The organism is Thiomicrorhabdus sp., assembly GCF_963662555.1.
Taxonomy (GTDB): domain Bacteria; phylum Pseudomonadota; class Gammaproteobacteria; order Thiomicrospirales; family Thiomicrospiraceae; genus Thiomicrorhabdus.
This window is the reverse complement of the sequence record NZ_OY759719.1, coordinates 1,326,446-1,384,116: the sequence shown is the minus strand read 5'-3', so window position 1 is coordinate 1,384,116 and position 57,671 is coordinate 1,326,446. Positions and strand designations below refer to the sequence as shown.

Here is a 57,671-nt window from a genome sequence, read left to right as displayed (position 1 = left end):
TTCACCAAAATGTAAGTAGCTTGATAACTTGCTGGTGGCTGAGTACGCCGGAAAATCTCTATCTACTGCATAATCTTGTAAATCATCCGCCAAAAATTGCTGCAGCGTTTGCCATGCAGCTTGTTCACCAACCTGCCAATGAACCATTATTTTATTGGCCCAAGGTTGTTCAAGAATTTGAGCTAATGATTTTGGCAATTCAGCAAACGTGTTTGGCAGATCAATTAACCCGGCTTTGCTTAACAATTTTTCATAGTCGCTTTGCTCAACAATAGGTTGTATTTGGTACTGTTTACTCAAAAAGTTTTTATAAAATGGTGTATATACCAAATAAGGTTTTTGTTGTTTATTCATCATGAGTTCTGGTTCTAACAAGAACTCAGAATAAAATGGCGTTAGTGCCACTTTACATTGTTTGCAAACTTCAAGAGCCGTCTGCTGCATATCAACAAATGGCGACCCTACTTGGTAACTGTAATAAACATGTTTGATGTTTTGCTCTTTAATCAGCTGAGTTAATTGAGCTTCAAAATCCCCTTCAATCATCCACAAGTCTGCTTGGTATGCTTTCAAATGTTCTTTTAGGTTGAGTAAACTCTTTGCTAACCAGGCATTATTAGCATCACCAATCACTTTTTTGGTGTCATGAAAATAAGCCAAAATGACCTTATCTGAATGCTTTAATGCTTGTTCAATAACAGGTGCATTTTCAACTCTAAGCTCTCTTTGTAGCCATACCAATGTTGTCATCTTCTAAAAACCCAATTATTAAAACCTATTATTAAAAATTATTATAAAACCTACTTTTAAATTCACTGTATATCAATATGAACCTTAATGTGTTTTTGTAACATGCTAACTGGCATTAAGCAGAGCATTTTTTAAACTGCTTGATAAGGGATTATCACCAATCCAAATACCAAAATACACTTGTTTAAAGCCTTTTAAATCAGTACTAAAAACCAATTTATCATTTAATTTTAACTGCGTAATTCTTGTTTGATTATTATAAATAAGAGAATAACAATCGCCCTTTTCTACCGTTTGATATGCATTGTGTAATGCATCAACCTGCTTTCTAATATCTGGCTTTAATTTAACGGGCAATACATGATTGGCCCCTTCAATAAATTGCTCTGGAGTCACTTCTCGGGCATAACAAAGTTGTAACTTCAAAGACCGACTTTCTGAAAGAAGTTGTTGAGAACTTAGCCTGTTTAACTTTGCACCTGAAGAGGAGTCTAAAATTGAATTAGCATCAACAAATAGAGTAGCTTGATAAACATCAAACCACATCCAAGTCGCTACACCTTGCGAATATTCTTGCCACTTAGGAGATGTAATAGCCTGATTAGTGGCACTGTTATCACTTGCATAACTCAGGTTAGATTGCATACCGATTGCGACCAATGTAACCACTAACATAGCGAGCAAAGGGATTAACCTCACCGATTTACTCAACGTTTTTTGCATAACCTGCGGTCTTGTTTGACTAGACATGCTTAATCTTCAATTGGTTTTTTGCTAAAGAACAAAGTGATTTCACCAACTCTAAAGCCAAACTTAGTGACTTCTGAACGATTAATCATAGTATGTTCACTTTGCATGTACATCCAATCGTCAAGTTTTACATGAATCGTGCTGTCTTTATAAGGCAAATCTAACACATAATGCCAGTTCAAAGCATTACCAGCCGATTGACCCGTGGCTTTACCAATAACATCACCGGCAAATCCAATGTAGTGATTTGGGCTAGTTTCTGTAATCTTCCAAATACGCTCTTGTTTCTCGCCATTGTCATAAATAAACTTTTCATCCAAAGTCAGTTTTTTGTTATCTTCTTTAGATATTGTGCCTGTTATATCCACCTTAAAACGTCTTATCACTTTGCCAGAGCGGTCTTGAAACTGACCCCAGGCATAGGTTTTTCCTGCAAAAAAATCAAATAATTTAAATTCTGGTTTACTGCCTGCATATTCATTTACATTCACTGAACTACACCCACTTATCAATAATACAAAAGTGCCTGCTACCAGCCATTTAGCTGCTTTACTAAATTGATTCGACATGATTAGCTTCCTTTATTTTTTTGAGCGTGAGTTGGTGCACTGAAATATGCTGGGTTTCAAACCCAACAGCACAATAATCTAGGTAGTAATTCCACATTTTTTGAAACTTTTGATCATAACCATTTACTTGTAATTCAAAGCTATGATTATTAAATGACTCTTTCCACAGTAAACATGTTTTGGCATAGTCATAACCAAACTCATAAATATTATTCACTTCAAAACCATGCTCTGCGGCTAAGATTTTTAACTGTTCTACACTTGGCAATAAGCCACCAGGAAAGATATAGGTTTGAATAAAGTCAACGCTGTCTTGGTACTCTTGAGCGTAATCTTCATTAATCGTAATGACTTGAAGAGCGGCATTACCGCCTGTTTTTAAAGATTGGCTCAAAGTTTCAAAATAATTTTGCCAATACTCTTTACCCACCGCTTCAAACATTTCGATACTCACAATGTGATCGTATTGTTGTGTTTCATCACGGTAATCTTGGTAAGCCACATCATAATCTTGAGGGTTAAATTCACTTAAACGTTGTTGAGCATAAGTTTGCTGTTCTTTTGAAAGCGTTAACCCTTTCACTTTAACGCCTCTTTCAAGTAGAGCTTGCATCATGCCACCCCAACCGCAACCAATTTCTAAAACATGATCGCCAGGCCTAACACCAAGTTGGTCCACTAATCTGTCGTACTTTTGTTGCTGAGCTTGCTCTAAAGTATCGTCAGAACTTTCAAAAATGCCACTTGAATAGGTCATGCTTTTATCTAACCATTTTTGATAAAAAACATTACCCAAATCATAATGGTAAGAAATGTTCTTTTTACTGTTATCTACAGAGTTATGGCGTTTGCGGTGTTTAAAAAGATGCAGTTTATTGAGTGTTTTGTGAGACAACAAACCTTGTAAAGCATTCTGGTTTTCATAACCCAAATACATTAATGCATACAAACAGTTGGTGTCTAAGGCATGTTCAAAATAAGCTTGAGCAAAACCCAACTCACCTTGGGTTTTTATTAACCAATAGGCTCTAAATGGTTTTAAAATTGTTAAATCAGCATGTCTGCCGGCTTCTTTCCCTTCAAAACGATATACATCGCCAAATATTTCTAGGGTTAAAGAGCCTTTTTCAAGCTGATCGAATGGCAACTTTAACACCCATTGTTTAATTGAAAATGAGGTAAATATTCGACTAAAAAAACTTTGACGTGGATCTGATACGCTTTTTAACATGATGTCATCTCCGTGTGACTGTAATTTACGGCCTCAAGGTGCTTAGGCGTTTTATGAAATTTACCGCCTTTCAACCAAATTTTGAGTGCCCACCAATGAATCATCCAAATCACCTTAAAGGTGTTAAATGGATATTGAATAGCCGCTTTAATCAAATTTTTATTGGTTAATTTTTGAGCTTTACCCACCTGGGTAGAAGTCAATAAAGGCTGGCCAGCTTCTTTTTGAAAAATACTGATTTGATAATGTTCAGATGGCTTAGAAAAACGAAACTCATAATGAGCCTGCATATCCATAAATGGGGAAACGTGAAATACCTTTAATGCCGAAGCTTTGACTTTATCTGTCAAAGGTTCGCCCTGATGAGTTAACACATAATGATGCCACTGCCCAAAGGTATTGCTGACTTCACAAATCACCGCTATGAGTTGGTTTTGCTGATTGTATGCATACCACATCGCCAATGGGTTAAACGTAAGACCTAAATAACGCGGAAAACACACCAGCTCGGCTTTGAAAGCAGGCTCTTTTATACCATATTCAGCCAGTATTTGATTAAGCCAAACTCGCCAATGCTCGTCTTTTTTACGAGCACCGTAATCTGCATAATTTAGACTAAACAAGTTAAATTTATTTAACGACAACCAGCTAAGTTTTTGTGCTTCTGATTGAATGGCATCAATATCCACTCTTATACTAAAAACGCCATATCTAAACTGATATTGCATCGGTCTAAAACGCTGGTGCATGACTTGTCCAAAATACAGTAAGCTAGCCATCTCAGCCCCCTACCGACTTATTTACCAGGGCCGTTTGATGAGATTCCATATTGCTTGATTCACTATCTTGAGTATCGGTATTTGCATCGGATGAATGTCTAGTTAACTGTGCTACCTGCTCTTGTTGCCAAGGCAAAGCAATGTTCCAAAGTTTGGCTAAATCAGCAGAACTTTTTAAACCATCTTCATGAAAGCCATAACCAAAATAACTGCCGCAAAACCAGAGGTTATTAGAGCCCTGAATGGATTGCAGTTTGTTTTGAGCATCCATTGCAGCGATATCAAACACAGGATGTTGATAGACAATTTTTTGATGTGTTAAAGACTTACTTGGTAAACGAATAGGATTCAGCGTCACTAACAAAGGTGTTTTTATATCTATGTTTTGTAACAAATTCATCCAATAAGTGACTGCAACACTACTCGTGTCTTTGCCAATGTCACGTAAATAGTTCCATGCCGCCCATGCCTTTTTTCTTTTAGGCATAAGTGATTCATCACTGTGTAAATAGGCAATATTTTCTTGATATTTAAAATTCTCAAGCAGTTGATATTCGGCTTTTAAATCGTCACTCAACATTGTATAAGTTTCATCAGCATGTGCAGCAAAGACAACTTCATCAAACACCTGCTTTTGTCCATTTTCAGCAGTGATAACCATACCCAAATCGGTTTTTTCAACCTGGCTTACGGGTTGATGTGATTTCACCTCAAAGGATTGTAATGCCAAGATGGCTTTTAGGTACTGATGGGATCCGTTAACGACAGATTCCCACTGAGGTCTATCTTCAATATTCAATAAGCCATGGTTTTCAAAAAAGCGTAAAAAACTATTTACCGGAAACTTCATCATCTGTTCTACAGGACAAGACCAAATTGCCGCTGCCATTGGTAACAAATAATAATCACGCATACGATTACTAAATTTATACAAATGTAAATACTCACCTAAATCCATGCCATTAAACGAATCAGAATCTAAGTCTGCTTTTGCTCTTTTATTAAAACGTAAAATCTCAGAAATCATTTTCCAGTGTTTAGCGGAAAACAGGTTTTTACGTTGAGCAAACATCGTATCTAAGTTGTTTCCAGAGTATTCCAACTCGCCTTCATTTACCGACACTGAAAAACTCATCTCAGTATTTTGCGTTGCCACTGAAAGATGCTCAAACATAGCGGTTAGCAGTGGATAATTTGGCGTGTTAAAAACAATAAAACCAGTATCGACAGGTTGTTTTTTACCTTCAAGTTCTAGCTCTATTGTGTTGGTATGCCCACCAATTTTAGGATTTTTCTCAAATAGCGTGACCTCATGCTCCTGACTTAAAAACCAGGCTGCACTAATACCGCTAATACCACTACCAATAACAGCCACTTTTTTACCTTTTTTAACTGTGTGATTTCCGGCATTGCTGGTCTGTGAATGTTTTGTTTTGGTTATTGAAGACATTTGAACAACCTTAATATTTTGTTTGAATCGTGATGGATTAATACTTTGTTAAATACTAAGTTATACAAAAACAATACAAATTGCAATAAAACTTGTACAATAAAATCCAAACCACTAAAATTTTAGAAAATTGATTCTCAAATAAATGGCCAAAATATGTCTTCTCAAATTAAAAACACAGCAAAAAAAACAAGCCATAAAAAGATATGGCTAGTCGGTGGCTCTCAAGGAATTGGGCTTGCTCTTACCAAACAACTGCTTGAACAAGGCAATGAATTAGTTGTGTCCGCTAGACATGCTCAGCAAAATGAGCAACTCATGCTATTAAGCCAAACCTATAAAAAAACCTTGGTTTTGCTTGATTTAGATGTTTCTGATAAAGACAGTGTAAACGCTGCGATTCACCAGGCCTGGTCAACATTTAACGGTTTAGATATTTGGATTTACAACGCCGGTGCTTATAAGTCGATGATTATTGACGAATGGGACATTGAACAGTTTGAAAGAATGAATCAGGTCAATTACCTAGGAGCCATTTATTTAATGCAACCTCTGGTTAAGTTGTTTAAACAACAAGGCCACGGACAATGGTTGTGGAACGTAAGTTTATCCTCTGATTTTGGTTTACCGTATGGTGGTGCCTACTCTGCCCCTAAAGCGGCTTTGCAAAATTTGGCTGAATCGATTCAACCTGAATTAGCCAAGGAAGGCATTCAATTAAAAGTGGTTAATCATGGTTTTGTAAAAACACGTTTAACCGCACAAAATGATTTTGCCATGCTCGGTCTAATGGAAGCAGAGACCGCGGCCACAAAAATCGCCCGCACTTTGGAAAGCAGTCGTTTTGAAACTCGGTTTCCGTTTAACCTCGCAACTATTTTGGGCTTAATAAAACGATTACCAAAATCTTGGGCACTTGCCATCACTAAAAAGGCGTTAAAAGACGATGTTAAATAATCTAAGCTCAGACCAAACCCCAATAAATGATGCATCAATCAAGACCCCACTTAATCGATACATTAAGGTTTTTGAAAACCTCACGGAACAAACTCTAATATCCGAGCTATTACCGCTGTTATGTGAACAAATACACTTTAAAGACCCGTTTAATGATGTCATCGGTAAGAAAGCCACTTTTATTATTTTTAAGCATATGTTTAGCACTCTAGATGATCCAAAATTTTTAGTTAAACACTCCGCTTTAGAGAATCACACGGCCTATTTACATTGGCAATTTACCTTCTATTTAAAAAACAGTGCAAAACAACAAAAAATAGACGGTTTAAGCCAAGTGACCTTTAATTCTACAGGCCTGGTAAAAGCTCATATTGACTACTGGGATCCTGCTGAACAAGTGTATAGCCAAGTACCGATTTTAAATTGGCTCATACGCCTTGTTGCCAAACGGCTATCTGCCAAAAATGAGTAGTTAAAGGTGAATAATGTCTGAGTTGAATAATGTCTGAATTAAATAAACAATACGATAAGCAGCAGAATTTAAGCGAATCCTTACCTAAAAGTCTGTTGTTTAATTATGGGGCGATGGGATTTCCATTGGCTATGCTCGGGATACCCGTTTATCTCTATTTACCGCAATACTATGCCGATGAATTTGGTCTATCACTAAGTGTCATTGGTTTTGCCCTATTAGCAGCCCGTATGTTTGATGTTATTACTGATCCATTTATTGGTTTATTAAGTGATCGATATCATCATCAATTTTCTAGGAGCAAACAAGTTTTAACAGGCCTGGTCATACTACTATTTGCCCTGTATGCTCTGTTTTTTCCGTTAGTTACCTCACCTAGCTTTGGTTATCTGTTTTTATTGAGTTTTTTAACCTACCAGGCCTGGACATTTATTCAAGTTCCCTACCAAACAATGGTGGCAGAAATAAGTATTCAACCACTGCATAAAACCCAGCTCACCTCTGCCAGAGAAGGCATGTCTATATTAGGTGTATTGTTTATATTAATCGTCCCTTTTGCCTTGGGATTACCGACTAATCATCCAGAGTTTTATCGTTTCTTTATGCTTAGTGCTGCCATCACTTTGATTTTAGCAGGCCTGGTACTGTTTAAAATTAACTGGTTACCAAGCTTAATTCCAAATTTAGAAACTGCAATAAACACCCAGAATTTAACAAAACCTATTAGTCACGCTTCTTTTAAATCTATTAGCAAAAAACTCTGGTTACATAATCGCAATGTCTTTTCAGTCATGCCTGCTTATTTTTTAAACAACCTCGCTAACGCTTTACCTGCCACGCTATTTGTATTTTTTGTTAGTGATTATTTAAGGTTAGAGCAATACACGGGACTATTTTTGCTGATTTACTTTTTAGCAGGCCTGCTCGCATTACCTTTGTGGATTAAAATTTCGAAAAAAATAGGCAAAGAAAAAACCTGGCAACTTTCTATGTTGCTAGCCAGCTTGTTTTTTTGTTTAGTTTTTTGGCTTGAACCGGGCGATATTTGGTTTTTTGGAGTGATTAGCGTGTTAACGGGTTTAAGTTTAGGCATTGATTTAGCCATACCCGCCTCTATTCAAGCAGATATCACACAGCAGATTAAACGCACAAAAGACATACAAGAAGTAAAAGGATTTATTTTTGGAATTTGGAGCATGTTAACCAAACTCGCATTAGCAGTTGCAGTTGGTTTATCTCTGCCTGTTTTGGATTTTTTTAAAACCAATCCGGAACATTTTCAAAACGGTATTTTACTGCTGTATGCCGCCATTCCTATTGTTCTGAAAATGCTCTCGATTCTATTTGTAAAACCACATCATACAAGGTGATATATTTGCAAGCAGAGCGTTAATTTTTATTAAAGTATTTCTGATTACCTCGTTCATCAATCGCCCCCGCCAAACGAGCAATACCATGAATATAAGCCGCCGTTCTTAAAGTGCAATTATGACTTAAGGCCAAATCATAAATAATATTGGATTCTTTACGCATGATTTTTTTGAGTTTTTCAGCCACTTCTTCAATTTCCCAATAAAGACCTGAGCGGTTTTGAACCCACTCAAAATAACTCACAATAACCCCACCAGAATTGGCTAGAACATCAGGAATAACCGTTACACCATTTTTAGCTAAAATTTCGTCCGCTTGCGGTGTAACTGGGCCATTGGCGATTTCCAACACCGTTTTAACTTTAATATTATGGGCGTTTAATTGAGTGATTTGGTTTTCTAATGCACCTAACACCAATACATCCACATCCAGTTCAAGTAACTCTTCATTGGTAATTTCTTTATAGTCCAGCATATTACACACTGAACCATCGCAATAAACAGAAGCCAGTTTGTTATCTGATTGCTTAAAACGATAAACATCTTCTATATTAAGCCCAGAAGTACTGTAAATCCCACCTTGCGAATCGGATACCGCAACCACTCTATAACCCGTTGCCTTAGCTAATCGGGCAAAGTGAAAACCCACGTTTCCAAAGCCTTGAACGGCTACAGAGGTCTCTTCTGGTTTACAGCCTTTACGCCGAGCATACTCATTTAATGCGTGTAAAGCACCTTGCCCAGTGGCAGAATCTCGGCCTTGTGAACCGCCCAAATGAATCGGTTTACCCGTAATCATGGCGGGTACTTGTCGTCGAGAAATAATACTGAATTCGTCGGCCATCCAACCCATAATGGTGCTGTTGGTATAGACGTCGGGTGCAGGTATATCTCTAGACTCACCCAAAACATCAGCAAATGCTCGAATATAACCACGCGACAATCGTTCAAGCTCTAATTTAGATAGCTCTTTAGGATTTACCATTACACCGCCTTTAGCTCCGCCAAAAGGCAACCCTGCAACAGCACATTTAACCGTCATCCAAAAACTTAAAGAGGTTACTTCATCTAAGTTAACCCGCGGATGATAACGAATACCACCCTTTGTTGGTCCACGAGTATCATCGTATTGCACACGGTAACCCGTAAAGATTTTTAAAGAACCATCGTCCATTCTTACCGGAATACTGGCCATAATCGAACGTTTTGCTACCGAAAGTCGATCCATGACTTCTTCATCAACTTCGATGTATTTAAAAACCGATTCTAATCGCTGTTTTGCTAATTCAAACATAAAAAACCTCTTTGCTTTTTAAGACGCCGTAATCCCATTCTAAACATAAAGAGAGCTTTGCACGAGAGCATAAACGAGTAAATATGGCTAAAATCTCACTGCTTTTCGTTCTAAAACTTGTCAATAGCTAGCTATTAACTGCGTTTCAGGCCTCAACCAGTAAAAATTTATTCACATTTTTCTTTAGTTCATGACTCATGCAAAGCTCTCATAAATTTTCTCTAAAAATAAACTCCTCTTTTAAAAGAGCATAAAAACAGTAGATTTATTACAATTGTCTTATTAAAAACTTCAATCAGCATGACTAAAGGATTAACTTTGCCCTCTAACTACACCACTATTCAACTAGACACCGTTGGCTCAACAAATCAGTTTTTAAAAGATTATGTTTCGGAGCAACAGAGCCTAGATCCAATAGTCTGTATTACCCAAAAACAAACGGCAGGTTATGGTCAGCAAAAACGTAGTTGGCAAACCAATCAAGAGTCGGCGATTTTTTCAATCGCTTATCCGCTTAACTCACAAGATAAAATGACAGGCCTGGTAAGTTTACATATTGCTCGCCTTATTCATCAATGCCTCATTGAACTTACTGGGGATACTTTGTTTCTAAAATGGCCAAATGACATATACAACCAACAGGGTAAAGTCGCTGGCATCTTAATTGAGCAAGTCATTAAAAAAGAGTACCGATGCTTAATTATTGGTGTGGGTATTAACCGTAATCACACTAATTTAATAGATTCCGCCAGTAGCGTGAGTGACTTTAAAACAGAAGAGTTAATTGAGTCTTTTTTTGAAAAAATTAATTTACCAGGCCTGGTAAAGTTCTCAATTGTTGAGCTTTTAGACTATTGGAAAACTCATGACCTGTTTTCTATTAATCAAGCGATTCAGTTGATTACTGCTGAAGACATACATTCAGCACAAGCAGGATTTTATCAGGGCATTACTCCACAAGGTGAAGCTTTGATTAAACTCAATCAAAAAATACAAAGCCTAACCTCAGGGCAAACCTCAATTCGTAAACAATCTTAAAACTCAATAAATACCAAAACCCTACGCATTATTTTGGTTCAACCATGAACCAAATTGGTATAAAAAATATCAAAAACTCATACCATAAAGCCACAACCTCCACCATTTAAAGGCCATTACCTATATGGCATAGCTCATGCTTATTACATTTTTATAAAAAAGTAATACCAAATTAAAACCGCCACTTTAAAAGATGAATTTGCCTATGAAAATGTTAAAAAGTTGGACAACACCAAGAACCCCCGTAGATAAAAAATCGGCAAGACTATTAACTTTTGCCAGTTTTGCTATCCCCATTCTCTTGTGGTGTTTAGTCAGTTATGTGCCTTTTATTTGGCATCCACAGGTAGAAATAACCCAGCCAGGTGGGGTAAGTTATTTTCGCGAAGGTACCTTAATAGACAAAGACGTCTTTCAAAAAGAGATTGAAAAAAAGATTGAACAAAATCCACAAATTGATATGGCTTCCCTTCCACAGGGCACACCAGCTAACCCTGTATATTTGCCTGCACCTCATGAAGTAGCAACCGCTTTATACACTGCCTTTACCACACCACCAAGACGAAATGGCGAACCTTGGTTACATGAAAGCCTATGGCACTCAATTCAAGTCATTTCTTGGGGCTTCTTTTGGGCCATGTTATTTGGTGTGCCGCTTGGGATTTTTGCAGGCACGTACAATGCTGCCTCACACCTTATTGAGCCCTTTACCGAATTCTTTAGATATTTACCTGCTCCCGCATTTGGTGCTTTAGCCGTTGCCATTTTAGGTATTTATGACGCACCCAAAATTGCCATTATTTTTATCGGTACCTTTTTTCAAATGGTATTGATTGTGGCAACCACCACTCGCAAACTTAATATGGCATTAATTGAAGCTTCATTAACCTTAGGTTGCAAAGGCTTTAGCATGATTCGCCGAGTAGTTTTACCTGGCATTTTGCCTGATCTTTACCGAGATATGCGCATTCTATTAGGCTGGGCATGGACCTACCTAATTGTGGCAGAGTTGATTGGAACAAGCTCAGGGATCACTTGGTTTATTACTCAACAAGCACGATACAAAAACTTTGATAACGTGTTTGCGGCCATTCTAATTTTAGGCTTACTTGGTCTTATCACGGATATGGTTCTTGCCCAACTTGGCAAGCGTTTATTCCCTTGGCATACAGATAAATAGGAGCTTGAAATGTTAAAAAATATTCATCCTTTAGCCAATTGGTATACCCCCGAAATTAAAGCAAGAAACGAGCGTATTAAAAAACGCCCAACGGCTTTAACTATTACAGATTTACACAAAACCTTTGAGCACAAAGGCAAAAAAATCAATGTGCTTAACTCAATTGATTTTACCGCTTACAAACGCGAGTTTGTTTGTGTCGTTGGTCCTTCTGGGTGTGGAAAATCAACGCTTGCTCGATTAATTGCCGGGTTAGAAACACATGAAGTGGGAGCAATTCATATTGATGATGAATTGGTTGATGGTCCAGGTCCTGACAGAGGAATGGTATTTCAAAGTTACTCTTTATTCCCGTGGATGACCGTCAAACAAAATGTCATGTTTGGTTTAACAGAAGGCGGCATGTCTAAAAACCAAGCTGAGGCCGAAGCTTTTCAATGGATTGATTTAGTTGGCCTAGAAAAATTCACCAACGCTTATCCACACCAACTTTCTGGTGGTATGAAACAGCGTGTGGCGATTATTAGAGCTTTAGCAAATCAACCTAAAATTTTATTAATGGATGAACCTTTTGCGGCTCTAGATCCACAAAATCGTTTGAAAATGCAGCGTTACCTTTTAGAGATTTGGCAAAACATTGATATTACGGTTTTCTTTATCACTCACGATTTAGATGAGGCAATTTATTTAGCTGACCGAATTTTAATTCTTGAAGCCAACCCTGGACGAGTATCTGAAACTTTAAGTGTTCCACTGCCTCGCCCAAGAAAAGAAGACACGCTGCTGAGCCCTGAGTTTTTAGCCACCAAAGAATATTTAGAAAAATTAGTGCACCCACCTCAAGAAGAAGAGAGCATGGAAGAAAAACTCAGTATGGTTCGCATGGTTTCAGTTAACTCAGAAGTACCGGATATTTTTTAATATGACTCAACATACCAACAAATTAATTAGAACCAGCGCCTCTTTGCCTGAAAGCGTTATTAAAGACTTAGACAACCTTATGAAGGCTCGTGGTTTTAATAATCGCTCTGCTTTATTGGCAGACATTATTCGTAAAGAAGCAGCGTCTTTTAGCCAAAACTATACCAATGAAATTATGGCAGGCACCTTTACTATGGTGTACGACCATTCGGTACCAGGCCTGCAACAAAAGCTAAACCACCTTAAACACCAGTATGTGGCTGAGATTATCTCCAGCACACAAATACAGTTAATGGATCAACACACTTTAGAGGTCAACCTAATGCAAGGTGCGGCTCAAGATTTAAAAAAAATCAGTGATGAAATGATGGCAAATCGCGGTGTAAAAAATGCCAACCTTTACCTAACCCAATCTGCCCTACCACCCATTTATAGCACTGACAAAAGTACAGGAGAAGTCAAATGACTGACACAAGCCAAGCCAGCGAATTTAAGCCTGAATACAACGGCTTTATCTGGCAAGAAAACCTACCAGGTGGTGCACACTGGTCTGGTGTAATTCGTCGCGGTACGGTTTTACGTTTAACCGATATTGAAGGCAATGCTAACGTTGCCATGCTAATTAATAACATAGAAGTAAAAAACGAACGCTATAACATGCCTGACACTCTTAAGGCCCAAAAAACCGCATTTTTGACGACACCTAATATGTGTTTTAGTGATATGGGCAGAGTCATGTGCTCAATCATTGCAGACTCTTGTGGTTGGCACGACACTATTGGCGGCCTATCTAACGCTGCAATGGTACATAAAAAATATGGCGATAAACCTTATCAAGAAGCACATAACGGCTATTTTAAAAACGGTTATGACAGCTTAATCAATGAACTCGGTAAATGGGGCTTAAATGCCAGCGATGTTATGCCAAATATTAACTGGTTTAGCAAAGTACGAGTAGAAGACAATGGCTCGATGACCTTTATTGCTAACAACTCTAAAGCGGGCGATTATGTTGACCTACGTTTTGAAATGGACTGTATCGTAAGTTTATCTACTGCACAACACCCTATGGACACTAATCCTGAATACAATCCACAACCGATTCAATTAACTGTGTTTAAAGCCCTTCCGGTTAAAGAAGATGATGCTTGTCGCTTACATCGAGCAGAGAACCAACGTGCCTACTACAACACCAAAGTTTATTATGGAGAGAACCCAAATGACTAAACCAACTTTTGATGAAAACCGAGTGGTCTATCGTGAAGTGGTAGCGGCTGGTGATCCATGGATGCACGAAGTAAAAGCCGGCCAATATTTTAGAATTGTTGACCTTGAAGGTAACCAAGCGGTTGATACCCTTTTTTATAATGCCAAAGATCACGCGGAACGCTATTCAGCAACCGATACCATTCGTGAACAAGGCAATATTTATTTAACCACTAACAGTGTGTTGCAATCTAACTTGTGTAATCCAATGTTAACCATTGTAGATGACACTTGTGGTCGTCATGATACCATTGGTGGTGCCTGTTCTGCAGAGAGCAACACAGTTCGTTACGCTATTGAAAAACGTCATATGCACTCTTGCCGAGATTCGTTTTTAATGGCTCTAGGAAATATGCAAACAGAACAATGCGGTTGTCATTCAGATAAAACCATGACCAAAGATGACCTATCAAGCAATATTAACTTTTTTATGAATGTGCCAGTTTCACCTGATGGACACCTAGATTTTGATGATGGTATTTCCGCTCCGGGTCGTTATGTAGAGATGCAAGCTCATATGGACGTTTTAGTTTTAGTCTCTAACTGCCCGCAATTAAATAATCCATGTAATGGCTACAACCCAACCCCAGTTGAAATGGTGATTTGGGAATAAACACTCATAATACATAACAAATTCTAAAAAATAACACCCTGATTGGGACGGCCCAATCTGGTAGAACTCGCTTCAGAACGGTCTGAAAAGGAAACAACTATGTTTAATAAAGTGCTCATCGCTAACCGTGGTGCTATTGCGACAAGAATTATTCGTACCCTTAAAAAAATGAATATTCAGTCTGTCGTCTTGGCTTCTGATGCCGACCGTGCATCACTACATGTTCAACATGCCGATGAAGTCATCTTTTTACCTGGCAATGCTGCTACAGAAACTTATTTAAATGTTCCTCTCATTTTAGAAGAAGCCATCAAACTTGGGGTACAAGCTGTACACCCTGGTTATGGTTTTTTAAGTGAAAACACCAGTTTTGCAGAAGCGTGTGAAGCCGCTAATATCCGTTTTATTGGTCCCGAGCCACAACACATTTGCGACTTTGGCTTAAAACATACTGCAAGAGATTTAGCGATTGAAGCAAATGTACCGCTACTGCCTGGTTCTGGATTGCTTGAATCTTTAGAACATGCCTTTTCTGAAGCTGATCGCATTGGCTACCCTGTCATGTTAAAAAGCACCGCTGGCGGCGGCGGGATTGGTATGCAAAAATGCGATACTAAAGCAGAGCTGTCTGAAGCCTTTGAACAAGTTGCCCGTTTAAGCCAAAACTCATTTGGACAAAGTGGCATCTTTTTAGAAAAGTTTGTGGTGAATGCTCGTCATATCGAAATTCAAATCTTTGGTGATGGTAACGGCAATGTTGTCTCTTTTGGTGAACGTGATTGCTCTTTACAACGCCGTAACCAAAAAGTAGTTGAAGAAACCCCTGCCGTTGGTATCAACCGCAATCAAGTTGCTGAGATGGAAGCTCATGCGGTTCGTTTAGGTGAATTAGTTAGTTACAAATCAGCTGGAACGGTCGAATATGTTTACGATGCCGACACCAATGAATATTACTTTTTAGAAGTGAACACCCGTTTACAAGTTGAACATGGTATTACCGAAGCGGTTAGAAATGTTGATTTAGTAGAGTGGATGGTTAAAGTCGCTTATGAAGCCAAACTGCCTCTTTCAGTAGATCAAATTCAGCCAGCTCAAGGCCATGCGATTGAAGTACGCGTCTATGCCGAAGACCCATTTAAAAACTTTCAACCAAGCACTGGTAAATTAACAGGCTGGGTTATGCCAGATAACTGCCGAGTCGATACTTGGTGTGATCGTGGCATTGAAGTCAGTTCTTTTTATGATCCAATGCTGGCTAAAATCATTGTGACAGGTAACACTCGTGAAGAGGCGGTTAACAATTTACAGACCGCAATGCACACCGCAAAAATTGATGGTTTTGAAACAAACATTGCCTATTTAGGTGCTCTAAGCCATTCACCTGAATTTAAAGATGGCACCCAACTCTATACTCAATTTTTAAATAAGTTTATTCACACCCCTAACACCATTGAAGTCACCCAGCCTGGTACCCATTCAATGTTAGTTAGCTACCCTGGCCGTGTGGGCTACTGGGATATTGGTGTGCCACCTTCCGGGCCAATGGATTCTTTATCACACCGTTTAGCTAACCGCTGTTTAAATAACCCAGAAGATGCAGCAACCATAGAGATGACCGTATCGGGAGTGGGACTCACCTTTGATAAAGATACCGTAATTTGTATCACTGGTGCAGACATACAGGCAACCATTGATAAACAACCCGTACCGCAATGGCAACCAGTGCGAGTTAAAGCAGGCCAACAATTAAAATCTAAAGTCATTAAAGACATTGGACAACGTGCATATTTAGCAGTGCTTGGTGGCTTTGACGTACCTGATTATATGGGCAGTAAAACCACATTTTCACTAGGTAAGTTTGGTGGTCATGGCGGACGTTTATTGCGAACAGGTGATGTATTACGTCTAACTGATATTGACGATAATCAAACATTACCAGGCCTGCCAAAACAGGTTATTCCAAAACTAACTAATCAGTATGAAATTGCAGTCATATACGGTCCACAAGGTTGCCCTGATTTCTTTACTGAACAAGATATTGAAAAATTCTTTGCTGCAGAATGGCAAGTGCATTACAACTCAAGCCGTACAGGTATCCGTTTAATTGGACCAAAACCGCAGTGGGCTCGTAAAGATGGAGGTGAAGCTGGACTACACCCTTCTAATATTCACGACAACCCTTATGCGATTGGAGCAATCGACTTTACTGGTGATATGCCGGTTATCTTGGCACAAGATGGCCCAAGTTTAGGCGGTTTTGTTTGCCCTGCCACCATTATTGAAGCCGAGCAATGGAAAATGGGACAACTTCGTCCCGGTAATAAGGTACGTTTTAAAGCCGTATCAATTGAAACCGCTGAATTGGCTATTGCCCATTATGAAGAAGCGATTGCGGAATTAAATACCCCAACAACAATTGAATTGCCTTATCTCAATCAATCCACCGAGCAGTCTTGTATTGCCCATGAAACCTCAGCGGACGAACACGAATTTGGTGTTAAGTATCGCCGTTCTGGTGATAGTCATGTGTTAGTTGAATACGGCAAAATGGAGTTATATTTAGCTCTGCGTTTCCGTATTCAGGTGTTATATGAACGTTTAAAAACCAATAAAGAAGCACAGTCTTGGTCATTTTTAAAAGACTTAACGCCAGGTATTCGCTCTTTGCAGGTTCATTATGACCCTAAACAGATCAGTCAAAATGACATTATTCAAAAGCTGATTGAGTTAGAAGAAGAGATTTCCTCAGGTCAAGACCTGACCGTTAAAAGCCGAATTGTGCGTTTACCACTCTCTTGGGATGATCCGAGTACCAAGTTAGCCATCGAAAAGTACATGACAACGGTTCGTCCTGACGCTCCTTGGTGTCCAAGTAACATTGAGTTTATTCGTCGTATAAATGGCTTAGATAGCATTGAAGATGTTAAAAAAATTGTTTTTGATGCCAAATACTTAGTCATGGGATTGGGCGATGTTTACCTGGGCGCACCTGTGGCTACCCCGCTTGACCCTCGTCATCGTTTAGTGACCACTAAATACAACCCTGCGAGAACCTGGACACCAGAGAATGCAGTAGGAATTGGTGGAGCCTATATGTGTGTTTATGGAATGGAAGGCCCAGGTGGTTACCAGTTTGTGGGTAGAACCATTCAAATGTGGAACCCTTATCACATAACTAAAAACTTCCCTGTTGGTAAACCTTGGTTATTAGACTTTTTTGACCAAATTCAATACTACCCTGTTTCAGAAGAAGAGTTGGCTCAAGCCCGTTTAGATTTCCCTCTAGGGCGTTATGACATTGAGATTGAAGAAACTGAGTTGTCTTTAAATGCATACCAAGCATTTTTAGCGGAAAATACATCCACTATTGAAGCATTTCAAGCTCAACAACAAGGTGCTTTTGAAGCCGAACGACTTTATTGGGAAGAATCGGGCCTGGCAAATTTTGAAGCCGAAACCGCTCAAGAAGAGATTCAAAACGAAACCGCCACTGAAATTCCAGAAGGCTTTGAAGCTGCTACTTCGCCGATTACAGGTAGTGTCTGGAAAATACAGGTTAAACCTGGCGATAACGTTCAAGAAGACGACACTATTGCCATTTTAGAAACCATGAAAATAGAAATACCTGTTTTAGCCGAAACCTCTGGTACTGTCACTGAAATTTTAGTGAATGAAGGTGATCTTATTCAAACGGGACAAACCTTGATGGTTCTAGAACTCGAGGAGAATGTTTAAATCATGAAAGAGCTCAACTTAACCCTAGCTGCTTTAAAAAAAGCTTATGCAGATAAAACGCTTGAACCCCGAATCGTTGTAAAAAAATTGCTCGCAAAAGCGACTGATTATGAAGACTATAACCTATTTATTCACCTGCTCAGCGAAACAGAACTAGAACCTTATCTCAATCACCTTGAAAAGACAGAACCTAATAGCCTGCCTTTATGGGGTGTGCCGTTTGTTATTAAAGATAATATTGATTTGGCCAATATTCCGACCACTGCGGCCTGCAAAGAATATCGCTATGTTCCAAAAGAGTCGGCAACGGTTGTACAAAACCTTATTGAAGCCGGAGCCATTCCGATTGCTAAAGCCAATATGGATCAATTTGCGACAGGCCTAGTAGGTACTCGTTCGCCTTATGGAGAGTGCCATAACGCCTTCGATTTTAATATGATTTCTGGTGGGTCAAGCTCAGGGTCCGCCGTTTCTTTAGCCTTAAATTTATGTAGCTTCTCTTTAGGCACAGATACAGCAGGTTCTGGCCGAGTGCCAGCCGCCTTTAACAATTTAATTGGCCTAAAACCCTCTAAAGGATTATTGAGTACCAAAGGCGTAGTGCCTGCCGTTCGCTCGCAAGATGTGGTGAGTATTTTTGCTTTAAATTCCCAAGATGCTTATCAAGTATTTGATGTAGCTGCTCAATTTGATCAAGAAGATGAGTTCAGTCGTACCGAAACCGAATTAACTCCACCCGCTTGGAATGCAAAACCAATTATTGGTATTCCAGATAACGAAAGCCTATTTTTTGATGGTGATGAGCAAGCTCAAAAAAACTTTACCGAAACCGTCAGCAGTTTAGAAAAACTGGGTTATCAAATTAAAACGGTGCCTTTTAACGCTTGGATAGAAACCGCCAAACTTTTATATGGTGGTGCTTGGGTGGCAGAACGGTATTTAGCAATAGCAGACTTTTTTGAAAAAAATGAATCGATTATGGACCCTACCGTAGCAAGCATTGTAGCGGGGGCAAAAAACCTTTCAGCAGCCGATGCTTATCAAGGAAGTTACGCATTACAAAAAGCTCAAAGGGAGACACAAATCTTGTGGCAAGAGCATGGCATTGATTGCATGATGACGCCAACCACACCTTCTATTTATTCTATTGAAGCTCTAAAAGAAGACCCAATTAACCTAAATTCAAAGTTAGGAACCTACACTAACTTTATGAATTTATTAGATTACGCAGCCGTTGCAATGCCAACTGGTTTTAGACAAGATACCTTACCAATAGGCGTTACGTTTTTTGCACCAGCAGGTTCAGATAGAGCCTTATTACAATTAACCGATGAACTACACCCAATGTTTGTAGAAGCATCAGGAGCACGATTTATAGAAGTACCTCAGGCTAATCAAAGCCTATTTAATAATCCACAAACCATTCCTTTAGCGGTAGTCGGTGCACATTTAGTTGGTTTCCCACTTAACAGCCAATTAATTGAACGTGGGGCAACCTTATTAAAAACCACCAAAACAGCACCTAAATATGCGTTTTATGAATTAGCTGGTGGCCCAATTTTAAAACCAGGCCTGGTAAAACAGCTTAATGGTGGAGAATCCATTGAACTAGAAATCTGGAATATGCCTAAACAACATTTGGGTAGTTTTTTGGCTCTCATTCCCTCGCCTTTAGGGTTAGGTAAAGTTGAGTTGATTGATGGCTCTCAAGTGGTTGGATTTATTTGCGAACCCTATGGCATTGAAGGTGCAACCAATATCTCAGATACCGGTGGCTGGCGTAATTGGATGAAAAATAGAGGCGCAAAAAAACATAAATAAAATTTAAGATGTCTGATTATTCATTCAAACAAACAAACTTACCAAACCTGGTGGTTTTATTTATTTAATTGTAATCCACTGTAAACCATTCGAAGTGATTTAAAATCACGCGATTCGGTCAATTCAATTAAGGTAGTAAGTTTAATCGACGCCATAAAACTCGCACTCGGCACATTAATCACCGTGTCTCGTAATTTAAAGGGAGCACCCAATTCAAGTAGCCAATAATCTTTATTGTTTTTGGGTGCTCGACCTGTTTGTTCCAGTGTGAGTTCTCTGCGTTTTTTAATACTAACGGATTTAACTGGCCAAACCCATTCAATACTCTGAGAAGCCGGCCCAAAGGATCGAGTTGCAATCGCTACAAATTGCAACTCATGCATAATCGTATGCTCGATATCGGCTTCAATTTTATTTTGAAAATCTTTAATTGTCTTTACTGGTACGTGATACCACTCCGCCAATCCCTCTTCGAAGCGTTTTAGGTAATTTGAATCGCGTCCTGCCGGCTTACCTAAAGCTATGGTCATGGTAAGTGCATTCTCTTTGTTCACACTCAAACCACGATAAGGAATACGTGCGGAATCTTGAAGGTACAAATGGTCACTTAATGCGGTCGAATAAACGTTTAGTTTAGTGCCTATTTTTTCTTTCAAAAAATTAGACAACCATAGGCTTCCGTTAAAAGCTTTTTGCGAAGGTAATAATGGGAACGCGCCAATATCAATTTGGTTAAGCGCCTCTTGATAAGGGTTGCCGGTACCATTGTCCGTTTGGTCAAAATAGCCTGGATATAAAGCATAAGCGCCAAATACGGGGCGAGTCTGGCCTTTATTACCTTGTTTTTCTTGATAAAACAGCGCATCTCGATAACGGTGCATTTGGTTTAGGGCATCATCGGGTACCCAGTCAATCGATTCTTCTTGCCCATCTCTCCTTACCATTTTTGGCGGTTTAATGCGGTATTTAGCATCAAACAACCACACAAATTGTTCCCCATTTTTAAACGTAACTTCTAATAAAATATCGGGTTTCTGGCTTGCTGTCCAAACACGGATACCTTCATTTATAGCTTGGTTTTTAAACAGAGGCTCATGTTTTAAAACAACTTCAATCCCATCAGGCCTGCTCATTTTAAATGCGCCATATTGACCATCTCTAACATCAAACGTTAAGTCGTTTTTGTTTTTCTCAAGTCGTGCTTTCTTGGTTAATTGTTCTTCAAAGCCTAAGTCTTCAATTAATAATCGTTTTACTTCTAAGAAACACCAAATTTCGTAAAGTTCTTCAATGGTTTTCATAGATACGGTCGCTTGATTACCGAGCACGCCCAAATACCATTTAAGCTGTTGCCAAGCTTTATAAACCGCCGAATAACCTGTTTTTTGTTGCAATACTAACGATTCGCCATTTAACCCTTTAAAACTCGATAACTCTTTGAATAATGGATTGTTTTGAAAGCGCTCTAAAGGTTGAATCCAAGACTGAATCTCTTGAAAAAAAGATTCTGATAAACGTTGTTGCTCTGGTTGCTCATTAAATTGACGCGCCTTTTGGCTAAAGTCTTTTAATCGTTTCTGTAAGGAACTCAAAACAAACTGAATAAACTGATTCTCAGGTGTATCGGCACTCAGCTTTTTTTGGGTGATGGCATAGCGTTTACGGGTTTGACCAGCGCTGATATCTTGCCGAACTTTTTCAGCTAACTTAGTCGGTAATTTACCTTTTAAACGGTCTGCTTTTAATTGTTTTGTTTCTGGTAATAAACGGCTATGTGGTGCGCTTAATATTTGTTTAATGCCCTTTTCAACCGTATGGCGAAGCGATTCAAATTCAGCAATCCATAACAGTTCAAACGGTTCATGCTTTTCTCGAGTGCGATCAACGGCTTGTTCGGTTGACTCTACCAAAGCAAAACGCCATAACGGATACTGGTTATCTAATACCTTATAAATGGCATCTAAATCCGCTTTCATGTCGATTTTGGTGGGCAATACCTCTAACGAAATCGAAATATTTTTTTGCTTATTGTTGACCCAATAAGCAATCGGCAATTTAAACCACCCAATATCATTTTTAAAACCGATTGTGCCTTGTAAAACCGGTACGCCCCGATTAGAAAAACGAAAAACATCATTTATTTTATTGAGCTTATGGCAAACCTTGGGGTGCGTATCAACCGCTTCTGTAAACGAAACGTGCGCTTTAAAGATAAACTCAAATTCATAAAGGGTGTTTTCAAAGAATAGTGGTTTTGGAAGAGTAATAGCTGTGCACTTTTGATTACCAAAACGTCTCCAAAATGGAAATTCACCTTCCACAACAGGCGCATTATCAGCATCAAAAAAGACAGGTTCAGAGAAACGTATCTCAGAAAGTGGCAAGGTTTTATTACGATGAGCCAAGGTGTTCGCTAAACGAGCTTGCTTGTTTGCAATCGGCTTAGACCAAACCACCAACTCCCAATCTTGGGTCTTTAGCTTTAAGAGTGATTGCATTGAATTCCCTTAGTATTGTAAAAAACCGTGACTAAGGCCAAAAGCTGGTAAACCCATTTTGTTTTAAACGATCTTGCATCCACTCAAGCTTTAAACGTGCACGACACGCTATAAAAATAGGTGATTCAGGCGATTTGATCGTTTCCCTAAACAAATCTGGGCGTGTTAAACCTTCCCAAATGCTCTGCAAACAATCTGGCTTTTTGAATGTTTCAATAAGCGTATTTAACAGATCTGAATTTTGCACCGATAATTTATCTTCATCACCTTCGATGCGAGGCAATACCTTCATCATTAAGAAATCATCCCATACGGCTTGCAACTCAAGATCTGTCTTCGGTTTAAAACTTATTACCGAAACAAACAACTCATTTAAAGCACGGTAAGCGAGTTCAAACATAGTGCCTTTTAACACATGATTAACGGCATCAAAAAAGGCCCTGGTTTTTTGACCATCACTGTCAATTATCACGTCACTTAAATCAACTAATTTAGCGTGTGACACTAGTGGATAACCTAAAGCTTTTGGTTCATGTACCGCCTCAAAAAACGCAGCGGAATTGTTGGGGAAAAACTCTCCAAAATCAAACGTTAATGCTCGGTCTATCACCTTACGAGAAAACCCGTGCGTGGTTTCATCCATATTCACCGTACCGGCCACAATCAGGTTAAACGGAATACCGATCCCTTTGTTTACAAAATAACGCCACAAACCATCAAATACAGGCTCTTTCAAACCTAAGGCTTCGCGCAGTTTTTCTAGGCCTTTAGGTTCTAGCTGTTTAAACGTATCGGGTTTTAAAAGTGGGTCACAGGTATACACACCCTCCTCCCATTTTCGGGTTTCAATTACCGACAAGTAATCAGCAAAATACTGTTCCACTGGCGCCAAATTCATCTCATCTAAACACAACCAAAATGGCGGAATTTTTGAAATATCGTGCGTTGTGTAATCAAATTCAGACGCACTATCAGACGCACTAAATGAGTTTGGTAAATCAATGACAGACAACCACGCCTTAACCATAAAACGTAAAACATCGGTGGTAATAAACTCCGCCCCATCCTGACCTAAACGAGAGACATACCCCAATAAATCCGATGGCTCATGCCAATCAGGACGAACCGACACCAAACAATAGGTTGATTCCAGTGACCCTGTTTTTTCAGCTTGCTCACGCACAAAACGGGTTTTACCGGTTCCTGACAGGCCTGCTAACAATAAGAAGGGTTTTGAAAGTCTGTGATAAGTTAAGTTATTAAGTTCCGTAGAATCTGACACAAGTGATTCATCCCCTATGTTTACACTTTTGGATTGATTATAAATATTCATCAATTCCAACAAATCAGTTTTTAGTTGAGAGTTTTCTGGGATTGCACTTGATGCATAAAACTTTGCGCCAGCAGACCCCCATTCGTAGGTGTTTCCTAGCGGAGTAGTGGCATTAAGATTAATATCTGTATCCCATCCTGAAAGACCGGGTAACTGTTCTCTAAGCAGGTTCCTTATTTTTAATGCTTCTCTCCTGGCACCTGCATTACCGAATTGTTGAGTTAAAGCTGTTGTACCTAAGCCTAAAGATAAATAAACACCTGAACCATCTGCGCAAAATAAGTAAACAGGATAGATACCATCTTGTGTCGAAGTGGTAACACTTGTATCAAGAATTGAAACCCATGGCACACTTGCCCAATTACCTGCTCCAATACTGGCTTTAATTTTATATTCATTTCCAGTATCAGAATCTAAAACCTGTTCAATCTCGAATTTTAATCGCTCGAAAGTTTGTCGTATTGGATGATTAGCAAAACCTTCTTGAGTAGACTCAACCCAATTTTGAGTAATGTCATCTAATAAAGCTTTAACATTAAAGTCACTTGTATGTTTTTCAACAATATCAAAACCCAAACCCTCAAGTGTCTTGAAACATCGTGTATTTTGACCAACAGGAAAGGTATTCGTTTCAAGTAAACCTTGCTCACCTTTTGCAAAATAATCCGCATATTGGCAGACCAGTGGCGGTGGATAGTGCTTACCATTAATGACCACTTCATACTTTTGCGATTGACCCTGTAAATTTTCAGAATCAATTTTATCTACCGCCTGTAGAACATCGTCTTTTGTAATGCTGTCGCTAATATTTGGCATAAGAACTCATTAGTTAATACTTTTGTTTTTCTGGAATCACACCACGCACGCCGCCTTTTGGGTCGGACATATCGCCTTTGTAGCGAGGAATGACGTGTATGTGTGCATGGGCAATGGTTTGGCCTGCGGCTTCTCCGCAATTTACACCAATGTTATAGCCATCGGGTGAATAATCCTTATCTAGCTGTAGTTTTACTGCTTGAACTAAATTTATGGCATCAATTTGCTCTTGCTGGCTCATATCAAACCAAGTTGCAACGTGCCTTTTGGGGATAACTAAGGTGTGGCCTTTTGTTACGGGGTAGAGATCGAAGCGTGCGTAACAGGTTGCGTTTTCTAAATAAAATTCACTGTCACAAAATGGGCACAAATTCACATTACATCCTAAAATTTAAGGGTTGAGAGGCAGGTTAAGATAGTTTTTTATGCTAAATAATTGCAAAGATTTGATTCTACAATTTACCAGGCCAGGTGTCACCATAAACCAGGCCTGGTAAAACAGCTTAAAGGTGGAGAATCGATTGAACTAGAAATCTGGAATATGCCTAAACAACATCTGGGCAGTTTTTTGGCTCTCATTCCCTCGCCTTTAGGGTTAGGTAAAGTTGAGTTGATTGATGGCTCTCAAGTGGTTGGCTTTATTTGTGAACCCTATGGCATTGAAGGTGCAACCGATATCTCGCATACAGGTGGCTGGCGAAATTGGATGGCTCAAAAAAGCTAATATAAATTTAACAAAGCTGAGTAAACCATAAAACAAAGGCCTTATTTAAGGCCTTTGTTGTTTTTAAATCATTCTATTCAGGAATCTCTCTTTTTCAATCACTCTTTGATTTTTGTGTATTAAATGGCTAAGTATTTGAATCTTTGTGTGATCTTAAGGCCTCAATCAACGCCGCACTTAAAATTAAAGCCGCTCCCAGCCCTTCTATTAAATTCAAAGTTTCACCATTGAATAACATGGCGGAGATAACGGCGGCAACCAGCTCCATAATCATAATGATAGATGATTGACTTGCTGGCATATGCGTTACAGCCCACTGAGAACCTAGATTGGAGATTAATAACCACACCAAACCAAATGCCGCCAACCACAACCAGGCACTTATGGAAATATTACCAGCTAGATGAACGTCTTGATTCAAGACCAAAATCCCAGACATAAGCATAGTCCCCATAAATAAGGCACTGAGTTTTACTACCACAGGTAAGGATTGCACGCCCCTAAAAGCAATATTATTCATGGCAAATAAAAAGCCCGAAAGCAACGCTAGAAAATCAATCCACGTCGGAGGCGATTCAAATATCTCAACCCCACCTACAACTAAAAATGCACCTGATATTGCCAGCCCTGCCGCTAACCATCCCAACATAGGCACACGTTCTTTTAATATAAATTTACCGCCTAAGACTCCCCAAAGAGGCAATAAATAAAACAACACCATGACGCGAATCACATCGCCATAAATTAATGAGTAATTAAAGGCTAAATTGGCTCCTCCCCCAAGCACGACGATTAACAACCAAGGTTTAATATTGTTTTTTAACGTGCTTTTAAAGTGCCATAAAATCGGCAAGAACAGTAAACTTAATAAACCGTAAGCCACAAAAATAATAAAAGGCCCATCAAACCCCATTTGATGTAGCGACTTTAATGGCCACCAACTCATCCCCCAAAATAACGAAGCCACTAATAGCACTAATACTGGTCGTTTATCTTTTGCTGGGGCCTGGTCATTCCCTATTTTGCTTAATCCGATTTCCATTAAAAAGACACCTCTGAAAAATGCTGTTGTTCAACTTGGTTTATCCACTGGTTCACTTCAGATAAATCTGCTACTGGCATTTGGGTAAAAGGCTGCAAATGCAAATAACCATCTGGCCCAAATTCAGGTGTTAAGGTGGTCACTTCAAATCCCTTAGCAAACTGGTCCTTCCAAACGGTTTCCCAAACTCGCTGATGCGACTGTAGCGCTTCTGCATACTCTGGTGCAGCAGGGTGTGGAACTTGCGGACCTTGGTCATAACCTACTCGTCCATGAACATGGTGAACATTAGTTTTAATCGCATGAATAACATCCATTTCAGAATCCATTAAACGCTCACAAACTACACACCAGTGACTGATATCTAACGTTAAGTTAATCTCAGGTAAAGCCTTAACCACTCTTTGAGTTACCCAAGGAGTAAATAATGAGCGACTTCTGTGTGTTTCAAAACTTAAAGTAATTCCATAATCTTTACCCACTTGCATAGCTTGCTCAAAAAACGCGATCGAATCGTTTTCCTCCCAAGCATCACAGCCCGTTATGCAAGTCGCAAACAAGGGATTTAAAGGCATTGAATTGTCTAATTGATATTTAATATCGTCTAAATGCTGTTGAACGCTCCAATTCCTATCTGGCACATAATCGCCGCCCGTTACCACTTCAGCAATGTAATCACACTCAAACTCGGCTAAGGCATTTATCCATTTGGTTTGTTCAATGTTATCTTTAGGAGCTTGACCTTCAATACCATTAAATTGATGATTGATTGCATTTTTACAGGCCTGGTCAATGGGTAAAGTATTGCCCCAAAGGGTTTTAAACGTTTTTAATTGCATCGAATCTGCCACCGTGACTATTCAAAAAAATCGGGGAATCGATTGTGTTTTTGAAAGAACTGCCAATCATGGTTTGGCCAAAGAGCAGCATTATTTTGTTGGCTAAACTGTTTTAATTTTTGAATACTCTCAATCGCCATTAATTCGTTGTCTTGCCAACACAAGCCTGGAGCGATCTCTTGCTCAATGTTTTCAACTAAATCAGCCGCATCACCCGCTAAAATAATCGGCTGACCTTTAGGTAGTTCAATATACATAGACATATGGCCTGCGGTATGACCAGGCGTTTCGATGGCTCTCACACCAGGCACTAAATCATACTCTTCGGTTTGAATTTTCCAGTTAAGCGGTAAATCAAAATCTGAGGTAAAGTAGGCTTCATCTTCAAGATTTTTTGCCGCCGTCATCTCTTGACTATGCACATGCACTTCTGCATGACAAAACTCACATAAACCACCCGCATGATCAAAATGCAAATGGCTACAAAAAACCACATCGACATCTTCTGGCTGCAAGCCTAAAATTTGTAATTTATTAGATAACTGCTGCTCTTCCTCCATCTCTGGCGGGCCAAAAGGAAAACCGTCATGCTCATAGTATTTTTGACGTAAATCAGGTTGTTTGATTTTTTGGTAATCACAACCTACATCAAACAAAATACGCCCATTATTGGTTTCAATTAAATACGCCAAAATAGGTGCTTTAATAATTTCGCCCTTACCCACACCACGAGTAGAAAGGGTTTTTTCATAGGTGTGCTGGCCGGTTAAAATTGGCCAAAACTTAGTCACTTGAGTCATATTTTCCTCACAGGCATTACATATCTAATCCATAAGTAATTAACACACAATTAATGGCTAATTAATAAAGAATTAGTGGGCGGTTAAAAAAGAGACACCATCTACCCCAATAAAGGTTTCGCCTTCATCTTGTTTAACAGGTAAATTGATTGGATCACCATTTAAAATACGTGGCACACGGTATTTATGAAAACTTTTAATAAGGTGCTTAAAAGTCAAAATTTGTTGGTAATCATCACCAAACATTTCTTTATGTAATTTTGGCAAACGATACCAAGGCTGCAATTGCTGCTCATGATGAACATTGTGATAACTAAAATTAAGTACCAATAAATTCACCCAAGGATATTTCACCGAAAGTAAATTTGAGTAAGTATTATGCTCCTCAAACTCACGGTCTCTTAATTTGGCTTCAGCACCTCTAGGTAAATCCAAGGTTTCGTAGACTTCATAAGTATGTTGATGCACATCCATAAAACGCATTACCGTTAAAAACAACATATAAGCCAATGGATACAACCACAAAATATGCATCGAGATGGAGGCTAACCAAAAAAACAGAGCGCCCCTTAAAGCAAACACAACCATAATGCGAGGTCGATTTTGTTTTCTATTCTCTTTAACAAAAGGCAGTATAAGTACCAGAGCATGCATTAAAATTTCTAAAGCAGGAATGTACATCCACTCTAACGTTTTAATAACTTTTAGTAATTGCGGGTGCTTTTCTAAGATTGGTCTAAAATCAAAAGAAACAATATCGGCACGGTCGCTATGATGACGATTGTGTTTACGTTGAATATCATCAAAATTTGAATAACTATTCCCCGTTATCCACAATAAAGACTCTGCAAACCAACGATTATGCTTCTTATCTTTAAAAACACTTGAATGGGCAGCCTCATGAATCAAATAAGCTGCTATTACCATTGAATGAGCCAATATAGGAATACCAATAATATTGGCATAGAAAGGTTCCGCTAACAGTAAGCCAAACCCAAGAATATAGGTAGTTATTACATAGGTTAATGCAATAACAGTAGGTATAAGAGCATCTTGATGACGAAAATATTTTGTTTTTTGAGTCATTTCAATTCCTCACTACTCTTTTACTCTTTTCTTATAGATAAAAAAACAGCCTAATAAGAGGAGGTCCTAGAAGGCTGAATTAGGCTAAATTACGCTGTAACAGTCTGTAATTGACTGTTTGAAAATAATTTAAATTTTGTAATTACAATCCGTCAGTTAAAGAACCATCAAAATAAGCATCAATATCTTGAGGAGCATCGTAAACTTTATTGGCTACGTTAAAGTCATCAGATACTTTTGAAGAACCATAGATAGAATCTAAGCCTTTACCTTTTTTGTAAGCGGCTTTTGCTTCATCTAAAGTAAGAAGTTTAGTTCCTTCCAAAAATGGCTCATACTCTTCAGGAGTTAAACCTACTCGTGCCGACATAATTTTTACTGCATCAGCATGTGTTTTAGGGTCGTTAATATAATTAACCACCTTGTACCATACCTTTAAAACCTTCTCCCAATCTGCTTTACGCTCAGAAAGACTTGCAGGGTTTACCGATAAACCGTCATAGATAATTCCAGGATTATTTCTAGAAGTAAATACGGCTTTTGAACCAGGCACCATACTTAATGCTTGACCAGAACTTGGCTGCCAAGCCACAATAGCATCGACTTCACCAGAAGCTAAAACCTGTGGTGTTTCATTAGTAGGAACATTAACGAGAGTGACATCAGATTCTGACATGCCGTTAGCATCTAAAGCAGTAAGTAACAATAGGTGAGATACAAAACCAACTTCAACACCAATCTTTTTACCTTTTAAATCTTTAATAGAAGCAACGCCAGGCTTAGCAACCACCATGTCATTACCGTTAGAGTAGTCATTTAACAAAATCATTACACTCGGTGCACCAGTAGAACCAGTCACTAAAGCATCACCATTTGTCATATGTACACCATCTAATTTACCTGCGGCATATGCGTCCATTGAAGCCACGTAATCAAACCATTCAAATTTGACATCCACACCTTCTTTTTTAAACCAATCTTTTTCAATAGCCACATCCCAAGCTACCCAACCAGGCCAATCGCTATATCCTATTTTTAAAGGCTCAGCGGCATTAGCCTGCCAACTCATAGCAGTCATAGCTAAACCAGCTACCAATCCAAAGGTTTTAGAAACAATCTTAGACTTCATATCACAACTCCAGTATTACCAATTATAAAAAGGGTAATAACTTAAAAGCAAAAGAAGTACCAAAATTATAAAAAGGCGTTTTAATAGGCTTAAAGAAAGAAAATACTTATTATAAGGCTATAAAAAACCATCAATGTTCAAATAGGATGCATAAAATAAATTATTATGGTGCAAAAAATGATTTTAAAAAATAGAAAAAACGAGAGTAAATAGAAAAGAAATTGCTTAGATAAGCTTCATGAGAAGCTGAATTTAACAAAGAAAATAAAAAGAAAAAGTGGGGCGAATGACGGGGATCGAACCCGCGACAACAGGAATCACAATCCTGGGCTCTACCAACTGAGCTACATCCGCCATAGATGGCGTGATGAACACACCATAAATATGGTACGCCCATCAGGATTCGAACCTGAAACCCTCGCCTTAGAAGGGCGATGCTCTATCCAGTTGAGCTATGGGCGCGTTATCGAACCTTTTGACTATCTAACTGAAGATGGTGACCATCTTCAATTCGATAAGAATATGGTCGGAGTGGAGGGATTTGAACCCCCGACCACCTGTACCCAAAACAGGTGCGCTACCAAGCTGCGCTACACTCCGTAAGATGGGGCGTATTGTATAGACGCCCCCCTGACCTGTCAACAAGAAACTATAAAATTTTTATGTTTTTTTGCATTTTATTTTTCTGTGTAATAACGCCTGTGGAGTTACTGCTTGCTAACTTATTGATTCTTATTTTAAAGCCTCTTTTTATATTCCAAATTACAAACACTAACTATTTATATAAAGGATATAAATGATTCTGAAATTTATATTTCTTCAAAATCGGTTATGATAAACGACAATTTTTTACTCTATGTAGGATGATAAATACTATGTCTGCACAAATTTTAGACGGTAAGGCGATTGCAGCCGAACTACGCGATTCGATTCAGCAAGAAGTTGAGAAACAAGTTGCTTTAGGTAAAAAGCCGCCAGGCCTGGCTGTTATCATGGTTGGTGAAGACCCCGCGTCTCAAGTTTATGTGCGTAATAAAAAGATAGCTTGTCAAAAAGCCGGCTTTAATGATGTGTCTGAGGTACTTCCTGCCGAAACTTCTCAAGAAGAAGTATTGGCTTTAATTGATAAATTAAATGCCGATGATAATGTTCACGGAATTATTGTTCAGCTACCTGTCCCAGACCACATTGATCCAGAAGAAATTATTGAGCGTATTCATCCTTGTAAAGATGTGGATGGTTTTCATCCTTATAATGTTGGTCGTTTAGCCACTCGTATGACTCAGTTAGCTCCTTGTACACCCCATGGTGTTATGACTATGTTAGCAAAAACAGGTATTCCTCTTCGTGGCTTAAATGCGGTTGTGGTAGGTGCATCTAACATTGTGGGTGTTCCTATGATGTTGGAGCTTTTAAATGAGCGTGCAACAGTTACTATTTGTCATAGTGCTACTAAAGATCTACCTAAAAAAGTTTCTGAAGCTGATTTAGTGGTTGTGGGTGTTGGTATACCAAACATGGTTAAAGGTGAATGGATTAAAGACGGTGCCATTGTGATTGATGTAGGTATTAACCGTATGGATGATGGTACGCTTTGCGGTGACGTTGAGTATGAAACAGCGAAAGAACGTGCAAGTTGGATTACACCAGTACCAGGTGGCGTTGGCCCAATGACTATTGCCACTTTATTAGAGAATACTATGCAAGTGGCTTATCACTTGGATTGTAAACTTAAATAACGATTTACCTTCTCTCTTAAAACAAAAAACCGAGCACATAACGCTCGGTTTTTTTGTTTTGAATAAATAGAAGTTTAAATTTTAGAAATTAAACTTTAAATTTAGACACTAAGTTTGCTAAAGAAGATGCTTCAGATTTCATGGTTTCTGAAGCTGCAGTGCTTTCTTCGACTAGAGCTGCGTTTTGCTGAGTCACGGTATCAATATCTCCAATGGCTTGACCTACTTGAGTTATTGAATGCGTTTGCTCGCTTGAAGCTTTTGAAATCTCAGCGACTATATCGCTTACCTTGCGAATGCTCTCGGTAATATGCTGTAACGCTTCATCAGAACGCTCTGCTCTTTCTGTACCTTGGTCAACAGCATTAACCGCATTCTCAATCAAACCTTTAATGTCACGAGCCGCATCCGATGATTTACCCGCTAAGTTCCTCACTTCGCCAGCAACTACTGCAAACCCTCGTCCATGCTCACCGGCTCTTGCCGCTTCAACCGCTGCATTTAATGCCAGTAAATTAGTTTGGAAGGCGATACTGTCAATCAAGCTTATAATTTCTTCTATTCTATGACTGGCCTCTTTAATATCACCCATAGATTCAATCGTGCTTCTCATAACTTCAGCACCGTTATCCGCTTGAGTTCGAGCTGATGTAGCAAGCTGATTTGCTGATTGAGCATTATCGGTTGTTTGTTTTACCGCAAACATAATTTGATCCATAGTGGCCGTTGTTTCTTCCAGAGAGGCTGCTTGACGTTGAGTACGATCATTTAAATCTTGGCTACCTTGATAAATTTGTTCAACATTATCTGTTAGGTTATGCACTCCGTAAGTGGTTTCTGAAATCAGTTTAGCCAGGTTATCAATCGAGCCATTTAAAGATTTTGATACATCTCCAAACTTACCACCAAACTCAGATGTCACGCGTTTAGTTAAATTACCATCGGCAAGAGCGTTTACCACATCTGCAATTTCGCCTAACGCTTTATCGGTTTGCTCTACACGACTATTGACACTATCAGCCATAATCTTTAACTCACCGTTGGCTGGAACCGTTACTCGGTGAGAATAATCTCCATTAGCCATGTGCTCTAAAACGATATTTACATTAGAAATAACATCACTCATCATTCGTAATGATAATTCAACTTCTTTTCGTACATTTGGATCGACTTTATCATTCATTCTCGCTGAAAAATCACCATTACTTAATGCATGAACAAGAGTAATAATTTCTCTCATTGAAAACTCTACCGCTTGAGTCGATTGATTAACTGCAACTTGCAGTGTGGCTAAATCGCCTTTGTACTCACCATTGATACGTTTTGAAAAATCACCGCTTGCAACTGCATTCATAACCAAGTTGCTATCTGAAATCGATTTTTGGAGTGTATCAACCATGTGATTTATTGCCTCTGCAGCTTCACCCACCTCATCTTTAGAAACAACTGGAATACGTTTACTGAAATCACCATTCTGACTGATGTTATCAACCACCGTTTTCATATTTTCAAGCGGCTTAAAAGCCTTCTTAAATTGAATTTTAGTTAAGGTAAAAGCAATAATAATCCAAAGAATAATGCTTAGTGTTCCTATCATAAATGAGAAATCTTGAGCACTATGCATTTCAGTGTCATCAGTTAAAGTTGCCACATAGGCAACGGTTTTACCATTGACGTCTTTTAATGGCTGAGTAACACTCGTATAGCTTTTGTCGCCATACACAAATTTATCTATACCATAAGTTGTTACATCTTCACCAGAATCAATGAAAGCCTGTTCAATATCGTGGTCTTGATGGGTAATTAATTTGCCATTTAGAGCAAACAACATAAATCGAGTTTGACCAATTTCTGCAAGACTTGGTGCTAGCATTGAATAATCCATAACAAGGTCAACAACGGCAAATGCCTTACCCTTTTTAGTAAGCGGAAAGATAAAGTGTACCTCAGGATTTCCGTTCACCGACTCTAAACCTCTGGTAATGACTAAATCCGAAACTGACTTTTTAACAAGCTCAAGATTAACTGAGCTACCGTCGTTTTTATTACGACTAAAAAGAACGGTACCATCAACACCTAACAAACGAACATTGGAAGCAGTCTGAGTTGCTTCTAAGCGGTTAGCCGTAGGCCCCACTCGTTCAGAAATAGCTTGTTTATCAGAATCTTCAATGGCTTTAAACAACTGTTCATCTCGTGTAAATGCAAAAACATTTTTTTCCATTTGAGAAACAGTCTTGTCCAAGACGGTTTTATAAATTGATATCTGTTTGCCTGCCATGGCGTTAAGCAGGTGTTGTTTAGATTGATACAACTGATATGTAAAAACAGCTATTAAAATAGCGGCAGTAAAAAGAATCGTTAAAACCGTGTAGATTTCAACTCTGGCTCTAAGTGATTTAAACATTATAATTTTCCTCAGCCTTGTCTAGGTTATTCATATGGATAACCAGCATTTTTCCATGATGGAAAACCATCTCTGTAGTAATAAACTTTGGTAAAACCAAACCCAACAAGCTTTTTAGCACCCGCAGCCGCACGGTGACATTTTTCTGCATTGCAGTAAGAAACAACAGGTTCATTTAAACCAACATGATTCAAAATTTCGTGTTTATTAAATTCTGGTTTTTTAACGTTAATATGCACTGCACCTGGTACTCGACCAGCTTGCCAATCCGAATCTTTACGAGTATCAATAAACGTAGCTCCCTCTTTCCATAACTTCTTAGCTTGCTCTGCATTGATGGTTGTTGCACCGTCAACGTTTTCAGCAGAAGGCCCTTTAGCAGCAAAGGAAACTGAAGTCATTAATAGGCATACTATTCCAACGCCCTTTATTAACTTTTTTTGCGAAAAAAACATCATGTTCTCCTGTTTTTTCAGATTGTAAGAAAGTAAGACAACTCTGGTAATCAAAAGACTCAAAACCGTTTTAGATTATTTAATTAACCCCTAGAGATTATGTTTATAAGTTTTTATCTGTGCCATGCGTTATTTAATAGAATTTAGTTGACTTGCCACTTTCATTGTTTGTATCGGCAACTTACTTTTAATGCAAAAATTGCCATTGAACTTAACCCGGTAAATATTGCCCTATTCTAAGTAAAAACAATAACTACCTTTATAGCCCCGTATGCCCTTATTACCACTTAATGATGACTGTCCATATGACAGCATATTCGGCGACGACTAGACTTATGAGACTTGTGTAAAGCTAACTTATGCAACACTGTTTAAGTAATAGAAAAATTGATGAAATAAACCTCATCAAAACTTGCCTAGTTAAGCCACAGCAACAACTGAACCAAAGTCGAATTTCTATTTCAATCACATTCATCAATTAGAAATTAAAAAGAGTGCTGATTATTTAATAGGTTGATTAATTGGTTTGAATTTAAACAATCGAATGATTCTTAGATATTGCTAAACAAGATAGGGCTAAACAAGATAATGCTATAACGATTTTCCGTTGGGTAAAGCACTTTGGTTACAAAGCTATTATTACGACGGTGATTTCATTCCAGATTGCGTTACAAAAATTTGACCATTTAGATTACAAAGTTAAATAATTGCTTTTTTAAATAAAAAAAGAGCCACCCTTTTAATTAAGAATGGCTCTTTTTATTTTTACCAGGCCTGGTAATTTTAATCATTAAATTTTCGTAAACAAAAACGCATCAATAAGCATCCGTCATTGTTAAGGTTAACCTTTAAAATTATATGACATTAACGCGGTTCTAATTTCAGAAACCACATCTTCATCAATCATAAGTTCTTGCAAACCATCTTTTTCATAGTTACGCATTTCTTCACTTCGATAGGCACCTAATGAAATTTCAGCAACCATTGCATTAGCTAGCTTGATCATGGCAACCATTGCTCGAACTTGGTCATTTTTAATCCGTTCACATTTCTCATTATGGTGAAGCATAATGGCATTAAGCATATTCACGGGTAAATGCCATTTTTGACCAATCAAAAGACCTATCATGGCGTGGTTTGAACCAAATACAGCTTCTTCTTTTTTTATTATGGCATTTGGGTTTGACATTGAGTCTCTAAATAATCCGGCATAAACATCTTCATTTTTTGCTGCAAGCATCATCGCTCCAACATTATGAAATAAACCGAGCATATAGGCTTCATCTCTAGAGATCCCATCTACCCATTCGGAGAGATCTGACATGCAAAAAGCTACATCAACGCTGTTATCCATAATATCTTTGGACAAGCCCTTACTGCCGAAAATATTTTTGATTGCAGCCGCCACCAAAAGATTGGCGATGTTATTGAGTCCCAAAACACTCACTGCGTCTTTAATAGACGTTACTGGCTCTTTTAACTTAACAACCGGAGAGTTAACTAAACGCATCAACTCACCAGAAAGAGTGGTATTTTTTGAAATAATTTCTGTCACATTCGCCGCACTAGCAAATTTACTTGATATTTCTTTGTCTAGCTCAATAATCTCTTCTGGCAATTCAGGAATTTTATGCCCTTGAATAGCTTTGATTGCTTGGCGAAGTTTGTTTTGCATTACTAATAAGCCTTTCTAATTAGCCCTACCACGAAGTGTGTATAAAGGCCTCTAATTGTTATAAAAATATATTTAAATTTAATCTTTGAAATTATATGACATTAAAGCCGTTCTGATTTCAGTTATCACCGAGTCATCTATCATCAGTTCATGCAAACCATCTAGCTCATAAGCTCGCATTTCTCCACCACGATAAGCACCCAATGAAATTTCAGAAACAATGGCATTAGCGACTTTGATCATAGCAACCATCGCTCTTACTTGATCATTTTGAATCCGTGAACAGCTCTCGTTATGATGCAACATCATGGCATTAAGCATATTAACGGGTAAGTGCCATTTTTGCCCAATTAATACACCAATCATGGCGTGATCTGATCCAAATATCTCTCGTTCTTTAGCAACAGCACTTAATGGCAAAGACATTGAGTTTCTAAATATAGGCTCATACTGTTCTTTACTTTTGGATGCGAGCATTAAAGCACCGACATTATGAAACAAGCCAAGCATATAAGCTTCATCACGAGTAATTCCTGCTACCCACTCAGAGATATCAGACATACAAAAAGCCACATCAACACTATGATCCATAATGTCTTTGTGTAACCCTTCACTTCCAAACATGTTTTTAATGGCCGCACTTAGAACCAGGTTATATATATTATCTAGCCCCATAACCGTAACCGCTTCGCGAATAGACCTTACAGGGGTTCTTAGCTTCACTACGGGTGAGTTAACAATTTTCATTACCTCACCCGATAAAGTTGTGTTCATTTCAATAATTTCTGCAACAGATGCCGTGCTTGCAAACTTACTTTTAATCTCTCTTTCAAGACGCAAGATATCCTCTGGAAGCTCTGGAATTTTTTGGCCTTTGATGGCTTGCAGTGCATTAATAAGTTTTTGTTGCATGAGTTCAGAAATTTTTCCATGAAATTTAATTAAATAATGACAAAGGAGGCGTATCAACCAGGAATACCTGTTGCAACATAGATGTCATAAAAATATCACCATGCACAATAACCCTATGCAAAGTAAGTCGATATTTTACAACTATAACGTTAAATAGAGAACAAAATCCTAATCAAGCTTCACTTAACAGCACTATTATTTTGTTAAGATCTTTTCTAACAATGGGGCAATTCGTTGCAATATCAGGGGTTGCCCTTCTGCATTTGGATGCAAACCATCCTGCTGCATTAGACCAGGGTCTAAAGCAACAGGTTCAATAAAAAACGGATCGAACAAAAGATTATTTTTTTCTGCCAAATCTCGGTACATCTTTTGGAACATCTGATCATAAAGAGGACCATAATTCGTTGGTAACTGTACCCCTAATAAAACCACTTTACAGTCTTTATTAAATTTTAAGCACGCATCAATCATACTTTGCAAATTGCGTTTGGTAACATTTAAATCCTGCCCTCTTAATGCATCATTGGCTCCAAGCTCTAAAACCATTATGTCAGGTTGATATTTCTCCAATAGAGCCTGTAACCTCTGTTTGCCACCAGAAGTGGTTTCTCCACTAATGCTTGCATTCACTACATCAATCTGAGGATATTTCTTTTGTAGTAGAGCCACCCAACCCTGATTAATTTCAATGCCATAAGCCGCACTTAAACTATCGCCCATCACCAGTAATTTACCAGGCCTGTTAGATTCATCTTGTTTCATGTTTTCAGCGGTCATTTCACCTTGCGATTGTGCAACGCTTAGACTAGGATGAAAAATCAAACTGAAACTTAGTAGCAGCAATAAGAGAGCCTTAGATAAATGAATACCAGCCGCATGAATAATAAGCTTGAAAATGTGATTGAATTGCAAAATGTGCATTACCAGATTCCTTCTGATTCTGAGGTGTTAGATATCATAAGAGCCTGCGACTTAAGAGTCCAGTCAGAAGAGATTATTGCTATTGTTGGCCGGTCTGGTTCGGGTAAATCGACCCTACTCTCATTAATGGCTGGGTTAGAGCTGCCTACTTTAGGAAAAGTAGCTTTATTAGGACACAATATTGAAGAATCTTCTGAAGATGAACGTGCACAAATAAGGGCTCAACAAGTTGGCTTTATTTTTCAAAACTTTCAACTTATGCCAAGTATGACAGCTTTAGAGAATGTATTAATGCCTTTAGAGCTTTTTCAGATAGATAATGCCATTGAAAAAGCACATAACGCTCTTGAACAAGTTGGCTTACAACACCGGGCAAACCACAGGCCTGCTGAATTATCTGGCGGTGAGCAACAACGTGTTGCAATTGCTAGAGCATTTGTAACCGAACCTAAAGTTTTATTTGCGGATGAACCCACGGGTAACTTAGATGAAGAGACCGCAGAGCAAATCCAAGCTCTGCTTTTTGAGCTTAACCGTAGCTTAAAAACCACGTTAATACTGGTGACACACGATTCTGAACTGGCTCAACGCTGTCAAAAAGTTTATCACCTTCATAATGGCCAATTAGTTCAGCAAGATAAGAACCTGGAAGAATCAAATGATTAAATCTTTTCAGCATGAAGCCATTACGGCATCTAAATGGTTTTTTAGAAGCCTAAAAAAAGGTGATTGGATTTGGTTAATTATTGCAGTCATTATTGCCAGCACAACCGTTACCGTTGTTAAACAACTCGGCGAGACCGTACAACAAAGCATGTTACGCAAAGCTTCTGAATCTTTAGGTGCAGACTACGTGATTCAAAGCTCTAGACCAATAGATGCTAAGTGGCAACAACAGGCTAAAGACTTGGGGTTAAAAACGGCTCAAAGCGTGTCTGTGGTTACGATGGCACTGGCACAAAACACCTCAGAACAACAAAGCTTTCAACTTGTTCGTTTAACGGGTTTGTCTAATCCAAAACCTTTAAGAGGCCAATTAACGCCAAACTCAATTTTGCCATTTATGCCTTTAACCAAAGACGGTGTATGGATTGAACCCAAGTTATTGTCTTTAATGCAAATAGATGGCCAGTCAACTCTTACTTTGGGCACCAAAACCTTTCAGCTAAACGGAGCAATTGAAAGTTCACAAACCGTCAACCCTATGGCAAGTTTTGCACCACAGGTTTGGATGCCATTAGCACAACTTAACCAAATTAAGCTTATTGGTCCAGGTAGCCGTGTAACCTATAAATTGAGTGTGGCTGGCAATGAAAAAGCACTTAAGACTTTTTCTAAAGTCATCGAAAAAAATCAACAACCTTCTTGGCAAATTTTTTCTGCCAAAGCGCCATCTGAAGATTTAGGCAATTCACTTGAAACTGCTTGGTTATTTTTAGATTTATCGGCTTTATCGGCTATTTTAGTTGCTGGCATGTCTATCTTAATTGCTAGTCGATTTTACCTAACTCGTTGGAAAAACAGTATGGCTTTAATGCGTGCGTTTGGTGCTAGCAATGGCAAAATGACACGACTTTTTGCCCTTCAACTCAGTTGGATAGCTATTTTTAGTAGTGCTATAGGTTCTGCGTTGGGTTATGTTATCTCTGTTCTAGTGCAGCCCTATTTATCACACTTTTTTACACCGTTGGTAATTCCAAATCCAACACTTGCCCTCTTGGTCGGATTTTTTAGTGGGATATTGGTGTTATGGACATTTGCATGGCAAGCCTTTCAAAGTGCAGTAAAAACACCCCCTATTCAAATTTTAAAATCTGTACCTTCTCAAACAGGTTATCTGCATTGGTTTATTAGTTTCTTTTTGCTATTGGCGTTAATTAGCTTAATGCTGAATATCCAAACATTAGCCTGGATTGTGTCTGGCATTATTGTCTTTAGTCTGTTTTTATTTTTAGCTTCATTGGCTTTACTCAAACTGCTCAAGTTTTTACAAACGTACAGTCGGGGTTGGTTCAAAATTGCACTATCTAACTTAAATAAAGAACCTGGCCTGGTACAAATTCAATTGGTATCGGTTGGTATGGTTTTATTTGTATTAATGTTAATGACGTTCGTACGTCAAGACTTGCTATACAACTGGCAGGCATCATTACCTAAAGACACTCCTAATGCGTTTGTGATTAACATTCAACCTAATCAAAAAACACAAGTTGACCAAGTTCTTAAGGCGATACCCAATAAAACAGAAGCACCGATGGCAAGAGGAAGACTGACACAAATTAATGATAAGCCGCTATTAGCAGAACAACAAACCAGTGAAAGAGCACGCCGTTTATTAGAACGTGAGGCCAATGTAGCGGTAATGAATGCCATACCTAGCCATAATAAAATCACTGCTCAAATCACACCAACACCAAATAAACCATGGGTATCAGTTGAACAAGGCATTGCCGAGCTGTTTAATATTCATTTAGGGGATGAACTTACCTTTAATTTTGCAGGCCAGGAGTATCACTATCAAGTCACCAGTTTTAGAAAAGTGGATTGGCAAAGCTTTCAACTCAATTTCTTTTTTATTGTTGAGCCCAAAACAGATAGAGCCTTACCTATTTCTTATTTAAGCAATTTCTACTTAGCAGAAAATAAACAAACTTCTGTGCCTGAACTGACTAAGCAATTAGCCACTCAAAGCCAAGGTGTACTGCTTATCGATGTGCGTAAGATTATGCTGCAAATCCAGCAAATTATGACACAAGCAAGCTGGGCTGTTTCTGCCCTGTACGCGTTTACCTTATTAGCCAGTATCGCTGTATTGTTTACTGCGACCATTGCCAGTCAACAGTCTCGTATTCAAAGTTGGTTATTGCTAAGAACTATTGGGGCTAAAAATAAAGAAATTATAAAAATAGGCTTAACCGAATTTGCATTTTTGGGAGGACTAGCTGGAGTTTTAGCTGCTAGCTTTGCACAAGTAGCCAGTGTCTTAATCAGTATTTACCTATTAAATACCAGCCCCTCTTTTGATCTTTCTTTATGGTTATTGAGTATTATTGTGGGCAGTGGATTGTTTCTTTTAATAGGCCTGGTTACTCAATGGAACTACATTAAACATAGCCCACAAAAATTAAAAATATACCTTTCTAATAACTAAGACTAGCCTCTTTAACCATACTATTTAGCTATGCTCCATGGTTAGAGAGGTTTATTCATACAAGCTCTCTTAACTATCTAATATCAATCTCGCTGACCGTTTATCAAATCAACAGTCCATATATCTAATCCTGATATATAACGCCTAACAGGCCTACCCAAGTAGCTATCCAAGTAGCTATCCAAGTAATTATAGAAGCAGTAAATTACTCAGATAGTAACCTTTGATTATTCAAATAAAAACTCAAAGATACAGCTATATCCATGTTTTTAAATAGATAAATTTGATTTTATCTTAAAATAGTAATATTATATTACCAACGAGTACATAAAATGGAGTTTAGTTATGGAAAATTCTAAATTAGAAAAGAAATTACATAAAACATGGAAGCATTTATTAAAAGCAAATCTTAAACATGATGAAGAGCGAGCTTCTTCTCTTTTAAAAGAGTTAATTCAGCTGGAAATTGAACAGAAAAAACGTCGTCATTAATTTTATAAAATTTACAAAAAATGAAGACAAAAAAGAAACGTTGAACTTTTTGGAATGAAATTCGACATCAGCTCAAAGCCAATCATCGCAAAAGAAGTATGAATCAAAAAAAACGGTGGTCGGAATGACAGGATTTGAAACTGTATCCGACCACCCCATCCCTCTCCAAAACACTGGACATAAAGGTTTTAATGGGTAAAATACCTAGTTACAACCTAGTTACATATACCAGTAAATCATGCCGAAACACCTAACCAAACAATTCAATACCTGGACTTACCAAAGAAGAGTCCCAGCAGAACTTAAAGACCACCCAAAATATGCAGGGAAAAAGGTCATACGCAAATCATTAAAAACTGATTCACTCCAAGTAGCCCTCAAATTAAGAGATGCAGAAAATGCAAAACTTGAAGCTATAATTAGAGGCGACTTAATCACTGACTATGAGGAAGCTTACAGAGAGCTTGTTGAATACGAAGGACACCCAGCGAGTGCAACCAGAGAAACGATAGAAAATATTTGGTGTGCTTTAGATAGCCTTGAAGACACTTATGACCTTGGAGGGAAACTTGACCCTGCATACAAAAAAGACCCAATGATATTAGCCTTTAAAGCTTACTTAGATAGAGCTAGTGGCAAAACAGATGCGCCTATCAAAGCTACCCTCTTACAAGCACTAGAAATTTCCAAACATAAAGCCAAAGCTAACGCACAAGCACAAAGATATATAAACAGCTTTGACAATGCAGTAAATCAATTCATTAAATTCTTAGGTGTAGCCGACATTGAGCTTAACTGGATAGATACCAAAACCGTTGATGAGTATATTGAGTACAGATTAAGAACAGTCACGACCAAAACAGTAAAAAACGACATTACAGCTCTATCAACTATTTTTAAAACTGTTAAACGTAAGAATATGGTGTCCAGTAACAACCCTTTCTTGGAACCTAACCTTTCAACGAAGAGAAGCAAACAGAGAGAAGCTTTTAGCGTTTCAGAAGCTAGGGCAATTTTAAACGCCTTACCTGAGAGGTTTAAACTAGTATGGCTTATTGCTTATTACACAGGAATACGCAGAGAAGAACTATTTAACCTTTCAGCCTCTAGTATTGTCCTTAAGGAATCAGAGGAAGGGTACATCAAGTGTTTTTCCATTGCCCCGAACGGTAAGGGTAAGACAATTAACTCTACACGCTTTATTCCAATACACCCTGAGCTTGAGCCTCACTTAGAGGACTTCAATGGCTTTGACTTTGCACCTAACACCTTTGGTAACCATAGGCTTAAAGCCACAATAAAACTTTATGGTAAAGCGTTTGCGGATAGCCACCCCCTCCACAGCCTAAGACATACTTTCAGCACGACGTTGCACAATCATTTTCCCGAGCAACCTCAGTTAATTGATTGGCTTACAGGCCACACAAGGTCAATTCGCTCTGAGAGTTTTCAGACGTACTTTCATGGATATGGCCTTGATAGACTCTATAAAGCAGTCAAGGCCATTCCTTGTTTGTAGATATAATGATTAGCCTTTAGTCCCTCTCGGGTCATTTCCATAACTATGCTTATCACGGATTTGTCCGTTGTCAGCTCGGTGAATGGAAACTTCTGAGCCAGACTTTTTTGCTAAATCCCTGGTAGCATTAAACACTTCTTCTTGTGTCGAACCAACTACACTAGCTCTTGATGCATCTTGACGTTTTCCACGCCACTTTCCATCAGAACCCTTATAAACGTTATAATCATCATTAGACATTTGACACCTCCAAATAGTCTGTTTTATTCTAAATTAAGACCTTCCTTTAACAGGAAGGCTTTAAACTAAATTATCGTGGTAAACGACGACAATGCTGTCTTACAGTTTCACATCGGCCTAATCGGCGACGCGTGTATGCTGTAACAAAAACGACTTTGTTTTTTTCACACATCATTTTCATGCTTACCTCCTTTATATAGTTTTTGGAGGTTTTATCGACAAACTGGCAAAAAATCAGTAAAATCAGAATTTCCTAGGTTTCGATTTATTTATTGACTCGATACCAGAGTCAGGCGTACCTCATTTGTTGCGCCTGTCTTTTCCCCGCCTCATTCCACAAGATATAGTTCCCGAAATCCAAGGCTCAAACCAAATATAGTAGATTTGAGAATGTCGCGCAAGTACTTAAATTGCACTTTATAGAGACTTTTTTCAAACGTTAAACTGTGGAAAAAACCCATAAACCCCTATAAGAACTTGGTTGTTGGCCTGTGGATAAGTCTGTGGAGCGTTAGGATTTTTTTTTGAAAAAAATTCTATTTACTAAATAAAAATTTCTTTAGTAATCATATTATTAGCACCTATACGAGTCCAACACTTCTACTCTTAGTCTCTTTTTAAGCGAATCTTGAGCAAACCCCATAAAAAGAAAGAGCTTTTTAGACAGACAAAAATCACCTTGTCAACGAAGCCTGTGTATGAGCTTCGATGCAATCACATAAGGGTCATTTTCATAAGGACTACTTGCAAGAGCCTCTATTGAAGCTGCGATATACATAGGGGTAAATCAAGCGCCAACCTTGCTTATCAAAAAGTGATGATATAGCATCTTTCATCTTTACTATTGAACCTGCCCGCAGCTAGCCCAAATTCAATCACAGGACAGTCGCTCAAAAGCCCTTTATCTATAAAGTCATCAACAAGCCTGTTAAAGACAACTTTTCGGTACTTCTCACAGAGTAAATAACTTATACCTTCCCTCGGGAATCTCATAAGACTGGTTGAGTTCAGCATACTTGACACCTTGACTATCTAAATAAGATTTAGCTTCGATAATAAGAAGCTTATTTCCCTTTGGTTTAAATGCCACAATATCAATCTCAGGCCTAGGCATAGAGTACTTACCTATTAATGCTTTCTCCTCTCGAGTGAGGTTAACCTTAACTGATTGAAAGACCCAATACCCTTCCTCTTCAAGCAACCGTTTAACTATGTTCTCAAAATAATCCATGCACTTACACCTCTACTTACTAATAATGCCACGACACTTAGGATACTTAGAACACCCCCAAAAGTCATTCCCAGCGTTACTCCCTCGTTTAGCCGTGCGTAAGACCATAGAGCTACCACATTTAGGACATCTAAGAGTTGTATCTACAGGCTTGACCTTCTTAATAGTCTTTAGATGCTCAACATGCTCTCTAGAGGTCTTTATAGAGCGTTCTAAACGCCCTGATTCGATAAGACCAGTAACACGTCTAACTTCCCATTCTGATAGTACAGGCTCAGTTTTAGACTTGATATATCTTACATAGCCTAAACCATGAGTGACATTAGGAGGCATATCAGTCTTGAAGTGAGAGTCACCTATAAAAACAACAACAGAATGAATTTGGTTATCCTCTAGCTCTAGAAGAGACTCAAGGGTCTTAACGTGCTTATAATTCTGATGGATTGGGTTCTGGAACTTGAAAGTCTGCCTGTAGATTTTCTGAGTCCATGTTTTCTGGTGCTGACTACCGAATATCCAACCTTTCATGTTCTTAGTCTCGACCACGAAGACACCGTAAGGCGAGACGATGATATGGTCTATTTGAGTTGTACCACCGTCTTCTGTGGGTAGCGTTACGTCTTTGATTAGATGGTAGACATTCTTGTCTAGTGAAAGCTTGGTTATAAGATTGACTATGGCTTCCCCAAGCATTCCTTTGAACCAAGGGGATTTAAAAAGACCTACTAGAATCAAAAATAAGAGCAAGTAACCAAAAGGCACTGCAAGTGGACTTAATAAAGATGTTAAATCTAGACTACTAAGCATCGGTTATGAACCTCTTCTTACGCTAGTATGGTTTGGCTGGACTTTATGAGACCATTAGGACATTCTAAGCCTCGAACTATCTTGTCCCAATCAAGGTAGATTGACATCGTGTTAGAACTAAGCTGAAACACAATCATCCTTATTTAAAATCAATATATTTCCTAAGGAGTCTACCATCCAAGAAGGTACTTTATCAGGAGGCACAAATTCTATCTTTTTAATAACCCCTCTCTTTACCCATGGCTCAAGCTCTAACTCTAAGACTCTTGAATAATCTTCTTGGTTCCACTGGCTAACATATTGAGAACCTATAACCGAAGTAATCACCTCACCAACACCATTGGCTGGCGAAATAGTAAGAAACCGCAGAGGAGAATCTAATAGACTTACTTGGTATTTAACTTTAGCGTATAACTCATCAAATTGCAGGGGATGTAAAGACCTACCATTAACTTCATCAACATACCGACCAAACGTTTCCTTAATAAGCTCTCCATCTTCCAAGCTAACAATAATACCAACCTCCCCAACTCTTATTAAAAAGGTCTTTTGATATAAGCTATCTCTAAAGTCGAAATTTAACTCTTCCCCAAGGTCATGAAGCTTACAAATAAGAACTGTATACGGTACTGAATCACCAAACTTGTGTCTACCAATTATGGATTGCATAAATAGATGTAAATGTGAAAATGACCTTATATCTTCTTCACTCATAATAGACTCGCTTCCAGAAAGAGACCTATCAGCAAGAAGAGAAAATTCCTTTCTCAAAATACCATAGATAACTTTAGCCGCCCACAGAAACCATAGCTCTTTATCTATTTTAATAGCAGTAGAATAGCCTTCCTCAAATGCTCCTCTAATTATCATCTCAAGCCTAGATAAATGCTCATTATTACATGAAGAGCAACATGGAACCTTCAGCAATCGGTAAGGTATAGAAGTCCCATTTAGCAATGTCAGTCTTTTGTCCCATAAACCAGAACTTTTGAGTAACCATTTCGGCATGACATGCTCTTCCGTCATATCATTAGCCTCAGCTCCACAGAGAAAGCAATGCTCTTCACTCAACATCTGATTATCTAAAGAAGGATGAATACTCACTCTCGTTCCATTTACAGCACAAATAAATAAGCAATACTACCACTATTACTACAACTACAGCAATTCCCTTTATCCCCTTTTTTTGAAGCGACCTTTTGACTAACCCCATGGGGGTGCTTTTTAGCTTAGGAGTCCCTAAACCTTCCTATCCATAACATACACAAGGAACCTTGCAATCTGTTAAATTCTAATGATAGACTGTTATCAACTATCTTATAGGAGCTATTAACAATGCTTAAATACGTTACTTACTACCGTGTATCAACTAAGAAGCAAGGAGACTCAGGGCTTGGCCTAGATGCACAGAAGCGTGACATTCAGCTATACCTTGAGAACTACTCAGGGACACCATATAAAGTCCTAGCAGAGTTTATAGAGGTTGACTCAGGGGCTAACTCAGATAGAAAAGAACTGAATGAAGCTATCAGATTAGCTAAGACTGAGGGTGCTGTCCTATTGGTTGCTAAGTTAGATAGATTAAGCCGTAAAGTGTCCTTTGTGGCTAACCTAATGGATGACAAGGGGCTAAACCTAAAAGTGGCTCAGATGCCTAATGCTGATAAGTTTCAGTTGCATATCTATGCGGCTTTAGCTGAACAGGAAAGAGAGTTTATCTCTAAGCGAACTAAGGCCGCTATGCTTGAAGCTAGAGAGAGAGCTAAGAAGGAAGGGAGACCTCATAACCAAGGAGGACTTAGAGGCTCTACTGCTAAGGCTAACCAGGCAAGAAGAGACCAAGCAGACAGCTTTGCAAGTAAACTTAAAGGTCTACTCACCCCCATGGTTAAAAACCAAATGAGCCTTGAGGCAATCGCTAACGCTTTGAATACCTCAGGCCACAAGACTGCCCAGGGTAAGGACTTTAAGCCGATGACTGTTAGCCGATTAATTAAAAGGTTAAACATCGAAGCTCCCTAAAGCGTCATTACACCTTATGCCCCTCACCTCTATGCCTGCTAGATGATAATCATTCTTATTTAAGATTAATGGCAGACTTCAACCTAAAGTAACCCTTAGTACACTCTAACCCCTCTTTTCTTTAGTCTACTTTGTAACACTAACCTATTGATTATTAAGGATTTACTTTATCTTTTCCTTGTGTATCATAAGACCTCCCGACACAACCTAGAAGAACTAAAGGAGACCCCATGATTGAACATTACTACTGTGAAGTAACGAACAAGATTAATACCACCCCACTCACCCCTGAGTACCTCAGCGACCTAGAGACTATCACCCTGACACCCATGGCTAAACCTGGTAAAGACCTATTAGAACAGTATGAACAATGTGGGCATACATGTGTCGAAGTCTCGGGGCTTTTCTTTAGGTTAGCCTCTACAGAACAGGTAAACCTATAAGCCAATATAAGCCTCACCATGGGGCTTGTTGAGTGAAACCTAGGCATTCACCTGCAATAAATAAAAGACCACTCAAAGGCTATTTAATGCCTTAATTTAACCATTCTGTAACCTATTGATATTACTCCATGTTTTTAACCCCCCCCTATGGAATAAAAGAAAATCCATTCCACGGAATAAAACACTCCCTATAGAGGAAAAGAAGTGCAACCTTGAGGGATGACCCTCACCCATGAGCATCTTCTTGCCTTAGTTAAACCTAACCAAAACTAACTACGGAGTAACCATGAAAAATGAAGACTTTAAGGTCTTTCGCACTATTGGCTTACCTTTACCTATCTTTGATAAATTCAAAGACATACAGAGAGCCTATAGCGACCAAGGCCAAACATTAGATAACTCTCAAGTTATCACTAAGTTAATAACCAATGCACACAAACAAATGAATGAAACTGTAAGAGGAGAAAACCATGACAACTGCCAAGAAAAACACTAATAAAACTGAGATTACAGTCGGTTATGAATTTACTACAGCCCAAGGATGCAATGCCTCTGTCATAGAAGACAATGGTTCAAGAAATCTGGTTATCAAGTTTACAGAAACAGGAAATACAAAAACAGTCCCAAGATCTAGCGTTAAAACAGGAAGAATAAAAAACCCAATGAAGCCTTATGTCGAAGGTATTGGATACATTGGTGTAGGAAAGTATAAAGAAGGAACAACAGCCTATAAAAAATGGGCAGCAATGCTAAGCCGCTGTTATGGAAAAGAAATGAAGAATGCATATATAGACGTAACAGTTTGTAAAGAATGGCGGAACTACCAAAATTTCGCTAAGTGGTTTCATGAGGAGAGTAACTATCAAGATGGTTGGCAACTAGACAAGGACATCTTGTCAAGAGGCCAAAGGATATACAGCCCTAATACATGTTTATTTGTTCCCAAAGGGGTAAACATTAGTTATGGCAAAGACCCTACTAAAGCCACTCTTCCAAAAAGAAACAGAATAAAAAGTCTAACTGGAAAAACGAGGGTGATTTACAAGGGACAAACTCTTGGAACGAACGATGATGAATTAGCCAACATCAACCTACGTCTTTGCAAACTAGAAGATACTTTTAATCTACTGTTTAAAATAGGTGATAAACACCCATTGACACTCCAAGCACTAGAAAGCTTAGAAAATCAAATACGGCAACTTGATGCAGACTATATTGAAGCAGACTCTAAAATCTTTCTAGAAAAGACAAACGAAACCAATAGTAATCAAAAGTAGTTACCCCTCCCTAGCACTACTTCACCTTTTCCACTGAACCAGTACACCTAAACTAAACCTAATCTAACTAATACCGTACAGCGATAAATCCTGAGATTAAACCCTCTGGGAGGCTTTGCTGTGCCTGTAAGAAAATGAGGCCTTTTAAAGTGAACACTCAAAAATTAAACAATTCCTTAAAACCAGAACGCAAACACACCGATTTAAATAGATTTGACCCACGAAAAATCACACTAAAGACAAGACCACCTTCCTGGATAAACAGGAAAAAGATAGCAACACTACCCGAAGATGACGAAGACTTAGAGTTACTTGAAGGTTACTTTGAAAAAGTCATCGCAGAAGATGGCGACGAATGTGTGACAGAGCAAGAAATACCTGCTTTTACTGACTCAAGAATTAAGGTTCTAGAAAACCCACTCGCAGGAAGACACCTCTATTCTGAAGCAGAAGACATAATACAAGGTGCTGTTCAATCTTATAGGGCTGAATCAAAAAACCTAACAGAGCTGGTATCTGCTAAAAAAATCTTAAATCTATACAAGGGTCTTCCTTACTTTACTTCTAGCTTAATCATGAAGGTTATTGGTGTTAACAAAAGACAAGCTCAATACTACATGACGGTATTAAGCACCTGTAACCTGTTAATCCAAAAGACCAAAAATAGCCTTCTTCAATCTAACGCAACAGATATAAAGGTAACCTAATGTAAACACCATAGGAGATAGAATAGACAACAAAAAGGACAATCTTAGGGGCTTATACCTACTTATTTATCATAAAAGATAAGTCTTAAGACCACCTAAGGTTACCTATAGGTTATACCTATTCAATGGTGTATCCTAGTTTGTTTAGCCCCTATTAAAGTTTAATCATAATAAGATTACTATTAGAGACCTTAATAATTAGGTGTATGTCTAATCAAGACTTAATAGAAAATAAAGTTATTTCCCAAGAACTTACTTCTTTAACTCTAACCCTATCTCCCTTGTACCTTAAAAACCCTACTCATCCTTTCTTGTTCTTCCGAACTAACAGGGTCTTCCATATCCCATTTCTTAAATAACTCTAACTGACGCTTACTGTAAGTCACACCATAAGTCTTACCCATATAGAACCCTATTCTGGCAATATCACCACGAATAGATTTATCAGGTATAGCCACACGACTTGTTATCCTAAACACCTTACCATTACCTCTGTAGGTATGCTCTTTAGTTCCACTAACAGCCTCTGCATAGGGTTTATTTGAGCGTTCACCATTAAGTTGACCAACAGCAGGCACTAGATTCATTAGGTCATTATGAGCATTACGGTAATCGATATCGTTAGCCTGGCAGTATTTTCTTGCGTTCTCACCTAAGGCTTTTGCCTTTGTGTAGCACTCACGATACTTACCATTTATCTTATACATCCAACTCGCAGGAATAATGTGTTCAGCTTCGGTTCTTGACGCTCTCTTAAGGTGTTTCTTAGGGAAGCTGTTTTGAAGACCACAAGACTCAAGGTCTACCTTCTTCTTCGACCATGAACAATTGGTATAAAAGGTCAACCCTGAGTTGCCTTCGACTTTCTTATAAAGATTAGATTTAGCCTTAGAGAAACTTGAGGCTATCTGAGCATTAGCCGAACAACTAAAGACTAACGCTAGACATACAAGAAATAAGCTTTTAATCATTATATTTCAGACTTTCCTTCATCAGCCTTATGGCATGTACATGATGGGCTTGTAGTTCCATCACAACAAGTTGTTCTTCCGTTAGAGCAGCCACAAACACCTTGATGCCATGAGCAACACCCTCTTTGAGCTAATTGCTCTTTTGTAGCTCCATCAGCCTTTAAAGCGTTGCACTTATCGGACTGCTCAGTATTGTTTGAGGGCTTGAATAGCTCATTAGATTGAGTGGTGTTTGCACTTATGTTAAAAGACAATAAGGTTATAAATACTATAGATAAAATATGTTTCATTGTTGTTCTCCAAGAACTAGCTTTAAAGTAAGCAAAAATAAGTAGAACAAAAAACTAGCTTATTGTAAAGTTTATAAGTATTTACCTATGAGCCTCACCTTAATAAAGTTAAATAAATTAAAAGCCACCTCATTATGAAAACCTATGAAGAACTCAAAGACTTTCTTAAGTCCAAAACTAAACTAAGAATGAGTCACGTATACAAACCCGTATTCTTGTTAACTCTTCTTGAAAAAAAGGGGCATGCTACTAAGCAAGATATAGCTGAGAGTTTTGCTCTAAGAGATTCAGATTTAGTTAAACACTATAAAACTAATGTAGTTCATCAGATGCCTGGAAAAAGACTCATTAGAGATGGTCTTGTTGAGAAAACTAAAGATGGTTACAAATTGACAGAAGCTTTTGATGCTCTAACTGACTCTCAATTAGCGGAAGTGAAGCGGCTCTAAACGGATACAGTAAAGCAGGACAAAACCTCACATTGAAGAATACCTTTAAACGCCTAGAACCCTTATAAATAAAGGGATTAAGCACACCTAAGGGTAGTACCTTGGGTGTCCGCAATGGACAGTATAGAGGACACTAAATAAACAAGAGGATAAATAATGATAAAACCTAGTTACAACCTAGTTACATACAAAATATGCAATTAACATAAAACATTGAAAAATAAAGGTTTTTATTTATAAATTGGTCGGAATGACAGGATTTGAACCTGCGACCACCACACCCCCAGTGTGGTGCGCTACCAAGCTGCGCTACATTCCGATTTAGATGTGTACCTATTAAAACTTCCCTAAAGCATGAATAAATACATTAGGCAGTTATTAACATTAAATAATGTTGTTAGGTAATATTAAGATTGGGAGATTCTACCAATTTACCCTATGCTCACAAGGCTGTATGGTCACAGGGCATACATACCAGGCCTGGTAAAGTTGAATAGCTATTTAAATAAATCTATTGAAAACGCTTATTTATATAGCTTCTAAACTCTGCTAGCTCACTTTTCATTTGCTGAAGTAGTTCGACTGTGTTTTTTTGGTCGCTATTCAAGCTCGTCGTATCCGATACATCAATCTCTCTTTTTGATAGACGGGATTTTGCACCAGGGATTGTAAAACCTTGATCTTGTAATAGGCTTTTAATTTCTAACACCAATACAACATCATTTTTTTGATAATAACGACGACCACGACGCTTACTGGGTTCAAGTTGCGGAAAAACTTGCTCCCAGTAACGCAGTACATGTGATTTCAGCTGGCAAATATCAGCCACTTCACCAATGGTAAAGTATTTTTTATCTGGCAACTCAATTTCAAGTTGCTCAGCAAATTGACTGTTTTTTTTGGGTTTAGCCATTGTTATCTATTTGCGCACGTAGTTTCTGACCAGGCTTAAATGTTACCACTCTTCGTGCAGAAATTGGAACATCTTCTCCTGTTCTTGGGTTTCTTCCTGGACGTGGAGCTTTATCACGTAGTTCAAAGTTCCCAAAACCAGATAGTTTAATCTGTTCACCAGATACTAATACATCACTAATTTCATCATAAAATTGTTCAACTAACTCTTTAGATTCACGCTTATTAAAGCCAAACGTGTCGGCTAGATCTTGTGCAATATCTGCTTTAGTCAATGTCATAGGGTTTTCCTAATTTTAGTTTAGTTCTTCTATTATTACTTCTTTAAATTAACGAAGCTCTGCATTTGCCGATTTTTTAGCCGATGCCAAAATTTCATTAATTAATGTTTCGACTTCTTCATCCTGAAGAGTGCGCTCTTGATGTTGTATTTTTAACGTAATTGCCACACTTTTTTGTGTCTCTTCAATACCTTGACCACGATAGATATCAAAGATTTCTACGGACTGTAAAATATCAGAATCTACCGCAATTACGGCATCAATTAACTTTTGAACAGGCAAGCTTTCTTCTACCACAAATGCTAAATCACGCTGTGTTTCAGGGAATTTAGAAATAGGCTGTGCACATGGTACATTCATTGTCATCAAGGCATCTTGACGAATTTGGAACATATATACCGTTCCGCTTACCCCCATTGTTTTAACAAGCTGAGGATGTAACTGCCCCATCACACCAATCTCTTGGCCATCCTTTATTAAAGAGGCGGATTGACCTGGATGTAAAGCTGAATTATTACAAGGTTCAAAACGTACACTATTAAGTTGATGACTCATACTTAATAAGTTTTCAACATCGCCTTTCAAGTCATAGAAATCAACGTTGCGTGAATCAGAATCCCAGCCAGATTTTTTTGCCGAACCGACAATAGCCCCTGCAAACATTGGGATTTGAGTCGCACCCGTTGGATCTTGATCGTTTTTGTAAAAAACCAATCCAGTTTCAAATAAACGCACACGTGTCTGCTGACGATTTTGGTTATAAGCCATCGTCTGAAGTAATCCAGGAAACAAAGTAGTTCGCATCGCTTTCATATCATCTGAAATAGGGTTTTTAAGCAATACATAAGGCAACTCAGGAGCAATCGCATGTTGCTTATCTTCAGCAACAAAACTATAAGTTACAACCTCACTATAACCACGCTGAACTAAGGCATCTTTAAGTGCACTTAAAGATTGTTCTGATTCATCTAATTCATTTAGAGTCATTGGCGCCATAACAGGAGTTTCTGGTAAATTGTTATAACCATAAACACGACCAATTTCTTCAATCAAATCCATTTCAATAGCCATATCAAAACGGAATGAAGGAGCTGTTACAGTCCACCCCTTATCATTAGATTCGATGGTAAAACCTAAACCTTTAAAGATTTGTTCAACCTGTTCATCTGCAACGTCTACACCTAAACGGCTTGCAATGGTTTCACGGCGTAATTCTATGACTGCGATTTCTGGTAAGCTTTCTTGAGAAACAATGGCTTCAAATGCACTAACTTTACCACCAGCAATTTCTGTAAATAGCTGCAATGCACGGTTCAAAGCACGTTCTGGCAACATAGGATCAACACCACGTTCAAAACGCATTGATGAATCTGTATGCAAACCGTACTGACGTGCTTTACCAGTAATGGCTAAACGTGAAAAATGAGCACATTCAAAGAAGATCTTACTCGTAGTATCAGTAACAGAAGTTGGTAAACCTCCCATAATACCTGCAAGAGCAATAGCCCCACTGTCATCGGCAATAACTAAAGTATCATCAGCTAAGGTAATTTCTTTTTCATCAAGCGTAGTTAAACACTCGCCAGCTTTAGCCATGCGAACTTCAACATTACCTTGTAATTTATCTTGGTCAAATGCGTGCATTGGTTGACCTAGCTCTAAAAGAACATAATTGGTAATATCAACCACTAGACTTAGAGAACGTAAACCTGAGCGTTGCAGCTTTTGCACCATCCAAGCTGGCGTGCTCGCGTTGGTATCAAAATCTGTTACCACACAGCCTAAATATTTAGGACAAGCTTGTGGTTCATTAACCACAACTTTTTGACTACAAGCACTTGAACCAGCCATATTTTGATCTTCAAACGGCTGAGTTAGCTCAGCACCACTAATAGCATGAACATCACGAGCCAACCCTAAAACACTGAAGCAATCAGCACGGTTAGGGGTTAAATCAACATCAATAGAACTATCGTCTAAATCCAGGTATTCACGGATATCCATACCTATTGGTGCATCAGCAGGTAAAACATGTAAACCATCTACACCGTCATCAGGTAAACCTAGTTCAGAAGCACCGCACAGCATACCATTTGAAGGTACACCACGTAATTTGGCTTTTTTAATTTTAAAGTCGCCAGGCAATACAGCACCAACCATTGCACAACAGGCTTTCATTCCTGCAACAACATTCTTTGCACCACAAACAATCTGCACTGGCTCTTCTTCGCCAACATCTACTTGAGTAACATTTAATTTGTCTGCATCTGGGTGTTTTTCAACTGACAGCACATGACCAACAACCACGTTGGTGAATTGACCTGCTACTGGCTCAATATCATCAACTTCCAGGCCTGCTAAACTTAATTCTTCAGATAATGTATTGGTATCCCAGTTAGGATTTGTCCATTCTCTTAACCAATTTTCACTAAATTTCATATTTTATTCTCTATACCTAATTTACCCTATGCTCACAAGGCTTTATAGCCACAGGACATGCCAGGCCTGGTGTTATTTAAATTGCTGTAAAAAACGAAGATCGTTTTCAAAGAATTGACGTAAATCTTTTACGTTATAACGAAGCATCGCTAAACGTTCAACACCTAAACCAAATGCCAAACCAGTATATTCGTCAGGATCAATACCCACGTTTTTCAAAACATTTGGATGAACCATTCCACAACCCAATACTTCAATCCAACGTCCATCACCAAATAAATCGGTAGCAATATCTACCTCGGCAGAAGGCTCTGTAAATGGAAAATAAGAAGGTCTAAAGCGGGTTTTTAAGTTTTCATCTTCAAAAAACTGACGTAAAAATTCAATTAATAAAGCACGTAACTGAGCAAAGCTGGCGTTTTTCTCAATAATCAAACCTTCCACTTGATGAAACATTGGGGTATGCGTTTGGTCAGAGTCACAACGGTAAACACGGCCAGGAGCAATAATACGCAAAGGCGGTTTTTTGTTTTCCATCGTACGAATCTGTACACCAGAAGTATGCGTTCTTAAAACCGTATTCTCATTAATATAGAAAGTATCATGCATTGCACGAGCTGGATGCGTTTCAGGAATATTTAACGCTTCAAAATTATGCCAATCGTCTTCAATCTCTGGCCCTGTCTCAACATCAAAACCGGCATTAGAAAAGAGAGTTTCAATGCGGGCTAATGTTCGGGTAACAGGATGTAAGCTTCCAACGTCAGCATCACGACCAGGAAGGGTAATATCAATCGTTTCTTCTGCAAGCTTTTGAGCCAACTTAGCATCATCAAGTTCTTTCTTTTTGGCATTTAACAAGCTTTGTACTACTTGTTTTGCCTCGTTAATCACCTGACCTGCTTTCGGGCGTTCTTCTGCAGAAAGCTTACCTAAGGTTTTCATCAGTTCAGTAAAGTCGCCTTTTTTACCCAGGAACTGAACCCTTAGCTCGTCTAATTTAGATAAATCCGTTACTTCAGCAACCGCTGCTTGCGCTTGTGAAACAATATTTTGAAGTCGTTCTTGCATTAATTAATGTCCTAAACGGTATTTTATAGTTTGAAATAGTTATGAAACAGTTCACTTTACCTACTTTAGTGTTGGTCAGTGAAATCTTGCATCGCTATTTTTTTCTAACTGCTAAATACATAGCATTTCGAATAAAAAAAATAGGGGACCAAAGTCCCCTATTTAAAAACTAGGTCACCCTAGTAACACTATTTACGCTAAAGCAGCTTTTGCTTTTTCAGCGATAGCTGTGAATGCTGCTGCATCATGAACAGCGATGTCAGCAAGAACCTTACGGTCAACTGCAACACCAGCTTTGTTCAATCCGTTAATGAAACGGCTATATGTCATATCGTTCATACGAGCTGCTGCGTTAATACGCGCAATCCATAAACGACGGAACTGACGTTTCTTAGTACGACGGTCGCGGTATGCATACTGACCCGCTTTAATTACTGCTTGTTTAGCAACACGAAAAACTTTACTACGAGCTCCGTAATAACCTTTTGCTGCTTTTAATACTTTGTTGTGTCTACGGCGTGCGATGACACCTCTTTTAACTCTTGCCATTGTTTCAAATCTCCAATTAAGCGAACGGTAACATGCGGCGAACCATCGCTACATCGTGATCGTGAATCATACTTCCAGAACGAAGTTGACGCTTACGCTTAGTAGACTTCTTAGTCAAAATATGACGTAAGTGAGACTGTTTACATTTGAAACGACCTGAGCCAGTTTTCGAGAAGCGCTTTTTAGCACTACTATTTGTTTTCATCTTTGGCATTGAATGAAACTCCGCATTTAAGTGTTACTCA

At 38.5% G+C, this 57,671-nt stretch carries 53 protein-coding genes, 4 tRNA genes and 1 pseudogene (1 of these 58 cut by a window edge); 22 read left to right on the top strand and 36 right to left on the bottom strand.

The features are described from left to right. From ACORJQ_RS06000 to ACORJQ_RS05975, 6 genes are all read right to left on the bottom strand, one after another. Window positions 1–750 carry the 5' portion of a cryptochrome/photolyase family protein gene (locus tag ACORJQ_RS06000; RefSeq protein ID WP_321322822.1) on the bottom strand. The gene continues 693 nt to the left of window position 1, outside the view, so 750 of the gene's 1,443 nt are visible here — the first part of the coding sequence; the start codon lies at window positions 748–750; the stop codon falls past the left edge of the window. 105 nt (window positions 751–855) lie between these two features. Then, entirely contained in the window at window positions 856–1,500 is a 645-nt protein-coding gene (locus ACORJQ_RS05995) for a chalcone isomerase family protein (RefSeq protein WP_321322820.1), read from the bottom strand. A gap of 2 nt (window positions 1,501–1,502) precedes the next feature. Continuing rightward, window positions 1,503–2,069, bottom strand: coding sequence for a DUF3833 domain-containing protein (locus tag ACORJQ_RS05990; RefSeq protein ID WP_321322818.1), 567 nt, complete (start codon window positions 2,067–2,069; stop codon window positions 1,503–1,505). Further along, window positions 2,053–3,300 (bottom strand): class I SAM-dependent methyltransferase, encoded by a 1,248-nt coding sequence (locus ACORJQ_RS05985; protein WP_321322816.1) that lies wholly within the window; start codon window positions 3,298–3,300, stop codon window positions 2,053–2,055. The genes ACORJQ_RS05990 and ACORJQ_RS05985 overlap by 17 nt, the downstream gene beginning before the upstream one ends. Then, complete coding sequence (locus ACORJQ_RS05980) at window positions 3,294–4,079, bottom strand: DUF1365 domain-containing protein (protein WP_321322815.1); 786 nt, start codon at window positions 4,077–4,079, stop codon at window positions 3,294–3,296. Before ACORJQ_RS05980 ends, ACORJQ_RS05985 begins: the two co-directional genes overlap by 7 nt. A 1-nt stretch (window position 4,080) precedes the next feature. After that, a complete protein-coding gene (locus ACORJQ_RS05975) occupies window positions 4,081–5,529 on the bottom strand; it encodes an NAD(P)/FAD-dependent oxidoreductase (protein WP_321322812.1) in 1,449 nt (482 codons plus the stop codon). A 156-nt stretch (window positions 5,530–5,685) separates the two neighbouring features. Between ACORJQ_RS05975 and ACORJQ_RS05970 the strand changes: the two genes are divergently transcribed. Genes ACORJQ_RS05970 through ACORJQ_RS05960 form a run of 3 tightly spaced genes read left to right on the top strand, consistent with a single transcriptional unit; the run spans window position 5,686 to window position 8,328 of the window. Next, window positions 5,686–6,486, top strand: coding sequence for an SDR family NAD(P)-dependent oxidoreductase (locus ACORJQ_RS05970; protein WP_321322810.1), 801 nt, complete (start codon window positions 5,686–5,688; stop codon window positions 6,484–6,486). Beyond that, window positions 6,476–6,958 carry a nuclear transport factor 2 family protein gene (locus tag ACORJQ_RS05965; RefSeq protein WP_321322809.1) on the top strand — a complete coding sequence of 161 codons (483 nt, stop codon included), beginning with the start codon at window positions 6,476–6,478 and terminating at the stop codon, window positions 6,956–6,958. Before ACORJQ_RS05970 ends, ACORJQ_RS05965 begins: the two co-directional genes overlap by 11 nt. A 29-nt stretch (window positions 6,959–6,987) precedes the next feature. After that, complete coding sequence (locus tag ACORJQ_RS05960; RefSeq protein WP_321322807.1) at window positions 6,988–8,328, top strand: MFS transporter; 1,341 nt, start codon at window positions 6,988–6,990, stop codon at window positions 8,326–8,328. A gap of 19 nt (window positions 8,329–8,347) precedes the next feature. On the opposite strand, the gene ACORJQ_RS05955 is transcribed toward ACORJQ_RS05960, so the two are convergent. After that, entirely contained in the window at window positions 8,348–9,622 is a 1,275-nt protein-coding gene (locus ACORJQ_RS05955) for a Glu/Leu/Phe/Val family dehydrogenase (protein WP_321322805.1), read from the bottom strand. A 300-nt stretch (window positions 9,623–9,922) separates the two neighbouring features. Here ACORJQ_RS05955 and ACORJQ_RS05950 point away from each other — a divergent pair, with 300 nt between their 5' ends. The 8 genes from ACORJQ_RS05950 to atzF all read left to right on the top strand — a co-directional run bounded on the left by ACORJQ_RS05950 (window position 9,923) and on the right by atzF (window position 20,196). Then, window positions 9,923–10,660, top strand: coding sequence for a biotin--[acetyl-CoA-carboxylase] ligase (locus ACORJQ_RS05950; RefSeq protein WP_321322803.1), 738 nt, complete (start codon window positions 9,923–9,925; stop codon window positions 10,658–10,660). A gap of 205 nt (window positions 10,661–10,865) precedes the next feature. Then, window positions 10,866–11,840 (top strand): ABC transporter permease, encoded by a 975-nt coding sequence (locus tag ACORJQ_RS05945; RefSeq protein WP_321322801.1) that lies wholly within the window; start codon window positions 10,866–10,868, stop codon window positions 11,838–11,840. 9 nt (window positions 11,841–11,849) lie between these two features. Beyond that, window positions 11,850–12,761, top strand: a complete 912-nt coding sequence (locus ACORJQ_RS05940; RefSeq protein ID WP_321322799.1) for an ABC transporter ATP-binding protein — start codon at window positions 11,850–11,852, stop codon at window positions 12,759–12,761. Between the two features lies 1 nt (window position 12,762). Next, a complete protein-coding gene (locus tag ACORJQ_RS05935; protein WP_321322797.1) occupies window positions 12,763–13,227 on the top strand; it encodes a CopG family ribbon-helix-helix protein in 465 nt (154 codons plus the stop codon). Next, window positions 13,224–13,988, top strand: coding sequence for an urea amidolyase associated protein UAAP1 (locus ACORJQ_RS05930; RefSeq protein ID WP_321322795.1), 765 nt, complete (start codon window positions 13,224–13,226; stop codon window positions 13,986–13,988). The genes ACORJQ_RS05935 and ACORJQ_RS05930 overlap by 4 nt, the downstream gene beginning before the upstream one ends. Beyond that, window positions 13,981–14,640: an urea amidolyase associated protein UAAP2 gene (locus ACORJQ_RS05925; RefSeq protein WP_321322793.1), complete on the top strand. Its 660-nt coding sequence runs from the start codon at window positions 13,981–13,983 to the stop codon at window positions 14,638–14,640. The genes ACORJQ_RS05930 and ACORJQ_RS05925 overlap by 8 nt, the downstream gene beginning before the upstream one ends. Window positions 14,641–14,739: 99 nt before the next feature. Continuing rightward, the gene (uca, locus tag ACORJQ_RS05920; protein ID WP_321322790.1) at window positions 14,740–18,375 is read left to right on the top strand and encodes an urea carboxylase; all 3,636 of its coding nucleotides are present in this window, start codon (window positions 14,740–14,742) and stop codon (window positions 18,373–18,375) included. Between the two features lie 3 nt (window positions 18,376–18,378). Continuing rightward, a complete protein-coding gene (atzF, locus tag ACORJQ_RS05915) occupies window positions 18,379–20,196 on the top strand; it encodes an allophanate hydrolase (RefSeq protein WP_321322788.1) in 1,818 nt (605 codons plus the stop codon). A 56-nt stretch (window positions 20,197–20,252) separates the two neighbouring features. Here atzF and ACORJQ_RS05910 read toward each other — a convergent pair whose 3' ends face one another. From ACORJQ_RS05910 to ACORJQ_RS05900, 3 genes are read right to left on the bottom strand one after another with little or no spacing between them, the layout of a single operon-like run. Then, window positions 20,253–22,694 carry a DUF2357 domain-containing protein gene (locus tag ACORJQ_RS05910; RefSeq protein WP_321322786.1) on the bottom strand — a complete coding sequence of 814 codons (2,442 nt, stop codon included), beginning with the start codon at window positions 22,692–22,694 and terminating at the stop codon, window positions 20,253–20,255. Between the two features lie 31 nt (window positions 22,695–22,725). Continuing rightward, entirely contained in the window at window positions 22,726–24,843 is a 2,118-nt protein-coding gene (locus ACORJQ_RS05905) for an MrcB family domain-containing protein (protein WP_321322784.1), read from the bottom strand. Window positions 24,844–24,856: 13 nt separating this feature from the next. Further along, the gene (locus ACORJQ_RS05900) at window positions 24,857–25,219 is read right to left on the bottom strand and encodes an HIT family protein (protein ID WP_321322782.1); all 363 of its coding nucleotides are present in this window, start codon (window positions 25,217–25,219) and stop codon (window positions 24,857–24,859) included. 60 nt (window positions 25,220–25,279) lie between these two features. Between ACORJQ_RS05900 and ACORJQ_RS05895 the strand changes: the two genes are divergently transcribed. Beyond that, window positions 25,280–25,567 carry an allophanate hydrolase-related protein gene (locus ACORJQ_RS05895; protein WP_321322780.1) on the top strand — a complete coding sequence of 96 codons (288 nt, stop codon included), beginning with the start codon at window positions 25,280–25,282 and terminating at the stop codon, window positions 25,565–25,567. A gap of 127 nt (window positions 25,568–25,694) precedes the next feature. Here the strand turns inward: ACORJQ_RS05895 and ACORJQ_RS05890 are convergent, their stop codons facing one another. From ACORJQ_RS05890 to ACORJQ_RS05855, 8 genes are all read right to left on the bottom strand, one after another. Then, complete coding sequence (locus ACORJQ_RS05890; RefSeq protein ID WP_321322778.1) at window positions 25,695–26,609, bottom strand: DMT family transporter; 915 nt, start codon at window positions 26,607–26,609, stop codon at window positions 25,695–25,697. Beyond that, window positions 26,609–27,448 (bottom strand): IolE/MocC family protein, encoded by an 840-nt coding sequence (locus ACORJQ_RS05885; protein ID WP_321322776.1) that lies wholly within the window; start codon window positions 27,446–27,448, stop codon window positions 26,609–26,611. Before ACORJQ_RS05885 ends, ACORJQ_RS05890 begins: the two co-directional genes overlap by 1 nt. A gap of 17 nt (window positions 27,449–27,465) precedes the next feature. Continuing rightward, window positions 27,466–28,248 (bottom strand): N-acyl homoserine lactonase family protein, encoded by a 783-nt coding sequence (locus tag ACORJQ_RS05880; RefSeq protein ID WP_321322774.1) that lies wholly within the window; start codon window positions 28,246–28,248, stop codon window positions 27,466–27,468. Between the two features lie 72 nt (window positions 28,249–28,320). Beyond that, the gene (locus ACORJQ_RS05875; protein ID WP_321322772.1) at window positions 28,321–29,334 is read right to left on the bottom strand and encodes a fatty acid desaturase; all 1,014 of its coding nucleotides are present in this window, start codon (window positions 29,332–29,334) and stop codon (window positions 28,321–28,323) included. 142 nt (window positions 29,335–29,476) lie between these two features. Then, window positions 29,477–30,463, bottom strand: coding sequence for an ABC transporter substrate-binding protein (locus ACORJQ_RS05870; RefSeq protein ID WP_321322770.1), 987 nt, complete (start codon window positions 30,461–30,463; stop codon window positions 29,477–29,479). Window positions 30,464–30,741: 278 nt separating this feature from the next. Beyond that, window positions 30,742–30,817 (bottom strand) — tRNA-His (locus tag ACORJQ_RS05865). 31 nt (window positions 30,818–30,848) lie between these two features. Further along, window positions 30,849–30,925: transfer RNA gene (locus tag ACORJQ_RS05860), tRNA-Arg, on the bottom strand. 61 nt (window positions 30,926–30,986) lie between these two features. Next, window positions 30,987–31,063, bottom strand: a tRNA-Pro gene (locus ACORJQ_RS05855). A 275-nt stretch (window positions 31,064–31,338) separates the two neighbouring features. On the opposite strand from ACORJQ_RS05855, the gene folD reads away from it, so the two are divergent. Then, window positions 31,339–32,202 (top strand): bifunctional methylenetetrahydrofolate dehydrogenase/methenyltetrahydrofolate cyclohydrolase FolD, encoded by an 864-nt coding sequence (gene folD, locus ACORJQ_RS05850; protein ID WP_321322768.1) that lies wholly within the window; start codon window positions 31,339–31,341, stop codon window positions 32,200–32,202. Between the two features lie 88 nt (window positions 32,203–32,290). Here the strand turns inward: folD and ACORJQ_RS05845 are convergent, their stop codons facing one another. From ACORJQ_RS05845 to ACORJQ_RS05825, 5 genes are all read right to left on the bottom strand, one after another. Then, the gene (locus ACORJQ_RS05845) at window positions 32,291–34,609 is read right to left on the bottom strand and encodes a methyl-accepting chemotaxis protein (RefSeq protein ID WP_321322766.1); all 2,319 of its coding nucleotides are present in this window, start codon (window positions 34,607–34,609) and stop codon (window positions 32,291–32,293) included. A 26-nt stretch (window positions 34,610–34,635) separates the two neighbouring features. Next, the gene (locus ACORJQ_RS05840; RefSeq protein ID WP_321322764.1) at window positions 34,636–35,010 is read right to left on the bottom strand and encodes a rhodanese-like domain-containing protein; all 375 of its coding nucleotides are present in this window, start codon (window positions 35,008–35,010) and stop codon (window positions 34,636–34,638) included. Between the two features lie 895 nt (window positions 35,011–35,905). Beyond that, window positions 35,906–36,739 (bottom strand): HDOD domain-containing protein, encoded by an 834-nt coding sequence (locus ACORJQ_RS05835; RefSeq protein WP_321326827.1) that lies wholly within the window; start codon window positions 36,737–36,739, stop codon window positions 35,906–35,908. A 78-nt stretch (window positions 36,740–36,817) separates the two neighbouring features. Then, window positions 36,818–37,651, bottom strand: coding sequence for an HDOD domain-containing protein (locus ACORJQ_RS05830; RefSeq protein WP_321326825.1), 834 nt, complete (start codon window positions 37,649–37,651; stop codon window positions 36,818–36,820). A gap of 195 nt (window positions 37,652–37,846) precedes the next feature. Continuing rightward, window positions 37,847–38,575: an arylesterase gene (locus ACORJQ_RS05825; RefSeq protein ID WP_321326823.1), complete on the bottom strand. Its 729-nt coding sequence runs from the start codon at window positions 38,573–38,575 to the stop codon at window positions 37,847–37,849. Here ACORJQ_RS05825 and ACORJQ_RS05820 point away from each other — a divergent pair. The 4 genes from ACORJQ_RS05820 to ACORJQ_RS05805 all read left to right on the top strand — a co-directional run bounded on the left by ACORJQ_RS05820 (window position 38,531) and on the right by ACORJQ_RS05805 (window position 43,737). After that, on the top strand, window positions 38,531–39,241 hold the full coding sequence (locus ACORJQ_RS05820) for an ABC transporter ATP-binding protein (RefSeq protein ID WP_321326821.1): 711 nt from the start codon (window positions 38,531–38,533) through the stop codon (window positions 39,239–39,241). The genes ACORJQ_RS05825 and ACORJQ_RS05820 overlap by 45 nt on opposite strands. After that, window positions 39,234–41,726 (top strand): ABC transporter permease, encoded by a 2,493-nt coding sequence (locus ACORJQ_RS05815; protein ID WP_321326820.1) that lies wholly within the window; start codon window positions 39,234–39,236, stop codon window positions 41,724–41,726. The genes ACORJQ_RS05820 and ACORJQ_RS05815 overlap by 8 nt, the downstream gene beginning before the upstream one ends. Window positions 41,727–42,071: 345 nt before the next feature. Then, on the top strand, window positions 42,072–42,218 hold the full coding sequence (locus ACORJQ_RS05810) for a hypothetical protein (RefSeq protein ID WP_321326818.1): 147 nt from the start codon (window positions 42,072–42,074) through the stop codon (window positions 42,216–42,218). Between the two features lie 238 nt (window positions 42,219–42,456). Next, window positions 42,457–43,737 (top strand): DUF6538 domain-containing protein, encoded by a 1,281-nt coding sequence (locus tag ACORJQ_RS05805; RefSeq protein WP_321326817.1) that lies wholly within the window; start codon window positions 42,457–42,459, stop codon window positions 43,735–43,737. Between the two features lie 9 nt (window positions 43,738–43,746). Here ACORJQ_RS05805 and ACORJQ_RS05800 read toward each other — a convergent pair whose 3' ends face one another. From ACORJQ_RS05800 to ACORJQ_RS05780, 5 genes and pseudogenes are all read right to left on the bottom strand, one after another. Then, entirely contained in the window at window positions 43,747–43,977 is a 231-nt protein-coding gene (locus tag ACORJQ_RS05800; RefSeq protein WP_321326815.1) for a DUF2188 domain-containing protein, read from the bottom strand. A gap of 952 nt (window positions 43,978–44,929) precedes the next feature. After that, entirely contained in the window at window positions 44,930–45,208 is a 279-nt protein-coding gene (locus ACORJQ_RS05795; RefSeq protein WP_321326813.1) for a hypothetical protein, read from the bottom strand. Window positions 45,209–45,220: 12 nt separating this feature from the next. After that, window positions 45,221–45,541: a topoisomerase DNA-binding C4 zinc finger domain-containing protein gene (locus ACORJQ_RS05790; RefSeq protein WP_321326850.1), complete on the bottom strand. Its 321-nt coding sequence runs from the start codon at window positions 45,539–45,541 to the stop codon at window positions 45,221–45,223. Between the two features lie 84 nt (window positions 45,542–45,625). Next, window positions 45,626–45,901: pseudogene (locus ACORJQ_RS05785) on the bottom strand (nuclease-related domain-containing protein); the annotation flags it as partial. Between the two features lie 231 nt (window positions 45,902–46,132). Further along, the gene (locus ACORJQ_RS05780; protein WP_321326811.1) at window positions 46,133–47,119 is read right to left on the bottom strand and encodes a hypothetical protein; all 987 of its coding nucleotides are present in this window, start codon (window positions 47,117–47,119) and stop codon (window positions 46,133–46,135) included. 231 nt (window positions 47,120–47,350) lie between these two features. Between ACORJQ_RS05780 and ACORJQ_RS05775 the strand changes: the two genes are divergently transcribed. From ACORJQ_RS05775 to ACORJQ_RS05760, 4 genes are all read left to right on the top strand, one after another. Beyond that, window positions 47,351–48,037 carry a recombinase family protein gene (locus ACORJQ_RS05775; protein ID WP_321326809.1) on the top strand — a complete coding sequence of 229 codons (687 nt, stop codon included), beginning with the start codon at window positions 47,351–47,353 and terminating at the stop codon, window positions 48,035–48,037. 729 nt (window positions 48,038–48,766) lie between these two features. Next, a complete protein-coding gene (locus tag ACORJQ_RS05770) occupies window positions 48,767–48,976 on the top strand; it encodes a hypothetical protein (RefSeq protein ID WP_321326807.1) in 210 nt (69 codons plus the stop codon). After that, on the top strand, window positions 48,951–49,757 hold the full coding sequence (locus tag ACORJQ_RS05765) for a hypothetical protein (protein WP_321326805.1): 807 nt from the start codon (window positions 48,951–48,953) through the stop codon (window positions 49,755–49,757). Before ACORJQ_RS05770 ends, ACORJQ_RS05765 begins: the two co-directional genes overlap by 26 nt. A 149-nt stretch (window positions 49,758–49,906) precedes the next feature. Further along, window positions 49,907–50,464: a hypothetical protein gene (locus ACORJQ_RS05760; protein ID WP_321326804.1), complete on the top strand. Its 558-nt coding sequence runs from the start codon at window positions 49,907–49,909 to the stop codon at window positions 50,462–50,464. 272 nt (window positions 50,465–50,736) lie between these two features. On the opposite strand, the gene ACORJQ_RS05755 is transcribed toward ACORJQ_RS05760, so the two are convergent. After that, window positions 50,737–51,435 (bottom strand): endonuclease, encoded by a 699-nt coding sequence (locus ACORJQ_RS05755; protein ID WP_321326803.1) that lies wholly within the window; start codon window positions 51,433–51,435, stop codon window positions 50,737–50,739. Window positions 51,436–51,859: 424 nt separating this feature from the next. On the opposite strand from ACORJQ_RS05755, the gene ACORJQ_RS05750 reads away from it, so the two are divergent. Continuing rightward, window positions 51,860–52,174, top strand: coding sequence for a hypothetical protein (locus ACORJQ_RS05750; protein WP_321326801.1), 315 nt, complete (start codon window positions 51,860–51,862; stop codon window positions 52,172–52,174). A 242-nt stretch (window positions 52,175–52,416) separates the two neighbouring features. Here the strand turns inward: ACORJQ_RS05750 and ACORJQ_RS05745 are convergent. From ACORJQ_RS05745 to rpmI, 7 genes are all read right to left on the bottom strand, one after another. Further along, a tRNA-Pro gene (locus ACORJQ_RS05745) sits at window positions 52,417–52,493 on the bottom strand. Window positions 52,494–52,685: 192 nt separating this feature from the next. Beyond that, a complete protein-coding gene (locus tag ACORJQ_RS05740; protein ID WP_321326800.1) occupies window positions 52,686–53,087 on the bottom strand; it encodes a MerR family transcriptional regulator in 402 nt (133 codons plus the stop codon). Next, a complete protein-coding gene (locus ACORJQ_RS05735) occupies window positions 53,080–53,367 on the bottom strand; it encodes an integration host factor subunit alpha (protein ID WP_040728109.1) in 288 nt (95 codons plus the stop codon). Before ACORJQ_RS05735 ends, ACORJQ_RS05740 begins: the two co-directional genes overlap by 8 nt. Window positions 53,368–53,415: 48 nt before the next feature. Further along, window positions 53,416–55,806 (bottom strand): phenylalanine--tRNA ligase subunit beta, encoded by a 2,391-nt coding sequence (gene pheT / locus ACORJQ_RS05730; protein ID WP_321326798.1) that lies wholly within the window; start codon window positions 55,804–55,806, stop codon window positions 53,416–53,418. A gap of 72 nt (window positions 55,807–55,878) precedes the next feature. Beyond that, window positions 55,879–56,877 carry a phenylalanine--tRNA ligase subunit alpha gene (gene pheS, locus ACORJQ_RS05725; RefSeq protein ID WP_321326796.1) on the bottom strand — a complete coding sequence of 333 codons (999 nt, stop codon included), beginning with the start codon at window positions 56,875–56,877 and terminating at the stop codon, window positions 55,879–55,881. Between the two features lie 192 nt (window positions 56,878–57,069). Further along, window positions 57,070–57,426, bottom strand: a complete 357-nt coding sequence (rplT, locus tag ACORJQ_RS05720; RefSeq protein WP_040728104.1) for a 50S ribosomal protein L20 — start codon at window positions 57,424–57,426, stop codon at window positions 57,070–57,072. 16 nt (window positions 57,427–57,442) lie between these two features. Beyond that, a complete protein-coding gene (gene rpmI / locus ACORJQ_RS05715) occupies window positions 57,443–57,640 on the bottom strand; it encodes a 50S ribosomal protein L35 (protein ID WP_081696406.1) in 198 nt (65 codons plus the stop codon). Window positions 57,641–57,671 lie beyond the last annotated feature (31 nt).

Coding starts and splice junctions, on each gene's coding strand:
- ACORJQ_RS05995 (WP_321322820.1), bottom strand. CDS start 1,500: ATGTCTAGTCAAACAAGACCGCAGGTTATGCAAAAAACGTTGAGTAAA.
- ACORJQ_RS05990 (WP_321322818.1), bottom strand. CDS start 2,069: ATGTCGAATCAATTTAGTAAAGCAGCTAAATGGCTGGTAGCAGGCACT.
- ACORJQ_RS05985 (WP_321322816.1), bottom strand. CDS start 3,300: ATGTTAAAAAGCGTATCAGATCCACGTCAAAGTTTTTTTAGTCGAATA.
- ACORJQ_RS05980 (WP_321322815.1), bottom strand. CDS start 4,079: ATGGCTAGCTTACTGTATTTTGGACAAGTCATGCACCAGCGTTTTAGA.
- ACORJQ_RS05975 (WP_321322812.1), bottom strand. CDS start 5,529: ATGTCTTCAATAACCAAAACAAAACATTCACAGACCAGCAATGCCGGA.
- ACORJQ_RS05970 (WP_321322810.1), top strand. CDS start 5,686: ATGTCTTCTCAAATTAAAAACACAGCAAAAAAAACAAGCCATAAAAAG.
- ACORJQ_RS05965 (WP_321322809.1), top strand. CDS start 6,476: ATGTTAAATAATCTAAGCTCAGACCAAACCCCAATAAATGATGCATCA.
- ACORJQ_RS05960 (WP_321322807.1), top strand. CDS start 6,988: ATGTCTGAATTAAATAAACAATACGATAAGCAGCAGAATTTAAGCGAA.
- ACORJQ_RS05955 (WP_321322805.1), bottom strand. CDS start 9,622: ATGTTTGAATTAGCAAAACAGCGATTAGAATCGGTTTTTAAATACATC.
- ACORJQ_RS05950 (WP_321322803.1), top strand. CDS start 9,923: ATGACTAAAGGATTAACTTTGCCCTCTAACTACACCACTATTCAACTA.
- ACORJQ_RS05945 (WP_321322801.1), top strand. CDS start 10,866: ATGAAAATGTTAAAAAGTTGGACAACACCAAGAACCCCCGTAGATAAA.
- ACORJQ_RS05940 (WP_321322799.1), top strand. CDS start 11,850: ATGTTAAAAAATATTCATCCTTTAGCCAATTGGTATACCCCCGAAATT.
- ACORJQ_RS05935 (WP_321322797.1), top strand. CDS start 12,763: ATGACTCAACATACCAACAAATTAATTAGAACCAGCGCCTCTTTGCCT.
- ACORJQ_RS05930 (WP_321322795.1), top strand. CDS start 13,224: ATGACTGACACAAGCCAAGCCAGCGAATTTAAGCCTGAATACAACGGC.
- ACORJQ_RS05925 (WP_321322793.1), top strand. CDS start 13,981: ATGACTAAACCAACTTTTGATGAAAACCGAGTGGTCTATCGTGAAGTG.
- uca (WP_321322790.1), top strand. CDS start 14,740: ATGTTTAATAAAGTGCTCATCGCTAACCGTGGTGCTATTGCGACAAGA.
- atzF (WP_321322788.1), top strand. CDS start 18,379: ATGAAAGAGCTCAACTTAACCCTAGCTGCTTTAAAAAAAGCTTATGCA.
- ACORJQ_RS05910 (WP_321322786.1), bottom strand. CDS start 22,694: ATGCAATCACTCTTAAAGCTAAAGACCCAAGATTGGGAGTTGGTGGTT.
- ACORJQ_RS05905 (WP_321322784.1), bottom strand. CDS start 24,843: ATGCCAAATATTAGCGACAGCATTACAAAAGACGATGTTCTACAGGCG.
- ACORJQ_RS05890 (WP_321322778.1), bottom strand. CDS start 26,609: ATGGAAATCGGATTAAGCAAAATAGGGAATGACCAGGCCCCAGCAAAA.
- ACORJQ_RS05885 (WP_321322776.1), bottom strand. CDS start 27,448: ATGCAATTAAAAACGTTTAAAACCCTTTGGGGCAATACTTTACCCATT.
- ACORJQ_RS05880 (WP_321322774.1), bottom strand. CDS start 28,248: ATGACTCAAGTGACTAAGTTTTGGCCAATTTTAACCGGCCAGCACACC.
- ACORJQ_RS05875 (WP_321322772.1), bottom strand. CDS start 29,334: ATGACTCAAAAAACAAAATATTTTCGTCATCAAGATGCTCTTATACCT.
- ACORJQ_RS05870 (WP_321322770.1), bottom strand. CDS start 30,463: ATGAAGTCTAAGATTGTTTCTAAAACCTTTGGATTGGTAGCTGGTTTA.
- folD (WP_321322768.1), top strand. CDS start 31,339: ATGTCTGCACAAATTTTAGACGGTAAGGCGATTGCAGCCGAACTACGC.
- ACORJQ_RS05845 (WP_321322766.1), bottom strand. CDS start 34,609: ATGTTTAAATCACTTAGAGCCAGAGTTGAAATCTACACGGTTTTAACG.
- ACORJQ_RS05840 (WP_321322764.1), bottom strand. CDS start 35,010: ATGACTTCAGTTTCCTTTGCTGCTAAAGGGCCTTCTGCTGAAAACGTT.
- ACORJQ_RS05835 (WP_321326827.1), bottom strand. CDS start 36,739: ATGCAAAACAAACTTCGCCAAGCAATCAAAGCTATTCAAGGGCATAAA.
- ACORJQ_RS05830 (WP_321326825.1), bottom strand. CDS start 37,651: ATGCAACAAAAACTTATTAATGCACTGCAAGCCATCAAAGGCCAAAAA.
- ACORJQ_RS05820 (WP_321326821.1), top strand. CDS start 38,531: ATGAATAATAAGCTTGAAAATGTGATTGAATTGCAAAATGTGCATTAC.
- ACORJQ_RS05825 (WP_321326823.1), bottom strand. CDS start 38,575: ATGCACATTTTGCAATTCAATCACATTTTCAAGCTTATTATTCATGCG.
- ACORJQ_RS05815 (WP_321326820.1), top strand. CDS start 39,234: ATGATTAAATCTTTTCAGCATGAAGCCATTACGGCATCTAAATGGTTT.
- ACORJQ_RS05810 (WP_321326818.1), top strand. CDS start 42,072: ATGGAAAATTCTAAATTAGAAAAGAAATTACATAAAACATGGAAGCAT.
- ACORJQ_RS05805 (WP_321326817.1), top strand. CDS start 42,457: ATGCCGAAACACCTAACCAAACAATTCAATACCTGGACTTACCAAAGA.
- ACORJQ_RS05800 (WP_321326815.1), bottom strand. CDS start 43,977: ATGTCTAATGATGATTATAACGTTTATAAGGGTTCTGATGGAAAGTGG.
- ACORJQ_RS05795 (WP_321326813.1), bottom strand. CDS start 45,208: ATGGATTATTTTGAGAACATAGTTAAACGGTTGCTTGAAGAGGAAGGG.
- ACORJQ_RS05790 (WP_321326850.1), bottom strand. CDS start 45,541: ATGCCTCCTAATGTCACTCATGGTTTAGGCTATGTAAGATATATCAAG.
- ACORJQ_RS05775 (WP_321326809.1), top strand. CDS start 47,351: ATGCTTAAATACGTTACTTACTACCGTGTATCAACTAAGAAGCAAGGA.
- ACORJQ_RS05770 (WP_321326807.1), top strand. CDS start 48,767: ATGAAAAATGAAGACTTTAAGGTCTTTCGCACTATTGGCTTACCTTTA.
- ACORJQ_RS05765 (WP_321326805.1), top strand. CDS start 48,951: ATGACAACTGCCAAGAAAAACACTAATAAAACTGAGATTACAGTCGGT.
- ACORJQ_RS05755 (WP_321326803.1), bottom strand. CDS start 51,435: ATGATTAAAAGCTTATTTCTTGTATGTCTAGCGTTAGTCTTTAGTTGT.
- ACORJQ_RS05750 (WP_321326801.1), top strand. CDS start 51,860: ATGAAAACCTATGAAGAACTCAAAGACTTTCTTAAGTCCAAAACTAAA.
- ACORJQ_RS05740 (WP_321326800.1), bottom strand. CDS start 53,087: ATGGCTAAACCCAAAAAAAACAGTCAATTTGCTGAGCAACTTGAAATT.
- ACORJQ_RS05735 (WP_040728109.1), bottom strand. CDS start 53,367: ATGACATTGACTAAAGCAGATATTGCACAAGATCTAGCCGACACGTTT.
- pheT (WP_321326798.1), bottom strand. CDS start 55,806: ATGAAATTTAGTGAAAATTGGTTAAGAGAATGGACAAATCCTAACTGG.
- pheS (WP_321326796.1), bottom strand. CDS start 56,877: ATGCAAGAACGACTTCAAAATATTGTTTCACAAGCGCAAGCAGCGGTT.
- rplT (WP_040728104.1), bottom strand. CDS start 57,426: ATGGCAAGAGTTAAAAGAGGTGTCATCGCACGCCGTAGACACAACAAA.
- rpmI (WP_081696406.1), bottom strand. CDS start 57,640: ATGCCAAAGATGAAAACAAATAGTAGTGCTAAAAAGCGCTTCTCGAAA.